Origin of the sequence: Marinobacterium lutimaris (assembly GCF_900108065.1) — a bacterium.
In the GTDB taxonomy this organism is placed as follows: Bacteria; Pseudomonadota; Gammaproteobacteria; order Pseudomonadales; family Balneatricaceae; genus Marinobacterium_D; species Marinobacterium_D lutimaris.
Genome location: NZ_FNVQ01000002.1, coordinates 346,030 through 402,866 on the forward strand (window position 1 = coordinate 346,030; position 56,837 = coordinate 402,866).

Here is a 56,837-nt window from a genome sequence, read left to right on the forward strand (position 1 = left end):
AACCGAACAGCTGCTGGCCAGCTTCGATGCTGCCAACGAGCGCTATATCAACTGGCGCGCCAACTTCGGTGAGCAGTTTTCCGGCAGCGGCACTGGTATCTATGCGGAAGACCCCAGTGCCTCGCACCGTAACAGCGACTGGGGCCGCAAGCCGCGGGTGGTGCTATCCGCCAGCGGCGGCGACGCCCGACTGGTAAACGACGAGGAGGTGCTGGCCGAGCGCGAACTGACGCTGCAGCAAAGCGGCAACATACTTAACGCCATGCTCAAGCGGATCGCGCGTCAGTCCAGCTTCAGCGATGAGGTGGACAAGCGCATCGAAGCCCTGGCCGAGGCGATCCCGGCTCACCTGTTCACCCGTATTCCGGTGCACGCCTACATTCTTATGTTCCACCTGGAGCTGCACCATCATCTCTGGGTCCATGTGGATAACCTTGAGCCCTACCGCTATCAACCGGAGCTGAAAGACAAGCTCGTACTGCCGCAGGCCCATACCGACCTGATCGATATACTGACCGCCGAGATGGAGATGCTGCTGGACGATATCATCGAGGGTAAATCCGGCGGCACCACCGTGCTCTGCAGCGGCCCGGCCGGCGTCGGTAAGACCCTCACCGCTGAGGTCTACGCCGAGATCATCGGCCGCCCACTTTACCGGGTGCACTCGGGCCAGCTGGGGCTGAACGTAGCGGAGATGGAAAAGAACCTGAAGGATGTGCTGATCCGCGCCCAGCGCTGGGGCGCGGTGATGCTGATCGATGAGGCCGATGTTTATATAAAACGCCGCGACGACAACCTGACCATGAACGCCGTGGTCGGGGTATTCCTGCGCGTACTGGAATACTTCAACGGCCTGCTGTTCCTGACCACCAACCGCATCGACGATATCGATGAGGCGATCATCTCCCGCTGTATCGCCATGGTCCGTTATCAGCATCCCGATACCGAGGAGCGCAGCCGTATCTGGCAGGTGATGGCGCAGCAGTTTTCTCTGCCACTGGAAGCAACGTTGCTCGATCAGCTGGCGGAGCGCTTCGCCAGCGCCAGCGGCCGCGACATCAAGGGGCTGGCGAAACTGGTGGCCAAGTTCTGCAGCTTCCGTGACTGTCCGCCGAGCATGGAGGTGTTTGAACACTGCGCCAGCTTCCGCGGACTGGATATGACCGGAACGAACGCCCTGAGCCCGAAGAGCGCCGCCTAGTGGAGCAGTCTCAGATGAGCGACCTAGTAGCACTCTATGAACTCGTGCCTGCTAAAGAGTGGCTGAAAAACCACAGGCTCTCGCCGAAGGAGATCGACTGCGTGATCGCGCTGAAGCTCAAGATCCTCGACGGCAAGTGCAAGATGAACAAGCAGGATAAAACCCTGGCTGCCGAACTCTACCGGGAGTGCCATACGCTAAAAGGAGATCAGCTTGGCGACGAGATGCACGCACTGATAGCTCGCGCCGGCGAGACACCCTCACAAGAGATGATCGAGCAGATTTATGAAACCCGCGTGCTGGCGGAAACCAGGATCTCACGCCCGGTGATGAAAGCGTTCAAGGCGCGACTAAGAGACACCGGCCTGCTGCCGGCAAAGGAGTAAGTCCTTAGCGATGAAAGAGCTGACGGTCTCTCAGGGCCGCCAGCTCTTTTCTGGGTTCGAGCTTAGTCTTTCAGCGCCATCCCCTCGCTCGGCAGCAGTTCCCTGCTGGCCAGGAGACCTGCAAAATCGCTCAGGCGACGCTGGCGATAGCTGTCGAGATCCGCATTCTGGTAGTTATAAAAGCCTTCGCCATCGCGGATGCCACGACGATTCTGCTCCATGTTACTGGCGATCACTTGCGGCGGTGCGAAGCGCTCATCCAGCGTTTCCCGCATGTAGTTCGACGCGTAGTAGAGGATGTCACCGCCCCCCCAGTCGATAAACTCCAGCAAGCCCAGCACCGCAAAGCGGGGGCCAAAGCCCACACGGACCGCCGTATCCACATCCTCGGCGCTGGCGACGCCCTCCTCTACCAGGCGCGCGGCTTCGTTCATCGCCAGCGCCTGGATCCGGGGCACGATATAGCCAGGTGAGGCGCTGCACACCACCGGCACCTTGCCGACCTGTTTCAGGTTCTGCTTCAGCCACGCTACCGTCGCTTCAGCGGTCTGATCGCCACGGCTGACCTCCACCAGCGGCATCAGGTGAGCAGGATTTAACCAGTGAGCATTGAGGAAGCGCTCCGGATGAGTAACCAGCGCTGCCAGATCGGTGACCAGGAACGTAGAGGTGGTCGATGCAATCACTGCATCTTCCGGCGCATGGCGGCAGATCTCCGCGAAAGCCTCACGCTTGGCCTCCATCTTCTCCGGCACCGCTTCATAGATAAGACCCGCTTTAGCCAGGGCATCGGCTGCCTGCTGCTGACCGGCGAATTCCACGCGGGCCAGCACCGTCTCAACCTTGGAGCGCTCCAACAGGCCCAGCCCAGCCATAAACTCCAGGTCCTGGCGAATCTCCGTCAGCGCAGAGTCTTGTAGCTGCGCCAGCTGCTCTTCGCTGCGCGGTTTCAGGTCAACCAGACAGACCGACAGACCGGCAAAGGCATAGTTCAGGGCGATACCCCGTCCCATGCGGCCGGCGCCGACCGCTGCGACGCGCGGTAACACCTGGCTCATCACTCGATCCCCCGAAACAGCAGCTGCTCCATCTGAGATCGGCTCAGCTCGCTCAGACCCAGGTTTTCCAGCGTGCGACCTTCAGCGTAGAGATCACGCCCGGTAATAGCAGATGCCATGGCCAGCAGGCCCGCCGCGATCGGCGTGGGTGTGCCGCTCCAGCGACCGATGGAGACCAGCAGCGAGAGGCCCAGCGCGGTATCTTCAACCATGTAGCGGTGGCTCTGCAGATCGATCTTTTCACGCCAGTCACCGCTGTCGGTCAGCTTTTCATGCGCCGAGCGGCCGTACATCCACTCGTCGCCATCCTTGCTGTAGTGGTCGGCCAGCGGGAAATGCGGCGCCTTGTAGCCCAGGGCTTCGCGCAGAGCGATACGCTCAGCATCCAGCGCATCGGTAACGCGGCGGATCGACGGCTGAGTACCTTCATTGTGGATATCCCAGGCATCGAAGTGCTCCAGTGGGCCGGCATTCATCAGGATCAGCGGCGGATGGATGATGCCGCCGGCGTTCATCAGCGCGCCGCTAAGGCCGTCTTCGATCTCTTCGATAGAGGGGTAGGCTGCGCGGATAACGGCGAATGCATGTTCCGAATTGCGTGCCGGAAATACTCCGGTGGGCAGACGTGTGGCGTAGCCGCTGCACACCACCTCACGGGGACCGTGCTTGCGCGCCAGGTAAGGCAGGGTTCCGGTTTCCGCAAAGGAGACGTCGGCCGGGTTGCCGGCTTCTTTCAAGGCCTTGGCAAAGATGTAGCTACCGAAGGTGCCCGGCGGGAAAAACAGCACCTGACCATCGCTCAGTAAAGGCGCCAGCTCTTTCGACAGATCCACGTGGGTGGTGGATGGCAGCGGAATAACGATCAGCTCAGCGCCTTTGACAGCCTCTTCTAAAGAGGATGTCGGCAGAGCGATCGCCACGTCGCGTGTACCGCGAAAGTCCTTTACCTCTATAGAACCGGATTCCAACAGTGGCGCCAGTGCATCGGCATCCCTGCGCCAGAAACGCACCCGATGACCTTTCTCCGACAGCTCTGCCGCTGCCGCGTAACAACCATGACCACCACCGAGTACTGCAATTTCCATACTGTTTCTCCAATCGCTAAAGAGTTGCGCCCGCATTAACGGCGACAGCGCCTGACGCAACCAGAGTCTCACCTTGGCGCTGCTGCCGATATGCAGATCGCGTAGCCAATATTCGCCTGGCGCAGCTTTCCTGCAGAGATGCAAAAAAGCCCGGGAATCACTCCCCGGACTTTTTGCAATCTATTGATCTATTTATTGTTTTCGATGGATATCAGTCTGCCAGCGAGGCGATGGTGCCACGGCAGTGCTTAAGCCCTACACGTAGACAGAGCGCCGCCAGCATGGCGGAACCTGCCGCCACCACCGACATGGAGTGACCCACTGCTGCCGGGTCTTCAAACACGTAATCGGTCAGCAGCGCCACCAGCGTGGAACCGCAGGTGATACCCAGCATATTCATGCCGACAAAGAACAGCGCGGTCACCTGAGCGCGCATCTGGTTGGGCGAAATGTTCTGCAGTGCCGCCGCAGAAGTCGCCATCGGGAAGCTGGCAAAATACATCGCCAGTGCATAGACACAGAGCGTTCCGACAAGTGAGTCGACAAACGGGAAGATAAAAGCGGGAATAATCACCCCCAGGCCACCGACCATACCGGCACGCATCGCCGCATCATCATGTCCCTTGCGGGTGAAGAAATCCACCAGCCAGCCGCTGGTCAGCACGCCGGAGGCGTTGGCCACCAGCGCGACGACGCCGAGGTAGACACCCACCTGGCTCATGCTCAGCTCATAGTTGCGCAGCAGGTAAGCCGGGCCCCAGGACATCAGCGCATACAGCGTCAGCGCCAGCAGCGAGAAGCCCACATAGATGGAAGCGAAGGTGCCAAAATTCGCCTTCATGTAGGCGCCTACTTCACCCAGGGTATAACCCTTGGCGCGCACTTCACCCTTACGCTCGGGATCCTTCACAGTGATCGCAAACAGCAGCGCCAGCAGCACACCGGGCAGGCCGACAATCCAGAAGGTCAACTGCCAGGGCTTCATCACGCCGACGATCGGCAGAGAAACCTCACCCAGGCTGGAGATATATTCGATCGCCGCGCCGCCAATGATGAAGGCCAGCGCCGCGCCAAGGAATGAACCCGAAGAGTACACACCCAGCGCCATCCCCACCCGGTGTTTGGGGAAAGCATCGGTAATCATCGAATAGGCCGCCGGTGACAGCGCGGCTTCACCGCAGCCCACCGCCATACGGGCAAAAAACAGCTGGCCGAAGGATTTCGCCAGGCCGCAGACCGCAGTGGCGAGGCTCCAGACGAAAATACCGCAGGCGATAAGCATCGGCCGTGAACGCGTATCAGCCCAGCGGGCGATCGGCAGCCCCATGAAAGCGTAAAACAGCGCAAACGCCAGCCCGGTCACCAGGCTGAACTGCGTATCGGTGATCTGCAGATCCGCCTTGATCGGCTCGATCAACAGGGTGATTACCTGGCGATCGAGAAATGAAAACACATAACCCAGTGTACAGAGCGCAACGATGTACCAGGGGTAAAGCGTTTTGCGCTCCACCCCCCTTTCCTGATTGAGTTCAGCTTTTGCGGCTAACATGCGTTTCTCCTACGAATGATTTAATTCCCGTTAATGTGCAGGGGCTGAAAATCATCCTAAGTAAACGCTGACTGCGCCCGCTATCCTTAAGCGGCAGCCATTGTACGTTTCAGGAAACAACCTAGGGTGTTACCCAAGGATGTTGCGCATCAGGGATATTCTGCACCGCTGAGCGTCTGTGAAGGCAGGCAGCCGTAGCGGCGTTTGTAGATCTGCGCGAAGCGTCCCTGGTTACCTATGCCGACACTCAGCAGGATATCGGTGACCTTCGCACTGGCAGGGTCGGCCCGTTTCAACTCCAGATGAGCCCGTTGCAGCCGCTGCTCGCGGATATACTCGGTGGGTGAAAGTTCGAGAAAACGCTGGAATCCATTCTGCAGGGTACGCGCAGACACGCCGACGATATCCGCCAGATCAGCGAGCATCAGCGTATCGCTCAGGTTGGCATCGATGAAGTCTCTTGCCCTGCGTACATGGCAAGGCAGGGCTACCGGAGCGCTCTGTCGCAGCTGATCGGAATAGTTGTGAGGCTGGGTATTGATCAGCTGAGCGATCAATAGTTCGGCAAACTGGTGCCGGATAGGATCACTGCCCAGGCTGGCGTCATGGCACTGGTACTGCTGACAGAGATAATCCAGCGTACGCAGCCAGGCAGCCCCCGCTTCGCTCTGGTGGGACAGCTCCAGATCAAACAGCAGCGGCGCTTTCATCTCCCGGTTGAGCAGGCGCGACAGCCGGTTTTCCACCAGATCGCGGCGTACCCGCAAAATCAGTCGCCGACAGCTGGCATCCATCCGCGTCGTCGTCGGCTCGCTGGGTGAAACCACGGTGGTCATACCCGCCGCAGTGTTCGCCCGTCGGTTACCGTTAACCACTAACCCCGTGCCCGACAGCGTCGTCTGCACCAGGTAAAAGTCATTGATCTCGCCAGGCTCAAGCTGCACCTCGGCACCGTATTCCAGACAGAACAGCTCGACACTATCCAGCCGGATACCGTCCAGGCGCGTCGTCACACTATCGCCGCCACTAAGCACCTGCATGCGGTGAGGCCAGAGAAAATCACCGATCCGGTGGCAGGTTTCCTCCAGGTTGTGAGAGGCGAACAGGTTATGGTTCGAAAGCGGATGTGGCTGCAGCATCGGAAACTATCCCCGGATAAGGCGTTCCCCGTGGATAAAACCTGTCGAGCTAAGGACAGGAGCCGCGGGGTTCAGTAAAGGCGAAATCTTGCGGCGGCACTGCGCCAGCGCAAAAACGCACTTACTCACAAAGCAAATGTCGCGCCAAAACCAAGAACAAAGGGATTAGAGTTCTTTTATTTCAATATCTTAAATATAGAAACAACAACTATATTAGATGAATAATCAACTAAAAATCATGCCTTTAAATGGCACTTTATCGCGCCATATCGGTTAGCCCGGCCAGACTTTGCTCTATAAACGGGCGCACAGAGCGGGACGTTAAGCCCGGCGGAGGCTCGAGCATCGCGGTTAGGGCTCCGCTTAAGAGCCCTAAGCCTGCGAACCGATCAGTTAAGAGATTTCAGAAATGCGATCAAGTAGTCCTGCTCTACCGGGTCGGTCACAGAGACATGACGCATACGAGTGCCCGGCACCAGCGCCTCGTTGTCGGCGACCCACTTACGCAGGTTTTCTTCGTTCCAGGTCAGACCGGAGTTTTTCAGCGCATCGGAGTAGGCAAAACGCGGAACCGTGCCTGCTTCGCGCCCGACCACGCCGTGCAGATTGGGCCCGAAGCCATTCTTTGCCGGATCCAGTGTGTGGCAGGCTTCGCACTGATGAAACACGGCAGCCCCCGCCGCGGCCATCGCTTCCTGGTCGCTGCCTTCGGCGTATAGCGCGGGAGAAGCAACCAGAGCAGTGAGAGCCACCAGGGCAGAAGGAGAAAGTGCAGCTATCCAACGGTTATTCATGGCACACCTCATGAGGCCAGTTAACGAATAACTCGACTATAAGTCTCAGCTCAACGGGCCCACCTTAGTACTTCAGTACTGTTTGCCCACTTGGATTGATGCAGGTCAGTTTCTTTGACTACCTTACCCCTATGAAAAGATATGGCAGAGGGATTAAGTACTGCCCCTCTTTCCAATGAAGTTAAGAGGCTATGCGTATAACATACAGCCTTTTTATTCTATACAGCCGGTCCGCTTATGAGCCGGTTGAATCAGACAGGGAGCTGATCGCGTGAACGCTGCTGTGACAGAAGCGAAACAATGGACCTTAGTGGAGGCAGCCCTGTCTTTATCCCGCCCCCTGGGTACGACCTGCTTTCTGTTCGCTCTTCTCGCCCTGGCCGGTTATTTCGGCAACGTGGAAGCTCTCTACAGGCCCCTGCAAGGTGGACCCGCTACGCACCCGCTGACCGCACTCTGCGTTCTGTTACTCGCCTTAGGCGTACGCGTTCCGCACAACGGTAGAAACAGTAGCCGGTTTTCTCTTGGCTGCAGTCTTCTGGTTGCAGCCATCGCGGCCCTTCGCCTGACAGAGATCAGCCTTGGCAACGACCTGACCTACTGGCTTACCCCTTTCCATGCAGCACTCCAGGCGGATCTGCAAAGTGGCGGGCAAAACAGTATGGGGACCAACTCGGCGCTGATGATGCTCACCTGCTCCGTCGCACTGGCATTCTTCCGCGCGGGCCTAGCCAACCTTTCCCAGATCACGGCCTCCGTCGCTGCCGCTATCCCTATTACCTCTTTTACCGGCTATTCCTACGGGTTGGAGGGTTTCTACGGCCAAATGTCTCTGCTGACAGCAACCGTGGGCCTTGGTCTCGCTATCGCCACACTTTCGCTAACGGCGGACCATGGCGGCTTAAGGGCGCTTCTAAGCCCCCATATTGGTGGCAGAGTCGCTCGAGCACAGGTCATCTTCGGCTATCTCATACCAACAGGCATGGGCTTTTTACTGGTGAAGTCCTTCACCTCAGGCACGGGACAACCGCAAAGCCTTTTCGGCATGTTTGTTGTCGCTGTCTGCTGGTTCATCATCCTGATGGTCTCGGTCTCATCCATCTATATCGAGAAGGCGGATTTTGCCCGTCGCCGCAGCGAAGCAAAACTGGCCGCCGCGGCACTCACCGACGAGTTGACCGGGTTACCTAACCGGCGAAAATTCTTCGATGCAGGCCGACATGAACTGGAAAGGATCAAACGCACCCGGGGCGAACTTTGGGTACTGATGATCGACCTGGACCATTTCAAGAAGATAAATGATACCGCCGGCCATGCCGTTGGCGACCAGGTACTGGTGGCAACAGCAACCGTGTTGAAGCAGTCGGTACGCAAGGTCGATATCGCCAGCCGGCTGGGCGGTGAAGAGTTCGCGGTGCTGCTGACGGAAACCGGACGCGCTGGATGTGATCGAGTGGCCGAGAGTATCCGCAACAACATCGAGTCTCTGCCGATCCCTGGATGGACCGATATTCATGGCCCGGTCACTACATCGATAGGCTGCGCCCGCCTCCTGCCGACAGGCAGCCTGGATGAAACCCTGCATGCCGCCGACGAGGCGCTTTACCGCGCCAAGCACTGCGGCCGCAATCAGGTCGCGGTTAACGATGGCGACGCCATCATCAACCTGCAGAAAGACGCTTACTAAAGCCCGATCCTGGCCCGCAGTGCACAATAAAAAAGCGCCGGCGAAATCGCAGGCGCTTTTTTCATTTCAGCCAGCCCATCGGCTCGTCAAAAGAGCGATGGGCGACAGGTGGAGTATCAGGCGCTGTGCGCGATGATGTCCTTCCACTTGGCTGGGCCAGTGGTGTGCACTGACTCGCCAGAGGTATCGACCGCGACGGTCACCGGCATATCCTTCACTTCGAACTCATAGATCGCTTCCATACCCATTTCAGGGAATGCCAGCACCTTCGAGCCGGTGATAGCCTTGGAGACCAGGTATGCGGCGCCGCCCACAGCCATCAGGTAAACCGCCTGGTTATCCTTGATCGCGTCGATGGCGACCGGACCACGCTCGGATTTACCGATCATGCCCAGCAGGCCAGTGCTTTCCAGGATCTGACGGGTGAACTTGTCCATACGGGTGGAGGTAGTAGGTCCTGCAGGGCCAACCACTTCGTCACGGACCGGATCAACCGGGCCCACGTAGTAGATAAAGCGACCTTTGAGATCCACCGGCAGCTCTTCACCGTTGTTGAGCATCTCGACCATGCGCTTGTGCGCCGCGTCGCGACCGGTGAGCATCTTGCCATTGAGCAGGATGGTTTCGCCGACTTTCCACTCTTTAACCGCTTCCGGGGTGATCTCGTCCAGGTTGACGCGACGGGTGTTGGAGCCCACCTCGAAGGTCACTTCCGGCCACTCTTCCAGGCTCGGCGGCGTCAGCACGGCCGGGCCGTTACCGTTGAGCTTGAAGTGGGTGTGACGGGTCGCGGCACAGTTCGGGATCATGCAGACCGGCAGAGACGCTGCATGAGTCGGGTAATCCATGATTTTCACATCGAGGATAGTGGTCAGGCCGCCCAGACCCTGAGCACCGATGCCCAGCGCGTTGACCGCATCCATGATCTCCAGACGCAGCTCTTCAACGCGGTTCTGCGGGCCGCGCTCACGCAGCTCGTGGATATCGATCGGGTCCATCAGGGACTCTTTCGCCATGACCGCAGCCTTCTCAGCGGTACCGCCGATACCTATGCCGAGCATACCCGGCGGGCACCAGCCAGCGCCCATGGTCGGTACGGTTTTGACGATCCAGTCGACGATACTGTCAGACGGGTTCAGCATCACCATCTTGGACTTGTTCTCGGAGCCGCCACCTTTGGCCGCCACGTGAACCTCAACCTCGTCACCCTCTACGATCTCGTAGTGGATAACCGCCGGGGTGTTGTCCTTGGTGTTCTGACGCTTGCCGGCCGGATCAGCCAGGATGGAGGCGCGCAGCACGTTGTCCGGGTGCATGTAAGCCTGACGCACACCTTCATTGACCATATCGGTCACGGACATCTTCGCATCCCACTGCACGTTCATGCCGACCTTCAGGAAGACGGTCACGATACCGGTATCCTGGCAGATCGGGCGCTTGCCTTCGGCACACATGCGGGAGTTGATCAGGATCTGCGCCATGGCGTCCTTGGCCGCCGGGTTCTCCTCCTTCAGATAGGCTTCATGCACACCCTGGATAAAATCGATCGGGTGGTAGTAGGAGATGAACTGCAACGCATCGGCAACGCTGCTGATGAAATCATCCTGGCGAATAACGCTCATTCGTGACTCTCCATTCAGGCTGGGGCCATTAATCGATAGTGGCTCTGGTTTGGATCAGGGCGCTATTCAAGCTTTGACAGACTCGCTGGCACCCCTCGGATGGCGCAGGATTATACACCAGATGTCGCAACGATGGTGCGGCTTGTGCGACTAACGGTGTAGGCCAGGCTGCAGATCTAGCCGATGGTGACGCAAAACAGTAAACCGAAAATCATCACCAGACGCCCGGTAGCAGGCGGCAACGGGCGCCGCTCTTCCGGCGGCCGATTCAGATAACGCAGCGGCATCAGCATAAACGGCAGGGCCGCCAGCAGTGGCCAGGGCGCAGGAATCATATCCATCCCCCAAAGCAGCAGTGTACTCAGTGGCGTAAGCACCAGCAGCGCCAGGTAAAGCCCGCGCGCGCGCTCGTATCCGGCACGCACCGTCAGCGTCTTCAGCCCCTGCCCCTTGTCGCTCTCATAATCGCGCAGCTCATTACTGAGCAGCAGTAGCGATACCAGCAGGCTGATCGGTACCGACTGCGCCAGAATCAGGCCATTGAGCGAACCACCTACGGCGACGTAACTGCCAACCACCATGAACACGCCCATCAGCCAGAACACCAGCAGCACCGCCAGCCCTCGGGCCTTGTAGTTCAGTGGCCGCAGCGTATATCCCAGCGCCCCGATCAGGCCCACCAGGAACAGCCCCAGCAGCGCCATGGAGCGATCAAACACCAGGTAAAGCCCCAGAGGGGTCGCCAGCGCAAAACAGAGCATACCGAAACGGAAGTTACGCCGAATGGCGACTAGGCTGGCTTTTTCCTGCGCGCTATCACCGAGCTCAGCGATATCGGAATAGTCATTGATCAGGTTTACACCCGCCTGCAGCAGCAGTCCACCGACCAATACCAGCAGTGCGTTCAGCGGCATGAGCAGCCCCTGCTGCCAGGCGGCGGTGATTCCAATCAGACAGGTGGTGAGCGCCACGCCAAAAGAAAACGGCCGCAGTGCGCGTTTAAACTGGTACTTCTCTAGCGGGTAAGGGGGTAAGTTGCTCAAGTCGGTAACTGCCTGTCGCCAAAAACAAAACGGGAGCCTGAAGAGGCTCCCGTGATCATGCCATCATCCGGCGTACCGGACTAGCGCACTGCAGTTAATCAGCGATTAACGCGGCGGTGCGTTGGGCAGATCGCGCATCAGCAGCGCGTGGCGCATATCGGTATCGAAATCCAGCGGGATCGTCACACGGTGACCGGAACCCGGCGCCGCATCTACCGCCTCGCCCTTCTTGTTGTAGAGCTCGGACAGCTTGAAGCGACGGTTGCCGGCCGGAGTCATCAACTCCAGGGTATCGCCCATCTCAAAGCGGTTTTTCACATCGATCTCCAGCGTACCGCGCTGGGAATCGTGATCCAGTACTTCACCGACGAACTGCTGGTGCACGCCGATGGAGCTGCCGTTTTCGTAGTTCTGGTATTCGTCATGCACGTGGCGACGGTAGAAACCTTCGGTGTAACCGCGGTTCGCCATGTTCTCCAGTACGTCCATCAGACCCATATCGAACGGTTTGCCGGCAACGGCATCGTCGATCGCCTGGCGGTATGCCTGGGCGGTACGGGCTACATAATAGTGGGACTTGGTGCGGCCTTCGATCTTCAGGGAATCCACACCCATCTCCGCCAGCTTGTGTACGTGCTGGATGGCGCGCAGGTCCTTGGAGTTCATGATGTAGGTGCCGTGCTCGTCCTCGAACGCTGGCATGTACTCGCCAGGACGGTTCTCTTCCTGCAGCAGGAAGATCTGATCGGACGGCTTGCCTTCACCGAGGGCCGGCTCGTGGGTCGCAGCGCCCTGCTCAGCCGGATCGAACGACTGTACCGGCACCACATCGCCGGAGTCGTCTTCCTTCGCTTCGTGAGCGTCGTACTTCCAGCGGCAGGCGTTGGTGCAGGTGCCCTGGTTGGGATCGCGGTGGTTCATGTAGCCGGACAGCAGGCAACGGCCCGAGTAGGCGATGCAGAGCGAGCCGTGCACGAACACTTCCAGCTCCATCTCCGGGCAGCGGTCACGGATCTCGGCAACCTCTTCCAGCGACAGCTCGCGGGACAGGATCACGCGCTCGATGCCGTTGCGGTGCCAGAACTTCACCGACGCCCAGTTCATGGTGTTGGCCTGAACCGACAGGTGGATCGGCAGATCCGGGTACTTGTCCTTCACCATCATGATCAGGCCCGGGTCGGACATGATCAGCGCATCCGGACCCATCTCGATGACGGGCTCGATATCGCGCATGTAGGTGGTGAGCTTGGAGTTGTGCGGCAGGATGTTACTGGCCACAAAGAACTTTTTGCCCAGGTCATGGGCAATACGAATCCCTTCGGCCAGGTTGTCGTGCGTAAAGTCATTGTTACGCACACGCAGGCTGTAACGTGGCTGACCGGCATAAACCGCATCCGCGCCATAGGCGAATGCGTACTGCATATTTTTAAGCGTCCCCGCCGGGGACAGAAGTTCAGGAGTTCGCATCTTCAACAACGTATTTGGGTTAGAGGCTGCCCGCTCCGGCGGACAGGGGAATGTCAAAAAGCGGCGTGTAGACAGAACCACGCTCTCCGGGGCGGCTCTGGAACAGCACAACGGTATCGGCCGGTGCCGTTTCGCTAAGATCCGGCCAGGTTTCCGGCACGTTAAAACGGTTATCCGCCGGCAGGCGCCCCAGGGTCACGTGCGGACGAAAGCCTCGCTCGTGATATCCCACACCGGCGCGTTCGACCACCTTCGCCAGCTTCTGCTGCAGATCGGCCAGCGGGGCCGGCTCAGAGGTCAGTGCGGCCACCAGCGACAGCTGCGGATTCACCGGATAGTAGTCCAGTGTGTCCAGCGGCACGCGGAAGGGCGACACGTCGCAGAGCACTTTGCGCGCTTCCTGCTCCAGTTGCTGCACCTGATCGAGACTGATCTCATCCAGAAAACAGAGCGTCAGATGGTAGCTTGATGAATCCACCCAGGTGGCATCAAGCCCCCGGTCGTATTCGCACAGAGCGTCCGAGTAATCGGCCAGTGCGCGCGCTACCCGTTCAGGGATAGGCAAAGCAAAAAAGGCGCGTATGTCCATGCGCGGTGTGTGGTGCCTCTTTTTGAAACCGGCTATTGTGCCGCTGAAATGTGCGGGACGCAATCCCGAGTAAAAAAGTCAGTTAAATCAACCGCCCTCTACTCGGCGTTGCAGTTGGTTGAGCTGATCGCGCAGCTGCAGCAGGCTCTGGTTGAACTGACGGCGGGAACCGTCGATCGCCTGGATAGACTGTTCGATGCTGCTGATCTTGCGACTCAGGTCCGGCTGACTGTCCAGCTTCTGCTGCAGACTCTGCACCTTACCCTGCATCGACTGCTGGGCAGCCGTGCGCTCATCCTTTTCCAGCGAGAGCGCGAAACTGGCGTCGCTGCTGACCGATTCGATACGCGACTTCTGTTGGTCGAGCGAGCTCTCAAGGCTTGCCAGGGATTTCTTCACACTGGCCAGCTCCTGCTGAGTGCCTTCGACAGCTGCGACTTTTTTCTCGGTGTCCGCCAAAGTTTGCTGCAGCGACTCAACCGCCTTGCCCTGGGCATCCAGAGCTTTCTGCTGTTCTTCAAGCTGAGGCTTGTTACGCTGATAAGCTACGGTCCAGAGCTTGGCGATTTCGGAATCGAAATGCTCATACTTCTCCGAAGCCTGCCCTTCCAGCTCGCCAATGCGCCCCATCAGGGTCTGGCCCGCCTCACTGGCGCTATCGCTGTTCAGCGCCAACGTCTCTGACACTTCTGCCAGACGCTCGCGGGTTTTCTCCAGCTCTGCCTGCTGGGCATCCAGCGTCTTTTTCATCTCCAGGGTCCAGTAACCGAGGCCTGCAACACCTCCCGCCAACAGCAGCAGGATAAGGGTCAGCAGGAAACCACCGCCGCGACCGTTTTCAGGCTTGGCCGCCTTGGCAGGCCTTGGCGCTTGCCGCTCGGGGGCTGCCGCAGGTTTACGTACCGGCTCATCCGACTCCAAGCCCTGCAGGTCCAGCCCTGGCTCTTTGCGTTCACTCATAGTTCGATATTCAATCCATGTCCGCTGGGGAAAATCACACTAGCAGCTTTACCAAAGACGAAAAAGCCCCGCAATTGCGGGGCCTTTCAAGACCTAAGCGTCGGGGCTGGCTTACATCATGCCGCCCATGCCGCCCATTCCACCCATGCCGCCCATGTCAGGCATAGCCGGCTTGTCTTCCGGGTGTTCAGCAACCATAGCTTCGGTGGTGATCATCAGACCAGCGATAGAAGCAGCCGCCTGCAGTGCAGAACGGGTTACTTTAGCCGGGTCGAGGATACCCATTTCCAGCATGTCGCCGTACTCTTCGGTAGAAGCGTTGAAGCCGAATGCGCCGTCACCAGCACGTACCTTGTCGACGACAACAGAGCCTTCGCCGCCAGCGTTGCTGACGATCTGACGCAGCGGAGCTTCCATGGCGCGCAGCGCCAGCTGGATACCGATGGTCTGGTCGTGGTTGTCACCTTCCAGGCCAGCGATTGTGCTCAGAGCGCGGATCAGTGCAACACCACCGCCAGGTACCACGCCTTCTTCGACAGCGGCACGAGTAGCGTGCAGAGCGTCGTCAACGCGGGCTTTCTTCTCTTTCATTTCGACTTCGGTAGCAGCGCCAACCTTGATCACGGCAACACCGCCGGCCAGCTTGGCAACACGCTCCTGCAGTTTTTCGCGGTCGTAATCGGAAGAAGTTTCTTCGATCTGGACGCGAATCTGCTGAACGCGGGCGTCGATATCAGTCTTGGAACCAGCACCGCCAACAACGGTGGTGTTTTCCTTGGTGATGTTGACGCGCTTAGCGGTACCCAGCTGATCCAGGGTAACGGTTTCCAGGCTCAGACCGACTTCTTCGGAGATAACCTGACCACCGGTCATGATAGCGATATCCTGCAGCATCGCCTTACGACGGTCGCCGAAGCCCGGAGCCTTAACAGCGCAGACTTTAACGATACCGCGCATGGTGTTGACGACCAGAGTCGCCAGCGCTTCGCCTTCAACGTCTTCAGCGATGATCAGCAGCGGACGGGAAGACTTGGCAACCTGCTCCAGAGCCGGCAGCAGTTCGCGGATGTTACCGATCTTTTTGTCGACCAGCAGCACGAACGGATCTTCCAGTTCGCAAGCCTGGGTTTCCTGTTCGTTGATGAAGTACGGAGACAGGTAACCGCGGTCGAACTGCATACCTTCAACAACGTCCAGCTCGTTTTCGAAGCCGGAACCTTCTTCAACGGTGATAACGCCGTCTTTACCGACTTTTTCCATCGCGTCAGCGATGATCTTGCCGACTTCAGCGTCAGAGTTGGCAGAGATGGTGCCGACCTGAGCGATCGCTTTGTAGTCTTCACACGGAGAAGACATTTCAGCCAGCTGTGCAACAACAGCAGCAGCGGCTTTATCGATACCGCGCTTCAGGTCCATCGGGTTCATGCCAGCAGCAACGGACTTCAGACCTTCGTTGACGATAGCCTGGGCCAGTACGGTTGCAGTGGTAGTACCGTCACCGGCAACGTCGTTGGCCTTGGAAGCAACTTCCTTAACCATCTGCGCGCCCATGTTTTCGAACTTGTCTTTCAGTTCGATCTCTTTAGCAACGGAAACACCGTCTTTGGTGACGGTCGGAGCACCGAAAGCCTTGTCGAGTACAACGTTACGGCCTTTCGGGCCCAGGGTTGTTTTAACCGCATCCGCCAGAATGTTTACGCCGGCCAGCATGCGCTGACGGGCATCATCACCGAAACGTACGTCTTTAGCAGCCATTATCTGTATATCCTGTAATTCAGTCTGTTGTTAACGTTATGAGCGATTAACGCGACGATCAGTCTTCCAGTACGCCGTAGATTTCGCTTTCCTGCATGATCAGCAGCTCGTCATCACCGAGTTTCACGGTGTTGGAGCCGGCATACTGACCGAACAGGACTTTATCCCCCACTTTGACAGACGGCGCTTGAACTTCACCGTTGTTCAGCACGCGACCGGGGCCGACCGCGACGACTTCACCGCGATTCGGTTTCTCGGCAGCAGAACCCGGCAGGACAATGCCGCTCGCCGTGGTGGTCTCTTCCTCACTGCGACGAACTACTACACGGTCGTGAAGTGGACGAATATTCATCTGGTTGTTCTCCTGGTATCTAGGATCCAATGCGATGTTGGTTTTATTAACTGGGCCCGGGTGGGTGCCCAATTGTTTTAAATATCTGTGGCTTCTTTTGTGGGGCCGCCCCTACCGATTTCAACGGTGCGGAGAAAATTTTTTTAACTCTCCGGGAGGGGGAAGCAAAATCGGCCCGCTGCTCCGTATGTGGGGTGGGCCGATGTGGGATTCAAGGGGTAAACGCGGAAAGATTTTGTGGGTTCAGTCTTTGTTCTCGGTGCGGTCGATCACTTCGCCCTCGATCACATCGCCATCGCGCGTTGGCGGCTCTCCGGCGCCCGGTCCAGACTGTTGAAAACCACCCTGCGCCGTACCCGAGGCCGCGATCACGGTGAAACGGCTCAACAGCAGACGCACAAAGGCTTGACGCACCGGAGGAATGAGGCAACTAAAGCCCATGATATCGGTGACAAATCCGGGGGTGATCAGCAGCGCGCCGCCGACCGCAAGAACGATTCCCTCAACCATCTCCTGGCCCGGCACCTCATTGCGGCTGAGCCGCTCCTGCGCACGACCCAGCGTTGCCAGGCTCTGGTACCTGAGCATATTCACGCCGATAAAAGCGGACAGCAGCACCAGCCCGACGGTGTACCAGGCACCTATTGCCTGCCCCACCTGAATCAGAACAGTAATTTCAACGATCGGAATGATTACAAAAAGAATAAACAGAAAGCGCATCGCTCACCTCAGTCATTGCTGGCTGCCAGAAGCCTACCAGAGAGCGGCCGTGAACGGTAATCAGAGCAAAAAGGAGGGCTCAGACGCCAGCAGCGTCATGACCGCTAAATGAATTTTGCTGCAGTAGCGAAGCCGCGTGTTGCAGCGCAACATATTGCGGCGCACAATGAAGACTGCTACAGCCATCACAATGTATTACCCCCAATACAGAGGACTAGCTTTATGGATCTGAAAGACAAGGTTATTGCTATTACCGGTGGCGGCCGCGGCCTGGGCCGCGCCATGGCTCTGGAACTGGCGGACAAGGGCGCCAAACTGGCGCTGGTCGACCTGAACCAGGCGGATCTCGATGAAACCATCAATATGTGTGTCGAAAAAGGCGTTGAAGCGCGGGGCTACGTTTTCGATATCAGCGAAGAGTCGGAAGTGGAAAAGCTGTTCGATGCCATCGTCAGCGACCTGGGTACGCTGCAAGGTCTGGTCAACAACGCCGGCATCACCCGCGACGGTCTTTTCGTCAAGGCGAAGGATGGTCAGGTCATCTCCAAGATGTCGAAGGAGAACTGGGACCTGGTGCTCAAGGTCAACCTCACCGGCACCTTCCTCTGCGGTCGCGAAGCCGCCGCCAAGATGATCGAGCTGGGCACCGAAGGCTGCATCATCAACATCTCCTCAATCTCCCGTTCCGGCAATATGGGCCAGACCAACTACACCGCCACCAAGGCAGCGGTGGAAGCGATGGCGGTGACCTGGGCCAAGGAACTGGCGCGTTACGGTATCCGTGCAGCGTCCATAGCACCGGGTTACATCGGTACCGAGATGGTCATGGCGATGAAGCCGGAAGCGCGGGAAAAGATCGAGGCGATGATCCCCACCAAGAAACTGGGCAAACCGGAGCAGATCGCGAAAACCGTATCGTTCATTTTCGAGAACGATTACGTCGACGGTCGCTGCCTGGAAATCGACGGCGCCCTGCGCATCTAGGCCAGCCGTCAGCCACTACGCCCGGGACCAGATCCCAAGCTGCCCCGGGCACCCTCCCCTCCGCTTGATACTCAACCCTTTCTTGATTTCCTGCGCCCCTGACGCACAATATTGGGCCGGCCCAGCCAGACCACAGGATCCCCATGTCTTACAGCACCCTGCGCCAATGGATCAGCGCCTTCGGCGTCTACCTTAAGCCCCGCCCTCTGATTCTGCTGTTTCTCGGGTTCTCTTCCGGTCTGCCGCTGCTACTGGTGTTCTCCTCACTATCGTTCTGGCTGCGCGAGGCCAATATAGAACGTAGCACCATCGGCTTGATCTCCTGGGTCGCCCTGGCCTACGCGTTCAAATGGGTCTGGGCACCGCTGGTGGACCGAATCAAGTTACCGGTGCTGGGCGATCTGCTGGGGCGGCGGCGCAGCTGGATGCTGCTGGCACAGCTGGGCGTTGCCGGCGGTCTGCTCGGCATGGCGCTGAACGATCCCGCTCAGAACCTTGAATTTACCGTCTGGATGGCGCTGCTGGTTGCCTTCTGCTCCGCCACCCAGGACATCACCGTGGATGCTTACCGCATCGAATCGGGCGATGAGAGAATGCAGGCCGCCATGGCCGCTACCTACATGGTGGGTTATCGCCTGGCGATGATCACATCCACCGCCGGTGTGCTCGCCCTCGCGGCGTTGGTTGATCCCAGCGAAGACACCTACCAATACGCCCCCTGGCTGTTCGCTTACGGCACCATGGCGATGCTGATGATCCCGGGCATTCTTACCACCCTGCTATCGCCCGAGCCCAAGGCCCCGGCGAACCAGGAGATCGAGTCGCAGATCCAGCAGGTGCAGCACTGGATATCTCATTCCGGTCGCAATAATGACCGTTTCTCACGTGCCGTCGGCTGGATCTATATCACCCTGGTTTCCCCTTTTGCCGACTTTATCAGGCGTTACCGCTGGCAGGCGTTGCTGATCCTGGCCCTGATCGGCAGCTACCGTATCGCCGATATCGTGATGGGTGTGATCGCCAACGTTTTTTATGTAGATATCGGTTTTACCAAGGCGGAGATCGCCGCCGTTACCAAGGTATTTGGCGTCATCATGACGCTGGTCGGAGCTCTGGCCGGTGGCGTACTGGTAAACCGTTTTGGCGTGATGAAGATTCTGTTTATTGGCGCACTGCTGGCCGCGAGCACCAACCTGCTGTTCGCCCTGATGGCGCTGAACGGCCCTATCGTCGAACTGCTGATGGTGGTGGTCTCACTGGATAATTTCAGCGCAGGAATCGCTACAGCAGCGTTTGTCGCCTACCTGTCAGCCCTGACCAACATCCAGTACTCCGCAACCCAGTACGCCCTGTTCAGCTCGATCATGCTGTTGCTGCCGAAGTTCCTCGGCGGCTTTTCCGGCATCGCCGTCGACTCGATCGGTTATCCGCTGTTCTTTACCGGCACAGCGATTCTGGGGCTTCCGGTACTTGTCCTGATTGTTCTGGCGGCCCGCCATACTCAGATCAAACATCAGCCAACGCCGCCGGCTGACGGGAGCCATTAAAACTCCTGTTCATTTTTTAGGCCGCAACTTATTGCAAATGATATTGATTATCATTACATTCAATAAAAGCGCCTATTAACGAACAGGGAGAGATACCATGGCCTATCAGATTGACGCCTGGCTGGAACGCAAGGACCCGGAACTGAGAGTCACGCTGCGCAATACAGGAGTGGTGCTGCTGCACTGGCACAGCGCAGAGCTGCAACCGATGCTGGATGCGGGGCTGCTCAACCCGGAGGACTTCTGCAGCTGTCAGGGCAAGGAGAAAGAACTGGTGAGGGAGCTGTTTCTACTGGCCTGCATGGAAGAGAACGGCTGCAAACGCTGCAACGGTAGCGACGGGAAGAAGCACTGAGCCCTCCCCGTCGCTAATTCGTCCCGCCACCAGAACGACTGGCGCGGAACCGGCTCAGTCGCGGAAATTGTTGAACTGCAGCGGCAGTTCGATATCCGCTTCGCGCAGCAACGCCATCGCCTGTTGCAGGTCATCGCGCTTTTTGCCGGTCACACGGACTTTTTCGCCCTGAATCTGTGACTGCACCTTCAGCTTGCTCTCCTTGATCAGCTTGGTGATCTTCTTCGCCATGGCCTGATCCAGCCCCTGGCGCAGTATGGCTTGCTGAGTCGCTTTGACACCACTGACATCGGGATCTTTCACTTCCATACACTTGGTGTCGATCTTGCGACCGATCAGCTTGGCACGCAGCACATCCAGCATCTGCTGCAGCTGGAAATCCACCTCTGCGGTCAGCGTTACGGTTTCATCCTGCAGCGCAAAATCCGCACTCACACCTTTGAAGTCATAACGATTTTCGATTTCACGGTTAGCCTGATCCACCGCGTTGGTCACTTCATGCATATCCAGTTCGGATACGATATCGAACGAAGGCATTTTCTGTCTCCTGAATAGGTGCATTCGGTACGGCCTGCCTGGCTTCTGCCCTACCGAACTTCAACTTTATTACTTTCTGTGATCCTGCCCGCACCGGTATCATGATGCTTTGCTTTACCCGCAAAGGAGATACAGATGCACTGGCATATTCTGGGCGCCGGCGCCGTGGGCTGCCTGTTTGCCGCGCGCCTTGAGCGGGCCGGTATCGACGTCAGCCTGCTGCTGCGCTCACCAGAGCGCCAGCAACAACTGAACCTGAACGCTAACCGTATAAGCTTACAGGACGGCGACCGGGTTGAAGAAGTGCCGATGCAAGCCGAACTTATCGAGGACGGGAATCCGATCAGCCACCTGCTGGTCACCACCAAGGCTTACGACAGCGCCAGCGCTCTGGAAAGTATCGCTCTGCGTCTGCTAACGGGCGCGCAAATCCTACTGCTTCAGAACGGTTATGGCCATCAGCAGGAGATCGCCCGCCGCTTCTCCGCATGGCCGGTCTGGGCGGGAATCACCACCTCCGGTGTACGTCGCCTGTCACCGTTTCAGCTGAAACTGGCCGGCCAGGGGGAAACCCGCATCGGGCCACTGAACCCGGCGGCAGTACAATACGGGACATTACCCGATGGCTGGCAGCAGTTGGAACACCCGGTTATCGCTACCGATATTGAACGGGCGCTGTGGCAGAAACTGGCGATCAACGCGGCGATTAACCCGCTGACAGCGCTGCTGGGACGACCCAACGGCGCTCTGCTGGAGCCCCAATATCTGCCACAATTAACCGGTGTCTGCCGCGAGATCGAGGCGGTCGCCAGCGCCTGCGGCCAAACGCTGTTCGATACGCCGCTGCTTGAACAGGTACTCAAGGTCGCCCGGGATACGGCGGAAAACCGTTCATCGATGCTGGAGGATTTCAGCGCCGGTCGAGCCACAGAGATTGAACAGATCACCGGCTTTTTATGCGCCGAGGCGGACAGACAGCGGGTGGCGACGCCATTAAACAGGGAGCTGCTGAATGCGGTAGTCTACCGACAGGGCAGAGCGTAAAAGAGGATTGAGCGTGTCGAAAAGCCAAAAGATGAAGCGGTCGGAATATGAAGAACTGAAGCTTGAGCTGCAGATCGAGCTGCTGAAGATGCAGAACTGGGTACGCGCCAGCGGCGAGCGGGTGCTGATCCTGTTTGAGGGCCGGGATGCCGCCGGCAAGGGCGGCACCATCAAGCGCTTCATGGAGCACCTGAATCCGCGTAGCGCCCGGGTTATCGCGCTGGAAAAACCCACCGAGCGGGAAAAAGGGCAATGGTACTACCAACGCTACATCAAGCACCTGCCCGCCGCCGGCGAGATCGTGCTGTTCGACCGTTCCTGGTACAACCGTGCCGGCGTAGAGCGGGTGATGGATTTCTGTACGCCGTCGGAATATCTGGAGTTCATGCGCCAGACGCCTGAACTGGAGCGAATGCTGGTACGCAGTGGTATCAAGCTGTTCAAGCTATGGTTCGAGGTCAGCCGTGACGAGCAGTTCCGCCGCTTCCAGTCACGCCGTACCGACCCGCTGAAGCACTGGAAGCTCTCTCCCATCGATATGGCTTCGCTGGATAAATGGCACGATTACACCGAGGCCCAGGCCGCCATGTTCCGCCACACCGACACCGCAGAAGCCCCCTGGACACTGATCCACTCCGATGACAAGAAGCGCGCCCGCATCAACGCCATGCGCTTTATCCTGGCCAGCCTGCCCTACCCCGACCGCAACCAGGAGATTCAGCTGCAACCGGACTCGAAAATCGTCCTGCCCGCGCACCAGGCGCTGAAAGAACTAGAATGAAGCAAAAACCGCACAGGGGGAGAACCGATGGGTAACAGACTGACTCGACTTTATACCCGCCGCGGCGATAAGGGCACCACAGGCCTGGCCAACGGCAGCCGGGTCGCCAAGACTCATCCGCGCATCGAGGCGCTGGGCGATGTGGACGAGCTCAACTCCCTGCTGGGGCTGCTCGCCGCCGAGCTGTCTGATGACGACGAGCTGCACACCGACCTGATGCAGATCCAGAACGACCTGTTCGATCTGGGCGGCGAACTGGCCGTGGCGGACAGCAACTACACGGTGATCGACGCCAGTTGCCTGGAAACGCTGGAGGAGCGCGTCGACCTGCTCAACGAAACTCTGCCGCCTCTGCAGGAGTTTATTCTGCCAGGCGGCAACCGCAGCGCAGCTCAGGCACACCTGGCCCGCAGTGTCTGCCGCCGCGCCGAGCGCCGCATGGTGGAACTTGCCGCCAACGACACAGTCAATCCATTAGCAATCGCTTATCTTAACCGCCTGTCAGATCTGCTGTTCGTTTATGCGCGGATTCTGGCCCGGCGCAACGATGGTGCAGAGATACTCTGGCGCCCAAGGGCTGCCCGGAAAACCGATAACAAAGAGAACGAGAGCAATGATGCCCAAGCTTCTGACAACTAACTTCATGGAAAAGAACTTACTTGCTGCAGGACTCATACTGGGCCTGCTGCTGCCAACCCAGGCCCGCGCGGACTGCGCCTTCGATCAGACCATCTGTGAAGCGCGCTGCAGCATCAAGCACTTTGACAGCAATGCCGCACGCCTGGGCTGCGAATCACGCTGCGCCGCCGAACGCGCCGCCTGCAGCACCGAAGCCGGCGCCAAAAAAGCGCTTGAGATGGGTAAGGATGCCTGGGACGACACCGGCGCCTTTGTCGAAGGCTTTACCGGTGATGACCCCGACGATGAGAAAAAGAGCGAGGAAAAGAGCGACCAGGAGTCACCCTGAGATCCATCAATTCGGCTTGCTGCCAGCGCGCTGGTTGAGTTCCAGCGCCAGCCTTACCTGCACTAAAAACTGGTTGAAGATGCGAAATGCCGCATCATCGAGCGGCGCACCGCCGGCCCGGATATCGGCGTAAAACATCCCCACCGGCCGCGAACCCACACGCAGGGGCGCCGCTACAAACCCCGCCGGCGCAAGGATTCTGCCAAGATCAGCCGGCAGCCTTTCCACCCAGCCCTTCTCCGAGCAGTCCGCTACCAGCAGCGTACTGTCCTGTTCCACCAGGCGAATAAACAGCTGCCCCAGCGGTTCTTTGAGGGAAAGCTGAAGCGCAGCGGAGAGTTCCTCGGAACCAGCACCCCGTGTTACCCGCGCACTGAGTTGTTTGCCATCCTTGCTCAACAGGCAAAAGGCGACCCGCTCCAGGCGGGAGCAGCGCTCGATCGCCTCGATGGTTGTATCCACCAGTTTCGATGAGGTCGCCGCTTCACCAACCAGCTGATTCATCTTGTCGAGATAATCCAGCTGCAGCTGACTCTGGCTGACAACCTGAGAGGTATCCGGCGCTGCTGCCTCGGCAACTCCGAACTGTTCGGCGCGGCTGCTGATATAGAACGCCAGCTTGCGCGAGAGCTCATCCAGGTCGCTGTTACCGCTGCCTCGAAATGGCGGCTTTAATGTATGCGGGTTAAGGCCGTAATCGACACTGAGATCGCAAACCTGGCGGAAAGAGGCGTTGATCGCCTCTTCCAGCTGCTCCTGGGTCAGACCGGTGTTGGCAGATATCTGCTTGATCCGGCGTGTGTAATCCAGCTCACGGCCGGTATCCCGGTAGTAGATCATCTCCAGCAGATCGTGGCTGCCGGCGGCCAGCAGATGGTTGAGCTTGTGGGCCGGGCGCAACTGTTCGGCGGTCATCGGATCCATCGTCTCCACCACCGTTTTGGGAAAACCCCAGCTCTGGGTCAGATCCTGGCCGATATCGCTGAAGTGCCCGCCCAGCTGACGCAGCTGAATCTTTGTCCAACTGTCTTTGCCTTCCGCGCGTTCCGCCAGCATCACCCGATAGCGAGCCGGCAAGGTGAAGGCGACGATAATCTCTCCGAGACGGTAGAGCAGTCCGCAGATGTAGCTCTGCTCCACATCCTGGGCGCCACAGCGGATAGCGATCTCCCGCGCCATGGCGGCGTTGAGAAATGCACTGATCAGCAGCCGGTCTATACCGGTCTCCGGCTGGGCTGCATTGAAGGTTTCGATCAGTTTGAGAGTCATCGACAGGTTCTGAATACGCTCGAACCCGATCAGCACCACCGCCCTGGAGACCACGCTGATCTTGCCGTGGCTGCGGTTGTAATGCGGCGTGTTGGCGATCTTAAGCAGCTTGGCAGAGAGGTTGGCGTCTTTCATCACCGCCATGGCCAATGCCATGGCGTCGCTCTCGCGGGAAGAGCTGACCTGTTGAATACGGTTCACCGTGGCGCTGAAGATCGGCAGATCTCCCAGGCTGTCCAGCTCCGCATAAATCGCATTCAAAGTGTTCTGATATTTCACCGACTACCACACCTGTGAACCGCAGTTGCTCAATGGTTAGAGTGTTCCCATATACCTACATTAGAAGATTATATGAAAACCCTTGACGACTGAATGTAAATTTCCTGCGGCCCTGGCCTTTTAGCGCGAGCTGCGCACATCAGCCACGGCGTTGCAAAGCGCCTCCAGACCATCGAGAAAACGGGGCGTTGCCCTGTGCATCTGATCGGCCTGCAGGGTCACCAGTTGGTTCAGCGCCACCGCTGGAATCTGCTGCCAGGGCAGCCAGCGCTCGCGCCAGCTGGCGGCAAGTTCATTGGTGCTGACGATAATATCGGGTTTTGCCGCGATGACCGCTTCGAGGTTCAGCTGGGGCACGCTTTCCGGTCGCTCCGCAAAGACATTGTCGGCGCCGCAGAATGTGATCGCCTCGCCGATCAGCGTACTCTTGCTGACGCTCAGCAGGGGATCATCCCAAAGCTGGTAGAAAAGACGCGGACGAGGCCCGGCTTGCGGCGCCAAACGGGCAAGGCGATCACGAAAAGCGCCAGCTGCCCCGGCTGCTTCCGATTCCCTGGCGGTTAACCGGCCAAGCAGCTCCAGGTTGCGGGGGATATCATCCAGGGTCACCGACGAAAGGCGAAAAACGCGCAGCCCCATGGATTCAAGATTCTGCAGCCTCGCTTCGGGATTACCCTGCTGCCAGGCCAGCACCAGATCGGGCTTGAGCGCGAGAATCGCTTCCAGATTGAACTGCTGATAGTCGCCCACCTGCGGCAGCTCAGCGACCGGCGGTGGATAGTCGGTATGCGCCACACGGCCGACAATCAGGTCGCCGGCACCGATGGCATAGAGGTTTTCAGCGATGTTGGGAGCCAACACGACAATCCGCTTTACCGGCTGTTGCAGGTTTAGCGTTTTGCCAGAGGCATCGGTCAGAACCTGGGCCTGAAGCAGGCCAGGCAGAAGCAACAGCAGTACAACAAGAAAGCGCGCCATATCAGCCCCCGGAAGAAAAGCGCAGTATACGCGCTCAACCACCGGGGACCAGTCCAGTGGACTTAAGGAGAGATTCTCTCAGAGTTTGATCAGGGTACGACCTCTCACCTCGCCACGCAGGATCCGCTCCGCGTAGTCGGGTACCTCATCCAGGCTGATCTCCTGCCCGACATCCCCGAGAAGGTCCAGATCCAGGTCACTCAACAGGTTCTGCCATGCCTGTTGGCGAACGGGAGTCGGACAGTTAACCGAGTCCACGCCCTGCAGGCGAACATTGCGCAGGATAAACGGCATCACCGTTACCGGCAGCTCATGACTGCCCGCCAGGCCACAGGCAGCAACGGTGCCGCTGTAGTGGGTTTCCGCCAGCGCCCTGGCCAGCACCGTTCCGCCCACGGTATCAACGACACCCGCCCAGAGCTGTTTTTCCAGCGGGCGCGGCGGCGCGGCCATCTCGTCACGGCTACGGATCTCTTTCGCGCCCAGTTTACGCAGATAACCCTCTTCGCTGGTTCGCCCGGTCGCTGCGACCACATCAAAGCCCTTTTTCGCCAGCAGCGCCACGGCCACACTGCCCACACCACCGGAGGCGCCGGTCACCAGCACAGGCCCCTGCTCGGGTGTAACACCGCCCTGCTCCAGCGCCATCACACAGAGCATCGCGGTCAGGCCAGCCGTGCCTATCAGCATGGCGGTGCGCCCCGACATACCGTCCGGCAGCGGTACCAGCCAGTCGGCCTTTACCCGCGCTTTCTCTGCCATACCGCCCCAGTGGCGCTCGCCCACGCCCCAACCGGTGAGAACCACTTCATCTCCCGCTGCAAAGCGTGCATCTGCAGAGCTGGCAACACGACCGACAAAGTCGATGCCCGGTATCGCCGGGAAGGAGGAGATAATCTTGCCCTTGCCGGTTACCGCCAGGCCATCCTTATAGTTCAGTGAGGAGTAGGCCACATCAACGAGAACCTCGCCTTCAGGCAGAACGCTCTCATCGAGTTCGCGGATTTCCGCCTGGGTTTTGCCATCCACCTGATCCAGTACCAGTGCCTTGAACATGGAACACCTCCGCTTTAATTAGCTTTATTTGTCTATGTAGAGCATTTCGCGCTGCTCAGCATCCAGCCTGAGATAAGACTGAAAAATAGCACAGACCTATTTGTCTGACTTATTTACAAATAAGAATCCAACACCACCCCGCTATTTGTCAAACAAATTAACAATAGACAATCGATGTGAAATAATCGGCCCATATCTTCTATCTCACAGCCAGCAGGATATTGCCTTGGAATTCAGCCCCGTAAGCCAGCAGGATCTGCCGCGTCAGATCGCCGATCAGATTCGCCAGGCGATCACCGAAGGCAGTATCGGTGCAGACGAACGCCTGCCCACCGAAGAGGAACTGGCAAAACGCTTTGGCGTTTCCCGACCGACGATCCGCGAGGCGCTGAAACGCCTGGCGGCACAGAACCTGATCCGCTCGAAACGCGGCCCCAGCGGCGGCACTTTTGTGAACCGCCCCGACCTGGTCGAGCTGGGTGAAGAGCTCGCCAGCTCAACCCGCCTTCTGGTCGGCCTTAACAGCCTGTCACCGGAAGAGATGATCCAGTGCCGGCTCGAGATGGAGCAGCTCTGCGCGGGCCTGGCGGCTCGAAACCGAGCCGAGGCCGACCTCTCAGCCCTGGAAAGTGCACTGGCGCAACAGCGACGCTTTATCGACCAGCCTGAACAATTCTGCCGTGCTGATGTCTGTTTTCACCGGGCCCTGGTGGATGCCAGCGGCAACGCCCTGCTCAAACTGCTGATGTTTGCGGTGATCGAAGGGTTACAGCCGGTCAGTAATATGATCGTATTTCGTTACCCCGAGCGTGACCTGATCATCAGCCAGCATGAGGCATTGCTAAGCGCTATACGCGCCGGTGATGAGACGGCAGCCCGTGAGCAGATAGTGCGCCAGGTAGAAACCCTCGCCGCACAGATGCGTCGGGCGCAAGACGAAAGTCGCCGTTCACGGGCATAGGCAGAGCAACCGCTTTGTCTTATTCTAGGGAAGCCTTTAGTAGGCCGTGGCAATCAGTTGCCCGGCACGAAGTTGAAGTAAGGAGATGTTGTGGAAGCGAGTAACGCCTGGACATTGGCTTTGGTGGGCGCCGCGATCGGCCTTGTCATTGGATACCTGCTGGGCCGGATCGGTGGCGGCAAACAGGAGACACTGAAACAGGAGCTCAACGACGCTCATGCTGAACTGGCCCGCTATAAGGATCAGGTCAACGAACACTTTGAAACCACTGCGGAACTGGTCAACGGGCTGACCGAACAGTACCGCCAGGTTCATCAGCACCTGGCCGCGGGGGCACAGACTCTTTGCAACGATCAGCGCCCTGGCGAGGCCCTGCAGGCTTCACTGCAGCCGCGCATCAGCAAGCAGGATATCCCCACGGTAACAGACGCCCTCGAAAACGAGGATGCAGAAGAGCAGCCGCAGCCACCGCGTGATTACGCCCCTAAAGCCGGGGACGAGGAAGGCACGCTGTCAGATACCTACGGCCTGAAGAAAAAGCAGGAAGAGGAAGAGATTCCGACACCCGCTGACCCCTCCGCCGCGCCGGCCACTGACGAAGACGAAACCAAAGAGCGCAAACGCGGCTGAACCTTAAGTAGATAGACATTAACGGGGCCCTGAACAGGCCCCGTTATTCATTCAACTCAAACCGGATTGTCGATATCGACAAATCGGTGTTCCAGCCCAAAATGGCGCGCCAGATGTTCTCCCAGCGCCTGAACACCATAACGCTCCGTTGCGTGGTGCCCGGCACCGATGTAGTGGATACCCGCCTCACGGGCAAAATGCACTACCGGCTCGGAGATCTCCCCGGTCAGGAATGCATCCGCCCCCAGAGCTTCCGCCTGTTCCACCATCCGGTCGGCGGAACCGGTGCACCAGCCGATACGATGAATCAGTCTGTCGCCACCGCTGACCACCTGAGGAGTCCGACCCAGCACCCGCTCTACCCGCGCGGTCATCTCTTCCAGCGTCAGCGGCTTTTCCAGCACCCCCATATTGCCTACGCTAAGCGGGTTACCTGGCTCCAGCCCTGACTGCACATCAATACCGAGAAGGTGCCCCAGGCGCGCGTTGTTACCGTATTCAGGGTGCGCATCCAGCGGCAGATGGTAGGCAAGCAGGTTGATATCGGCGCCCAGCAGTGTCTTCAATCGCTTATGCTTGATACCGGTAACCTGCGCCGGCTCGCCCTTCCAGAAGTATCCATGGTGTACCAGCACCAGATCGGCACCCCAGGCAACAGCCTCATCGAGCAACGCCTGGCAGGCAGTGACACCGGTGAGTATCTTGGCGACCTGACTGCGCCCTTCCACCTGCAGGCCATTGGGGCAGTAATCCTTGAAGCGGCTGCTCTGCAGAATCTGATCGCAATACTCAACCAGCGCGGTTCTGGATACGCCTTTTCTTTCAGTCATGATATTTCCCATTTATCCGCAACTATCCGTATAATCGGCTCAAACCAACGATTCATTCGCGGCTTAACAAAGCACTTACTAAAGCGCGCTCCGCCCTTTTTGATTTTACTTTATGCGCATACTCTCGTTTCTTGGCTGGCCCATTCTGACCGGCATACTGGCGGCTATCCTGATACTCCAGCTCAAACCCGAGCTGCTGGGTTCAGGCCCGCGCGTGGAAATTCGCGAAGCCGGTAGCTCTCAGACCTCCCAGAGCGGCCCGTTCAGCTATGCCGACGCAGTTGATCAGGCCGCCCCGGCGGTCGTCAACATCTACACCCGCCGCGTCAACAATAACGATGAAAAGCAGGGCGACGACTCTATCTACCGTCACTACTTCGATAGCGAAAATCCGCCCGCGAGCGAACAGGTACATGCCAGCCTCGGCTCTGGCGTTATTATCAATGACCAGGGTTACGTGGTCACCAATAACCATGTGATCAGCGGCGCAGACTCCATCATTGTAGCGCTGCAGGATGGCCGCGAAGCAGCCGCCAAGATCGTCGGCACCGATCCCCCCACCGATATTGCGGTACTGAAGATAAACCTGCCTGACCTGCCCACAGTCACCCTGGCCCCCACCGGCAACCTGCGAGTGGGCGATGTGGTGCTGGCCATCGGCAACCCGTTTGGCGTCGGCCAGGCGGTTACCCAGGGTATTATCAGCGCCACCGACCGCAACAGCCTGGGCCTGAACACCTACGAAGACTTTATCCAGACCGATGCGGCGATCAACCCCGGCAACTCCGGTGGCGCACTGATCGACCCTACCGGGAACCTGGTCGGCATCAACACCGCGATCTTCAGTAAGTCAGGCGGCTCCGAGGGCATAGGCTTTGCGATTCCCTCTGACCTGGTGAAGCAGGTGCTGCAGGACCTGATCGAACAGGGCCGCGTGGTGCGCGGCTGGGTGGGCGTTGAGGCCCAGGCGTTGAACCCGCGTCTGGCAGAATCTTTCGGTCTGGACCAGAGCCAGCATGGCCTGATCATCGCCGGCATCTATCGCGACAGCCCGGCCCACGAAGCTGGCCTGCGCCCCGGCGATATTCTGCTGGCGTTTGATGGCAAACCGATCACCGACGCCGGCCACACCACCATGAACGCCATTGCCCGCCTCAAGCCCGGCGAAAAGGCGAGCTTTACCATCTACCGTGACGGCGAACAGATGGATATCGTGGTAACCACCACCGAAAGGCCGGCGGAAGTTAACTGATCCCGACTTTTCACCCATAAAAAAGCACGCCCGAAGGCGTGCTTTTTTGTACCTGATGGCGCTTAAGCGATCAGGACTTGATGCGGTATTCGGCGGAACGAGCGTGGGCGGTCAGGCCTTCGCCACGCGCCAGCACCGAAGCCACCTTGCCCATTTCCGACGCGCCCTCGTCGGAGAACATGATCAGCGATGAGCGCTTCTGGAAGTCATAGACGCCCAGCGGCGAAGAGAAACGCGCGGTGCCGGAGGTCGGCAGCACATGGTTCGGTCCTGCGCAGTAGTCACCCAGCGCTTCGGCAGTGTAGCGCCCCATGAAGATCGCGCCGGCGTGACGGATCTCTTTCAGCAATGCTTTCGGGTCAGCCACGGACAGCTCGAGGTGCTCAGGCGCTACGCGGTTATTGATGCGCGCTGCGTCGGAGAGGTCCTGCGCCTTGATGATAATCGCGCGGTTGCCCAGCGACTGCCTGATGATCTCTTCACGCTCCATGGTTGGCAGCAGTTTCTCGATACTGGCCTTAACCTGCTCGATAAACTCCGCATCCGGGCAGACCAGAATCGACTGGGCATCTTCGTCGTGCTCAGCCTGGCTGAACAGATCCATCGCCACCCAGTCCGGGTCGGTGTCGCCATCACAGATCACCAGGATCTCGGAGGGGCCGGCGATCATATCGATACCGACGGCACCGAACACCGCGCGCTTGGCGGTGGCCACAAAGATGTTGCCAGGGCCGACGATCTTATCCACACGGGGTACAGTTTCGGTACCGTAGGCCAACGCAGCCACAGCCTGAGCACCACCCACGGTAAATACGCGGCTGACGCCGGCAACAGCCGCAGCAGCCAGTACCAGCTCGTTAACCACGCCGTCCGGCGTCGGCACGACCATGATGATCTCTTCAACGCCGGCCACATGAGCCGGCAGTGCGTTCATCAGCACGGATGAGGGGTACGCTGCCTTGCCACCGGGAACGTAGAGACCGACACGATCCATCGGCGTCACCTGCTGACCCAGCATGGTGCCGTCGTCTTCGGTGTACTGCCAGGATCCGGCCAGCTGCTTCTCGTGATAGGCACGCACGCGCTGTGCGGCTTTTTCCAGCGCCTGCCGCTGCTCTGCCGGCAGACCTTCCAGCGCCTGCTGCAGACGCTCCTGGCCCATTTCCAGCTCGGCCATGGAGGCCACCCTCATGCGATCAAAGCGGTTGGTGTACTCCACCAGCGCGGCATCGCCCTCTGCGCGGATACGGCCAATGATCTCGTTAACGGTCTGATTTACGCCGGCATCGGAAACACTTTCCCAGGCCAGCATCTTGTCCAGACGGGTTTCAAAGTCTGCCTGCTGACTGTCGAGGCAGGTGATCTCAATCTTACTCATGCGCTTTTCTCCTCACGCTTGGCCTCGATAGCAGCAGCCAGTTTATCCAGCAACGGCTGGATCTGGCGGTGCTTCATTTTCATGGACGGCTGACCGACCACGAAACGGGAGCTGATATCGGCGATATGCTCCATCGGCTCAAGACCATTGGCACGCAGGGTATTGCCGGTATCGACGATATCGACGATGCGATCGGCCAGGCCCATGATCGGGGCCAGTTCCATGGCGCCGTAAAGCTTGATGATATCGACCTGCGCCCCCTGGCGGGCAAAGTATTCACGGGTCACATTGACGAACTTGGTGGCCACTTTCATGCGACCAATGACAGGCTCGGCATCTTTCATGCCGGCGACCATCAGCCTGCAGCAGGCAATTTCCAGATCGAGCGGCTCATAAAGGCCTTCGCCGCCATGCTCCATCAACACATCCTTACCGGCCACACCCATGTCGGCACCGCCGTACTCCACGTACGTCGGCACATCGGTGGCACGAATCACCACCAGCTTGATATGGGGATGGTTGGTATCGAAGATCAGCTTGCGGCTGGAGAAGATATCCTCAGCCGGAACAATGTCAGCCGCCGCCAGCAGTGGCAGCGTTTCCTTCAGGATGCGCCCTTTCGACAGGGCGATGGTCAGCTGTTCTTTCATTGGCCTCTTTGCTCACGCTCTGCTGCGATCAGCCCGGTACGCGACGAATACGCGCACCCAGGAGCTGCAGCTTCTCTTCAATACATTCGTAACCGCGATCGATGTGATAGATACGGTCGATCAGCGTCTCGCCCTCGGCAACCAGCGCCGCGATCACCAGACTGGCAGATGCACGCAGATCGGTCGCCATTACCGGCGCGCCCTGCAGTTTATCCACACCTTCGATGATGGCGGTGTTACCGTCGATAATGATGTTGGCGCCCATGCGGATCATCTCCTGCATGTGCATGAAACGATTCTCGAAAATCGTTTCCTTGATGCGCCCCACTCCTTCGGCGATGGTGTTCATGGCGGCAAACTGCGCCTGCATATCGGTAGGAAACGCCGGGTAAGGTGCGGTGGTCAGGTTGATCGCCTTGAGCTTGCGACCTTCCATATCCAGGCTCACCCAGGTATCGCCCACTTCGATCTTGGCACCCGCCTCTTCCAGCTTTTTCAGCACCGCATCAAAGGTATCGGGCCGGGTATTCAGGCACTTCACCTTGCCGCCGGTCACTGCAGCAGCCACCAGGTAGGTACCGGTTTCGATACGGTCGGCCATCACCGGGAAGTGGCAGCCATGCAGCTTATCCACACCGCGCACGGTAATGATATCGGTACCCGCGCCCTTGATGTCGGCGCCCATGGCGATCAGACACTCGGCCAGATCCACCACCTCGGGCTCGCGAGCGGCGTTTTCGATAATGGTTTCACCCTCGGCCAGCGTCGCGGCCATCAGGATGTTCTCGGTACCGGTCACGGTTACCGTATCGAAAAAGACGCGAGCTCCCTTAAGACGACCGTCCATGCGGGCACGGATATAACCGTTTTCCACCCGAATGTCGGCGCCCATCGCTTCCAGACCACGAATATGCAGATCCACCGGACGACTACCAATAGCGCAGCCACCGGGCAGAGAGATATCCGCAGCCCCGTAACGGGCCAGCAGCGGACCGAGCACCAGGATCGACGCACGCATGGTTTTCACCAGCTCGTAGGGTGCGCAGAAATCGTTGATCGGTCGCGGGTCGATCTGCACGCTGAGCTTTTCATCCAGCATCAGCTCAACACCCATGCGGCGGATCAGCTCAAGCATGGTGGTGATATCGTGCAGGTGCGGCAGATTGCCGATGGTGACCGGCTCGCTGGCCAGCAGCGTAGACGCAAGAATAGGTAGAGCGGAGTTTTTGGCGCCGGAGATTCGCACCTCACCGCGCAGGGTTACGCCGCCCTCAATTAGCAGTTTATCCATCAGGTATTCCTGTTCGCCCCGCGTTTACTGCTTGGCGGCCCACTGTTCGGGCGTAAAGGTCTTAATCGACACTGCATGAATGGCGCCGCTGGCGATCTGCTCGGTCAGACAGCCGTAAACCAGCTGCTGTTTTTTCACCGGGGTCAGTCCGGCAAAGCATTCGCCCACCGCGGTTACCTGGAAATCACAGCCTTCACCAGTGGTGTAAACGGTGCAGCCATCGAGTTCGCTCTCGATGATCTGTTTTACTTCTTCAGCTTGCATGCGGAACTCCGAAATGCAGAGTTTAGGGTTCGTGTCGGGACAGGGGGTGAATAATACAGGCTGGGCGCTGATCGAGCCACCTTAGCTCAATCAGCGCCCACTAAATTAAGAAAGACTCAGGCAAGGCCGTGATCGAGACCGACCAGATCAGCAATAGACTTCATCCCCTCAGGGATATTACGCAGACTTAACTCAAAACCCTGGCGTTCACCCAGGCGCAGGCAGGTCAGCCAGAGCGCCAGTGCAGAACTATCTGCACGGGAGACGCCGACCAGGTCGAGGACAACCTGGCCAGTTGCGCTTTTAAGGCGCGATTCCAGTTGCTGACGCACGGCCATGACACTGGAAAACAGCAGATCGCCACTAATGGCGATCACGCCCTCTTCTTTCTGCTCAACCTTCGTCACTGCCGGTTACTCCGTTGGCAACTTCGGTCGCCACCTGGGACTCCCAGCTATCGATGACACCGGTGATGCTGTTCTGACGCTGATACAGGTCGGCAAACTGGTTCTTGAAGGTCAGACGCAGGTTAACGCCGTCAACCAGCACGTTGACCAGGGTCCAGCGATCATCCTGCTTCAGCATGTAGTAATCCAGGGCGTAGGTGTTGCCGTTGCCGGAGCTGACCTTAACGTTGATCACCTGCTTATCCGGCTCCGGGCTTTCACCGCGCGGCGGCTGAATCTCGTAGCCGGTGAACTCAAAACCGACGATCGCCTTGGCAAAGGTTTTCAGCAGGGTGTTCTTGAACACCTCGGAGAAGCGCGCCATCTCCTCGTCGCTGGCACGACGGTAGTACTTACCCATCACTCGCTTGGCGATGTAAGGGAAGTCGACCACCGGCGAGATCACCTTCTCGACCTCGCCCATCATGCGATCCATATTTTCCGGTGCCTTGAGGGTTTCATCCTCAACCACCGCCAGCATATCGCGGGTCGCACTATCCATCACGCCACTGGCTTCTTCCCAGGCAGCCTGAGAGTTGGCCTGAGCCATGCCAGCCATCACCATGAACATCAGCGCAACCAGAGCGCCGCCTGCACGATTGAGCATCTTCATCAATCACTTACCTCGTTAAACAGGAATTTGCCGATCAGATCTTCAAGCACCAGCGCTGACTGGGTATCACTGATCCGGTCGCCATCTTTCAGCATTTCATCTTCAGCACCCGAAGTAATGCCGATGTACTGTTCGCCCAGCAGACCGGAAGTCAGGATCTGCGCCGAGCTGTCGGTGCTGAGAAAGTCCACGTCATCGCGGATTTTCATTTCCACTTCAGCCATCAGCATCTGCGGATCCAGGCGGATAGAGGTCACTTCACCGATCTGCACACCGGACATCGCCACCTTGGCACGCGGTGTCAGTCCGCCGATATTATCGAAACGGGCGTAGACCTTGTATCCGCCTCCCTGATCAGACAGGTTAAGGCCACTAACGTTCAGCGCGAGCACTACCAGGGCCAGAAAACCGGCCAACATCAGGAAGCCCACGCTGATTTCCATTGTACGCATGCGCATTTTTACAGCTCTCCAAACATTAATGCGGTCAGTAAGAAATCAAGCCCCAAAATGGCCAGAGACGAAAACACGACGGTCCTGGTTGTCGCCTGGCTGATTCCTTGAGAAGTAGGTATGCAGTCATATCCCTCAAACACCGCGATCCAGGTGACGACAAAGCCGAACACCACGGCCTTGATCACGCCATTGAGGACATCATTACGGAAATCCACCGCCTGCTGCATGTTGGCCCAGAAAGAGCCATCAAAGATGCCCAGCCACTCCACGGCGACCAGCGCCCCGCCCCAGACACCGACGACTGAAAAGATAATCGTCAGAATCGGCATCGAGATGAAGCCGGCCCAGAAGCGCGGCGCAATGATGCGACGCATGGGATCAACACCGATCATCTCGAAGCTGGCCAACTGTTCGGTGGCTTTCATCAAACCGATCTCAGCGGTCAGGGCAGAACCTGCGCGCCCGGCAAACAGCAGCGCGGTTACCACCGGCGCAAGCTCGCGCACCAGGCTCAACGCCACCATCTGTCCGACGGCCTGTTCGGAGCCATAGTCAACGAGAATGGTATAGCCCTGCAGGCCGAGCACCATGCCGATAAAACCGCCAGAAACGACGATAATGATCAGCGACAGCACGCCCACAAAGTAAAGCTGCTTGATCAGCAGCGGAAACATGGTGACCGGCTCGGGCCGGGCGACCAGGGACTGCACCAGCAGCCGCCCCGCACGCCCGAACGCAGCCAGTCGCGACAGGCCACGGTGGCCCAGTGACTGAATCCAATCCAGCATCTATCGAGATCCCTGTAACAGTTGCTGCAGATAATCCGGCGCCGGATAGTGGAAGGGAACCGGACCATCCGGCAGGCCTTGCATAAACTGGCGCACCTGATCGGATTCCACTGCCGCCAGCTCTTCGGGAGAGCCTTTGGCGATCACCCGGCCATCGGCAACGATATAAACGTAATCGGCAATACTCAGCGTCTCGTTGATATCATGCGATACCACGATACTGGTATGGCCCAGCGCCTGGTTGAGGCGACGAATCAGATTGACCAGCACGCCCATGGCGATCGGGTCCTGGCCGGTGAACGGTTCGTCGTACATGACGATATCCGGGTCCAGTGCGATAGCACGCGCCAGGGCGACCCGTCGGGCCATGCCGCCGGACAGCTCACTCGGCATCAGATCGGCCGCACCGCGCAGACCAACCGCCTGCAGCTTCATCAACACAACGTCGCGGATCATGTCGACAGAAAGATCGGTGTGAACACGGATCGGAAACGCGACGTTTTCGAACACGCTCATATCCGTGAACAGCGCGCCGCTCTGAAACAGCATCCCCATACGCTCACGGGCTGCGAACAGGTCGCTGCGACCGAGAGTCGGGATATTATCGCCATCGAGAAGAATCTGCCCCGCATCGGGCTTGAGCTGCCCGCCGATCAGTTTCAACAGAGTGGTTTTACCGGTACCGGAAGGCCCCATAATGGCTGTGACCTTGCCACGGGGAACCTGGATATCAATATTGTTAAAAATAGTCCTCGATCCACGGCTGAATGTTAGCCCGCGGATATCGATGATAGTGTCGCTGAGAGGGTCCATATACCTGCCTTAGAAAGCCTCGCGCTCAGTTCCTTCTGGCCCGTAGCGAGGGCAACGCAGTCGAGTTGGAAGCCGGGAAATATACCATCAGAGCCTAAAAAACGAAACTAAATCCCATTCTCAGGCAAGCCGCGGGTGTGCCCCCGAGACGGCAGTGATGTAAACTCTTTGGCTCGACATTCAAACGCCCCTCAGAGAGATTGAGTTACCCATGTCCGATTTCGACTTTCTAAGCGCCGGCGTCCGCACCATCGAACTGGAGCTGGACGCGGTCAACAGTCTGCTAAGCCATCTGGACGAGCGTTTTACCCGGGCTTGTGAGCTGATGCTCAACTGTCGCGGGCGCGTGATCGTGACCGGCATGGGCAAGTCCGGGCATATAGGACGAAAGATCGCCGCCACGCTGGCGAGTACAGGCACCCCCTCTTTCTTCGTCCACCCCGGCGAGGCGAGCCACGGCGACCTGGGCATGTTCACCAGCGAAGACGTTGTTCTGGCGCTTTCGAACTCCGGCGAAACAGCAGAAGTTGTCACCATCCTGCCGCTGATCAAACGCATGAAAGCACCGCTGATCAGCATGACCGCCAAGCCGGAATCGACTCTTTCTCAGAGCGCTGACATCAGCCTGCACATCCCGGTGGATCGTGAGGCCTGCCCGCTGGGTCTGGCGCCTACTTCCAGCACCACGGCACAGCTGGTGCTCGGTGACGCCCTGGCAATCGCGCTGCTCGAGGCCCGCGGCTTCAGCGCCGAAGACTTCGCGTTCTCTCACCCGGGCGGCGCCCTGGGCCGTCGCCTGCTGCTGCTGGTTGACGACATCATGCACACCGACAGCGAGGTTCCCTGCGTCGATGTGAATACCTCTATCCGCGACGCCCTGCTGGAAGTCACCCAGAAACGCCTCGGCATGACCGCAGTGACCGATACGGACGGCGCCCTGGTCGGTATTTTTACCGACGGTGACCTGCGTCGCACCCTGGACCAGGAAATCGACCTCAAGCAGAGCGCAATCAGCGAGGTAATGACCGCCGACTGCACCACCATCCGCGCCGGTATTCTCGCTGCCGAGGCGCTGCAGATCATGCAGAGCCGCTCAATCAACGCGCTGATCGTCGTTGACGAAAACAAGCGCCCCGTGGGCGCTCTCAACATGCACGACATGCTGAAAGCGGGAGTCATCTAATGCTGGACAATCTCTCTACCGAGCAGCTCGACAAGCTTAAAAAGATCGGCCTCGTAGTCTTTGACGTGGACGGCATACTTAACAGCGGCCAGCTCAACTTCCTGGCTGACGGGCGCGAGATCAAATCATTCAGCATTCTTGATGGCCTAGGCATCAAGCTGCTGCACAAGGGCGGCATCAAGAGCGCCATCATCACCGGGCGCCGCTCACCTCAGGTAGAACTGCGCGCCGAAGCCCTGGGCATCAACTACCTGCGACAGGGCCGCGAAGACAAGCGCATTGCACTGGAAGAGCTGTGGCAGGAAACCGGCTTCGACGCCGCTTCAACCGCCTACATTGGGGACGACCTCCCAGACCTGGGTGCGATTCGTGCCGCCGGCTTCGGTGCCACCGTGCCCAACGGACACTGGTACGTGCGCGAGCAGGCAGACTGGGTTAGCAGCACCCCTGGCGGTCAGGGTGCGGGGCGCGAGTTCTGTGAACTGATTCTCGCCGCACAGGACAAGCTGATGCCCATCCTCGAGGAGTATCTCTGACGTGTTGACCGCTGGACGGCTCAGGCTACTGATCGCACTGATCATTATCACCCCGTTCCTGGTCTGGTGGGGGCTGGGCGGCAGCACACTGCCGAAAAATCCGGTGGTACGGGAAGAGACCCGCTCCACCTACGATTTTTTCATGCGCGATAACGAATCACGCTATTGGGACGAAAACGGCAACCTCGCACGCAGCTGGGAAAGCCAGGAGATGCACCACTATCCGGCGCGCAATTCCAGCCAACTGCTGGAGCCGATCGCCCATATGCCCCAGCAGGGTGGTGGGACATACAAAATACGCGCCAATGATGGTTGGGTGCTGGACGACCAGAGCGAGATTCAACTTGCAGGCAATGTTGAGGTTAACCATAATCCGCAATCCGGGCCCGGCTCGTTGCTGACAACCAGCACTCTGAATGTGTTCCCACCGAGGAACTACGCAGAGACCGACGCGCCGGCCACACTGACCCGCAATGGCGAGCGCACGGAGAGCACCGGCCTCGAGGTTTACTTCGACGAACGCCGGGTGGAACTGCTTTCAAATGTACGGGGACGATACGATGCGCCTTAACCTGAACATCCCAGCCGCACTGTGCAGCCTGACACTCTGGCTTGCATCTCCGGCCATGGCGCTTCCTGAAGATTCATCGCAGCCGATCCATATCGGCGCAGACAGCGCCAGCATGAACGACCGCACAGGTGTGACCACCTACCGCGGCCAGGTTGAGATCGTACAGGGGACAATGAAAATTCGCGGCGATCAGGTAGAGCTGTTCCGCGATGCCAATGGCGAGGTCAATCGGATCGTATCAACCGGGCGCCCTGCCGAGTTCGAGCAGCAGCCTAAACGCGAAGACCCGCTGACCCACGCCTACGGACTGCGGATGGAGTACCTGGTCAACCAGCAGCAGGTAACCATCACCGAACAGGCCCGCGTCGAACAGGGCAAGGACACCTTTACCGGCAAACGTATTGTGTACAAAATGAATGAAGCGATTGTCGACGCATTCAGCAGTGAAAACGGTGACCAGCGAGTGCAGATGGTAATTCAGCCCAAACAGCAGGGCGGAGAGGAATAATGCAGCTGGAAGCTCTACACCTGGCCAAGAGTTACAAGGGCCGTCAGGTGGTAAGTGATGTATCCCTGGAGATCAGCAGCGGTGAGGTGGTAGGACTGCTAGGCCCCAACGGCGCTGGCAAAACCACCTGCTTTTACATGATCGTTGGCCTCGTCAAGGCCGATCATGGCCAGATACGTATTAACCAGGACGACATCACCCGGCTGCCGATGCATGGCCGCGCCCGCCGCGGGATAGGTTATCTGCCACAGGAAGCATCGATCTTTCGCAAACTCAGCGTCAGCGATAACCTGAAGGCGATCCTAGAGACCCGAAAGGATATGGATCAGGCGCAGCGCAACGCCAAACTGGAAGAGCTGCTGGAAGAGTTCCATATCACCCACCTGACCAAGAGCCTCGGAATGTCTCTGTCAGGGGGTGAACGCCGCCGCGTCGAGATCGCGCGCGCGCTGGCAACAGAACCCAGTTTTATCCTGCTCGATGAGCCCTTCGCCGGCGTCGACCCGATCTCGGTAGGAGACATCAAGCAGACCGTACGCCACCTGCAGGACAAAGGAATTGGCGTGCTGATCACGGATCACAACGTCCGCGAGACTCTCGATATCTGCCAGCGCGCCTATATTGTGAGTGACGGTGGCATTCTCGCGCAGGGCAACCCGGAACAGATTCTGGCGAACCAGCAGGTACGCCAGGCTTATCTCGGCGACCAGTTCAGACTCTGAGGCTTCAGGCTCTGACCGAAACGCCGTACAAACCGATTCAGTATTAGTCTATCGCGTAATATATGAAGCAATCGTTACAGCTAAAAATCGGTCAGCAACTCACCATGACGCCACAGCTGCAGCAGGCTATCCGCTTGCTACAGCTTTCAACGCTGGACCTTCAGCAGGAGATCCAGCAGGCGCTGGAGAGCAATCCGCTGCTCGAGGTCAGTGAAGAGGAGAACGAACTCCCCGGCAGCGACGAGGGCAATGAGCGCGATAATACTCAGGAAAAAGCCGACGCTTCCGACAATCACGAGTCCGAGCGGGAAGAGAGCTATGAAGACACGCCGGAAGACAGCTGGAGCGAGGATATCCCCTCCGAACTGACCACGGACAGCTCCTGGGACGATACCTACCAGGCCTCACCGGCGGCCTCCGCACCGGCGCGGGACGACGAGTGGGAACCGGGCGATAACGATACCCGCGATGAGACCCTGCAGGATCACCTGCTGTGGCAGCTCAACCTGACTCCGATGAGCGAAGGTGATCGTCTGGTTGCCGAGTCAATCATCGACGGCATCGAGCCGGACGGCTACCTGACCCTCTCCGCTGAAGAGCTGCTCGAACAGTTTGTCACCCAGTATCCGGAAGATTTCGCCGAAACCGAACTGGATGAGATCGAAGCGGTGCTGCACCGCGTCCAGCAGTTCGACCCGCCCGGCGTCGCCGCCCGCGACCTGAGCGAGTGCCTGGCGATCCAGCTGCGCCAGCTTCCCAGCGATACCCCCTTCCTGCAGGACGCACTGCGTCTGGTCTGCGAGCACCTGCAACTGCTCGGCAACCATGACTACAAGACCCTGCTGCGCCGCATGCGAGTAAAAGAGGAGCAGCTACAGGAGATCATCCGCCTGATTCAGTCGCTGACCCCAAAACCCGGCGCCATGATCAACCCGAGCCAGTCGGAATATGTCATTCCCGATGTAGTGGTCACCAAGATCAAGGGCGAGTGGGTGGTTAACCTGAATCCCGATGCAGCCCCCAAACTGCGCATCAACGCACAGTACGCTGATCTGATTCGCCGCGCCGACAACAGCGCCGACAACAATTTCCTGAAAAACCACCTTCAGGAGGCACGCTGGTTCCTGAAAAGCCTTCTGAGCCGGAACGACACCCTGCTCAAGGTCGCCACCGAAATCGTCGCCCGCCAGTCCGACTTCCTTGAAGAGGGTGAAGAGGCGATGAAACCGATGGTGCTGCACGATATTGCGGAAGCCGTGGAGATGCATGAATCCACCATCTCACGCGTGACCACCCAGAAATACATGCACACCCCAAGAGGTATCTTCGAACTGAAGTACTTCTTCTCCAGCCATGTCAGCACCTCAGACGGTGGAGCGGCCTCCTCCACCGCCATCCGGGCGCTGATCAAAAAGCTGGTTTCAGCGGAAAATCCAGGCAAACCATTGAGCGACAACAAGATCGCACAGCTGCTAGATGAACAGGGAATCAATGTGGCCAGGCGCACCATCGCAAAATATCGTGAAGCGATGGCAATTCCGCCTTCTAATGAGCGGAAGCGTCTGGTTTAATTGAAGTGGAAAGCACGATAAAAAAGCGTGCATTGTGACTAGGAGAAAACGTATGCAGATCAACATCACTGGCCATCATGTCGAACTGACCGATGCCCTCAACGACTATGTTCGTACTAAGTTTGACAAACTGGAGCGCCACTTCGATAACATCACCAACACCCAGGTGACTCTGAGCGTTGAGAAGCAGCGTCAACAGGCCGAAGCCGACCTTCACCTTGCCGGCGGCCAGATTTTCGCGACTCACGAACACGACGATATGTATGCAGCCATCGACGGACTGGTGGATAAACTTGATCGCCAGATCATCAAGCACAAGGAAAAGATGAAGGCGCACAAATAAACCGAAAACCGGACGCTCCTGTCAGATAATGAAATTAACTGAACTGCTTAACGAATCGCGCATACTTTGTCACGCCGATGTCGTTAGCAAAAAAAGAGCCCTCGAACTGGCCAGCGATACTCTCGCTGGCCAGTCTGCAAATCCCCCCTCGGAAGAGATTTTCTCTGGCCTGCTGAACCGGGAACGGTTAGGCAGTACCGGTATTGGGGACGGTGTGGCAATCCCTCACTGCCGCCTGGCCGGCTGTGGCAACGCGGTCGCACTGCTGATGACGCTGGCCGAACCGATAGACTTCGATGCCATCGACAACAAGCCGGTGGACCTGCTTTGCTTCCTGCTGGTGCCTGAAGATGGCGCCGAGGAACATCTGCAGACCCTGGCGGGTTTGGCCGAGCTGTTCAGCCAGAGCGATGTGCGCGACAAGCTGCGCAGCTGCTCAAGCAACGCCGAGCTTTACTCAACCTTCGTCGCCCTTGCGGAGACTCTGGGGGGCTGATGAAACTGGTCGTTATCAGCGGCCGGTCAGGGTCCGGCAAAAGCACGGCCCTGCAGGCACTTGAAGATGTGGATTTCTACTGCATCGACAATCTGCCGGCGCGACTGCTCCCTGACCTGATCGAACAGATGCTGGACGACCCGGAACACCCCGGTCGTCTGGCAGTCAGCATCGACGCACGCAACCTGGTCAGCAATCTGGACGCCTTTCCCGGCATCATTGCCGAGCTAGGCAAACGTGAGGATCTCAGTTGCGAGATCCTCTATCTGGATGCCGCCGAACCGACCCTGATCAAACGCTACAGCGCCACCCGGCGCAAACACCCGCTGTCTACCAGCCAGTCAGGACTGCAGGAAGCGATCAGCTACGAACGCGAACTGCTCGAACCGATCGCCAGCATCGCTGATATACGTATCGATACCACCCGAATGACACTCTACGAACTGCGCGACAGTATCAAGCTGCGTATCGCCCAGCGTAGCGAACAGGATCTATCGATCCAGTTCGAGTCCTTCGGCTTCAAGCATGGCGTACCGCTGGACGTGGACTTCACTTTCGACGTGCGCATGCTGCCCAATCCCTACTGGATACCAGATCTACGCCGCTTTACCGGGCGCGACCAGGCGGTTATCGACTTCCTCGAAAGCGCACCGGAGGTTCCCCAACTGATCGGCGATATTCGCGATTTCCTGGAACGCTGGATACCGCTGTTCAAGCAGAACAACCGCAGCTACATCACCATCGGCATCGGCTGCACCGGCGGCCAGCACCGGTCGGTCTATATCGCAGAGCATCTGGCTGGTCATTTCGGCCAACTTATGGATAATGTTCACGTCCGTCACCGCGAACTGACCTGACAGCCCCGCCACCAGGAAACCCGATGATCGAAAAACAACTCACAATCATCAATAAACTCGGCCTCCACGCTCGGGCTGCCGCCAAGCTGATCAACACCACTGGGCATTTTTCCAGCGAGATTAAGATCGTAAAGGATGGCCGCGAAGTCGATGGCAAAAGCATTATGGCCGTGATGATGCTGGCCGCCTCCAAGGGAACCGATCTCATCTTCCGTATTTCAGGTGAGGATGAAGACGCCGCGATCGAAGCGATCGAAACCCTGATAAACAACCGCTTCGACGAGCCCGAGTAGATCCACCGCCCTTCCGCGCCGCTATACTTCCCGGTACACAAGCCCTACTCCACGAGCGCAGCGATCTACCCGGCATGAGCACTCAGCCCGAACACAACAACACCCTCGACCAACTCAGCAGCGCCCTGGACAGCGGCGAGCTGAAACGCATGCGCTTTATGCTCAATAAAGGCCTGCGCCCGGTCGAAGCAGCCAAGCTGCTGGAAAAGACCCCGCCGCGCGAACGCCAGATTCTCTGGAACCTGGTCAGCAAGGAGAATGAGGGCAAGGTACTTCAGCACTTGGGCGACGATGTCCAGGCCGATATCGTCAGCCGCATGGACGCCAGCGAACTGCTCGCGGCCACCGAAGGGCTGGATTCGGACGATATGGCCGACATGATGCAGCAGATGCCTGAGCGGCTGATGAGAGAGGTTCTGCGCATCATGGACAAGCAGAACCGCAAGCGTGTCGAAAAGCTGCTCTCCTATCCGGAAGATACCGCCGGCGGTCTGATGAACACCGACACGGTCACCATCCGCCCGGATATTACGGTGGAAACGGTACTGCGCTATCTGCGCCGCCACACTGACGTACCCCAGGATACCGACAGCCTGTTCGTGGTCAGCCGCAAGGACTCCTTCATCGGCGTGCTGCCACTGACCCGCCTGCTGACTTCCGATCCTCAGGTGATGGTGCGCGAGATCATGCGCACCGAGCAGGCCGCAATCCCCGCCACCCTGCCCGACCAGGAGGTCGCGCGGCTGTTTGAGGATGAGGACCTGGTCTCCGCCCCGGTGGTGGACGAAAGCGGTAAACTGCTGGGCCGAATCACCATCGATGACGTGGTCGATGTCATCCGTGAGGATGCCGATCACTCACTGATGAGCATGGCAGGGCTGGACGAAGACGAGGACACCTTCGCCCCGGTATTACGCACCACCCGCCGTCGCGCGGTATGGCTGGGTATCAACCTGATCACGGCATTCATCGCCTCTGCGGTCATCGGTCTGTTCGAAGGCACACTGGAGCAGGTGGTGGCCCTGGCGGTACTGATGCCGATCGTCGCTTCCATGGGCGGCATCGCCGGCAGCCAGACTCTTACACTGGTTATTCGCGGGCAGGCGCTGGGTCATATCGAACGTGGTAATATCGGCTGGCTGTTCAACCGCGAACTGATTGCCGGCGCACTTAACGGCACCCTCTGGGCACTGGTCGTCGCGGCGGTCGCTGTGGTCTGGTTTGGCGACACCACGGTAGGCATAGTGATCGCGCTGGCCATAGTGATCAACCTGCTGGCCGGCGCAATGGCAGGCACTCTGCTGCCGATGGCACTTAAATCGGCCGGGATAGATCCTGCGCTGGCCGGCAGCGTGCTACTGACGACCATCACCGACGTGGTGGGTTTCTTCGCATTCCTGGGTCTGGCGACCCTGTTTTTTGGTTAGGTTTATGAGCAACTTTAACGATAAGCCGGATTTCGAGTCCGACGAAGAGGATTGGGGCCCAAGCCGGTCCCAGATCAAACGCGACATGGAAGCGCTGCAGGAGTTGGGCAAGCGTATCACCGAGCTGCGTCCCGACCAGCAGAAACAGGTTCCCATGGGCGAGCGTCTGGCGGAAGCCGTTACAGAGATGAGCCGCATCAGCGCCCACGGCGCCCGCAAGCGCCACCTGCAGTTTATCGGCAAGCTGATGCGTACCGAAGATGCAGAAGCGATTGCCGAGGTGCTTGAGCGCTTCGACTCTGCATCGGCCGCCCACAACCAGCACTTTCACGCCCTGGAACAGTGGCGTGAGCGGCTGATCGACGGCGATAACGATGTATTACAGCGCTATATCGAAGAGCATCCTGGCGCCGATATACAGCACCTGCGCCAACTGGTGCGCAACGCCAAGAAAGAGCGCGAGCAGAACAAGCCGCCCGCCCAGGCGCGTAAACTGTTCCGCTACCTGCGTGAACTCAGCGAGAAGAGCTGACCTCGGCGCTGCGTCCCCGCACTCAGCAACGATCCTGCCGGTGCTGCCACACCGGCATCTGATCACGCTGCCGGCGCAGTCCCGCCAGATCGATATCGGCCAGCACGACACCCTCGCCACGTTCCTGACAACCCAGTACCTCTCCCCAGGGAGACACAATCATCGAATGCCCCCAGGTGAGACGCGTCGGCGTGTGCTGACCACCCTGGTCAGCTCCCAGGCAGTAACACTGGGTTTCGATCGCCCGCGCTCTCAGCAGTACCTCCCAGTGCGCCTCACCGGTCACCGCGGTAAAGGCCGAAGGCACCAGCATCACCTCGGCTCCCAAATCACGCAGGCGCTGGTAATGCAGCGGAAAGCGCAGGTCGTAACAGATACTCAGGCCCAACATCCCGACCGGTGAATCCACGACTGCCGGCTCATCACCTGGCTCGAACCTGTCGGACTCTCTATAGCGCGACTGGGCGTCGCCCACATCCACATCAAACAGATGACGTTTGTCATAGCGGGCGACAACTTCGCCACGATCATCGACCACCAGCATACGGCTGCGCACACGACCATCTTCGATCAGGCTGCCATCGGCACGGTCGATCGCCGGCAGACTCCCCGCCACCAGCCAGATCCCCAGCCGCCTTGCCTGTTCGCCCAGCCACTGAGAGAGCAACCGGTCCCGATATTCGGATTCCGCTAAATCACGCGCCAGGCTGCTATCAAACAGGGCAAAGTTTTCCGGCAGCAGCGCCAGCCTGGCGCCACCATCGGCGGCCTCACCAAGCAGTCTGCCCGCACTTTCGAGGTTGGCGGACAGTTCCGCCGTGGAAACCATCTGTATTACGGCCGCTCGCGTCATGGGAAAACGGACTCCTTCTGCGGTGGTGGTGCGGTATCGAGCTCGACCTTAGGGTCACCCCAGTCGCCACTGAGGTGATAACCCAAGGTAGTCACCTGCTCCAGCTTATCGCCGATCAACTTGTCGATCAGGAACACCGCACCCGCTACCTGCGGGGCGCCCAACAGCACCGCCGCAAAGGGCACGTTACTGGTGAGCGGCAGCACTACGTCGATATCCTTGTCGACGGTCTCGTTGTTGAAATCGATACTGCCGGAGGCACGCAGGTTCGCTGACGGCCCCTCCATCAGTAGCGGCGTTACACTGCTGGCGAGCCCCTTATCGAAGCGGTAATCCGCAGCAAGGCGGTCAAAAGCCACACCTTTCTCAACCAGATCACTGAAGTCCAGTCGCAAACGCCGCCCCAGGGTATTGAAGTTCAGAATGCCAAATACACGCAGCAGATTGGCACTGTTGCCGGATTCGATCAGGTGTCCATCCTTTAGCAACAGCTGCGCGGAGCCGTCCAGGCTGGCCGCATTGATATCCCAGGGAGTCCCCTGCCACTCCAGTTGAAGGTCAGACTCAAGCATCTGGCTATCGAGGGTTTTATCCAGCCCCCAGAGCTCCAACTGGCGGCCTATATCCTGACCTTCCAGCTTCAACGTCATACCAGTGTGATCGCGCTCGCCATGATGCCAGCTGATCTCACCACGCACCTTCAGCTGATCCAGATCGCCGCGGATATCCTGCAGCTCAATCTCGCTACCCCTGGGCCTGAGTTTCAGATTCCAGCGCCCCAGCGGCATATCCTTGTAGACCAGATCAAGCACCGACAGATCGACCTCGGGCAAATCGCCAAGCGGAAGCACCTCCTGCTGCTTCACCGATGCGGAGAGGCCAGCCTCTTCACCTTGCTCAGGATTGAGATAGGGATCGGGCGGCGATATCAGCAGATGCTCCAGCGCCACCTCTACCGGCTGATCGTCATCCGGCAGGATAATCTGCCCCTGAGCCTCGGGGCCAGAGAGCTGCAACAGCCACCCCACGTCCGCCGGCGTCAGCTGGGCACGAACATCTTTGACCGCGAAACCACCGATATCAAAGCGCCCGATATCGAGGACCACCCGGCGCAGTGGGTTCTCTGCGCTGCCTGCACCTTCACTGGCAGCGGTCTTATCCCCAACACTGCCCCTGGCAGCCATTGTGCCGGTGGACTCAAGACGATCGAGCAGCTCGTTGATATCGCCAAGCTCCAGCTGCTGGAGTGCGCCATCAACAAAAATGCCGTTGTCCGAGGGCAGTACGGGCTGACCTTCACCGAGTTTCAGGCTACCGCGCAGGGGGCCACCGGAAAGATCAAACGCCCCGCCAATCAAGCCGCCATAATCAAAATCCAGCTCGGAGCTTGCCAGCGGTATGCGTACCCTAAGATTACGTTCGGTTTCGGCCTTAAGGCCAAACGGCGCCGGCAGATCCACCGCCACGCCTGCCAGGGAGGATGTGAGCTCGAAGCGATTCACACACTTGGGCTGACCGTTACAAAGCAGCAGCAGGGCCTTGTAGTCCAACTCGCCCGAAACAAGCCGAAGTACGTCGACGCCGCTCCACTCCTGGACCTCAGGCATCTGTGCCGAGCCGTCTATCTGCACCGTGGTTATGCCATTCAGCGTCTCTATACGGCCGGTCACATCACGGTCAAACGCCCGCGCACGGAGATTGTCACTGTTTAAGCCCTTATCCATGGAAAAGCTGATATCGCCACTGAGCTGACTCAGTTCCAGACGCAGAGCCTCAGACCCCAGCCCACCGTTGCTGAGACTGGACTGCACCCAGACACCCGGCTCAGGTACCGGCTCGCCCTCGTGATGCACCACCGGCACAGAGAGGCGCAAGGCTGTCGTTAAGTCACCCTCAAGATGCCAGTCTTCCATCCCCCTGCCGACGCGTTCCTGCAGCGGCTCCAGCGCCAGCAGCGTGTTCACGTCGCTGGCCGGGCCTGCAAGCTGAAATGCCAGTTGCAGTCGATCATCATGCAGCGGCTTGTAGGCCCAGCCAGATTCCACCTGGGTATTCATCACCTTGCCGCTGCGCACATCCGCACGCAGATCACCATTGTGAATAAACAGGAACAGCTCGGCATCACTGACCTCGGGCCAGTTCGGATCGTAATCCATGCGTGCATCATCAATATCGAAAAACAGCTGCACCGTGGGCAGCCTGCGCGGCTCAAGCCTGCGCGTTCCGCCATGCAGCACCAGGCCTGCCTGACGCACATGCCCCTGCTTGATCGCGCGACCCAGCCAGTCATACAGCCCCTGCCCAACCTCGTGGGCCGGCGTGAAGCGCTGCGCCTGGCTGCCATCACTGTCACGCATACCGATCATCAGCGTCAGTTCGGTCTGCTCTTCACGGCTGTAGGGAATATCGATGCTAAAGCGGCCTTCCGCGCTGACCTTGTCATCATTAAGGTGAAGCAGCTCGCTGGATATGAGCGCCCCATCGTTACGCAGTTGCCAGCTGATAACGCCCTGAGCAGCGCTGAAATGCCAGCCCTGCTGGTAAAGTTTGGGAAAGTGAAGCGCGAAATCATCGCTGCGCAGACTGAGTCGCCCGCCCTCGATATCGGCCTCAAGCAGACCTGAAGCCCCCTCAATGGCAGGTGCACCATAATAGCCGTGCATACCGACACCCTGGGCGTCAGCCCTGGCTGCAAACGCCTTTAGCGGCGCCCCCGGCTCCCAGACGAGCTCGATATTGGACAAGCTGCCCGTGGGCGACAGCTCGGTCAGCGCCTGCACTGCCTGCTGCGGCAACAGCGCCTGCTGCGCAAGCCAAGCGTTCAGAGGCGCGAGCTCCAGCTTGGGTATAAGCACACGACCAGGCCGGAAATGCTTGCCTTGCAGATGGCCTTCCACTGCCAGTTGCGACAGATCGAACGGGGTCTCGGCGGAGTTAAGGTGGATGTTATTCAGCTGCAGCTGAAAACCTCCGGCATCATCCGCCAGCGGCATCAGTGCAAAGTCCAGGGTGCTATTACTGAGTTGGAACTCGCGCCCTTCCTCACCATAGGCCAGATCGCCCACCGCGAGTCGTCCCTGCAGTTCGGCCAGACGCCCAAGACTCCAGTGCCCCCAAAACTCGGTACCGGCGCGCAGCCTGCTCAGAGGCAGGTCGAAATCGGTCAGCGTCAGCAGTTCCGGCCCCAGAGAATCCAACTTCAGGTAGAAGGGATAGTCCCCCAGCAGCGGATCGGTCGGCGTGCCCTGGAACTGGACCGCGAACTCAAGCCGGGTATCCTCTCCCAGAGCCGCGATGCGCAGCGAACCGCTGAGCTGATGCTCGTCGTTCACATTCTCCAGTAGCCCATCGATCCCCGTCAGTCGACGCGGCTCACCCTGCTCAGGCTGCAGCAACAGATCGGCGCCACGAATACCAACCTGGGGCTGGCTCAGCAACAGATTCAGCAGACGGCTCCAGCCCTCCTCGGTCATTCCGCTGCTATTTCCGGCACCGCTGCTATCACCCGCACCGGGCCTGTGCAGCCACTGGCCATCGTGCTGACGCCAGAAGCCGTGGGGGGCCACCAGATCCAGCTGTTTAAATACCGGCTGCCAGCCCAGCAGAGAGCGCCAGGGATCGAGTTTCACATCGATTCGTGATATTTCAAGACGCGCTTCAGGCCCCGAGGCACCGGCACTGCTGACCCTGAGCTGATGCACCGTTGCACTGGGAAAATAACCATCCCAACGGGCATCAAGCGAGGCGATATTCAGATCAACGCCAAGGCGACTACCAAGATATTCCGCGATCTCTTCGCGGTAGCTGCCCAGCTGCGGCAGCGCCAGGCGCAGCCCGATCAACAGCAGCCCCAACAGCATTGCCGCCATGAGGCTCCACCAGAGCAGGTGCTTGACCGAGGCTTTGATCATGAAAAGCGCGCGTCCCTAGCGCAGAACAACGTCGAAATGTTCCGGGTTATAAAGAGGTTCAACCTGGAAACGGATCGTCTTGCCAATAAACACTTCAAGTTCGGCCACGTGATCCGAGGCATCATCAAGCAGGTAATCCACAACCCGCTGCGCCGCCAATACCAGGTAGGAATCGGTGTCATAGGCGCGATGCTGCCGCAGAATCTCACGGAATATTTCATAACAGACGGTTTCCGCCGTACGGATGGAACCGCGCCCCTCGCACTGCTGACATGGCTCGCAGAGCACCTGCTCCAGGCTCTCCCTGGTGCGCTTGCGGGTCATCTCGACCAGGCCCAGCTCAGAGACACCGGTCACCTTGCACTTGGCGTAGTCCTTTTCTAGAACCCGCTCCAGGGTACGCAGCACCTGGCGCTGGTGGTCCACATCTTCCATGTCGATAAAATCGATAATGATGATGCCGCCCAGGTTACGCAGGCGCAGCTGACGACCGATAGCGGTGGCCGCCTCCAGGTTAGTCTTGAAGATGGTTTCTTCCAGATTGCGGTGCCCGACAAAACCACCGGTATTCACATCGACGGTAGTCATCGCTTCGGTCTGATCGAAAATCAGGTAGCCGCCGGATTTAAGCTCCACCTTGCGACCCAGCGCTTTCTGCACCTCCTCTTCCACATTGAAGAGGTCGAAGATCGGCCGCTCGCCCGGGTAGTACTCCAGCTTGTCTTCGATCTCAGGCACCAGAGAGCGGGAGAAATCGATCGCCTTCTGGAAGGTCTCGCGGGAATCGATACGTATACGCTCGACACCGGCATGAGCCATATCGCGCAGGGCGCGCATATTCAGCGGCAGGTCCTCGTAAACCGTGGCCGGCGCCTGAACTTTCTCTATGCGCTGCTGGATATTGGCCCAGAGACGGCGCAAAAACTGGATATCGGAGGAGAGCTCCGCGCTGCTGATTCGCTCAGCCACGGTACGCAGGATAAAACCGCAGCTTTTCTCCCCTTCGTCCTCGTCTTCGGTGAGCTGCTGAATCAAGCCGCGCAGGCGTTCACGCTCTTCGGCATCCTCGATGCGCTGGGATACGCCGATATGCGAACTGCCCGGCATCAACACCAGATAGCGGGAGGGAATCGACAGGTGCGTGGTCAGGCGGGCACCCTTGGTACCGATCGGGTCCTTGGTCACCTGTACCAGCAGCGACTGGCCTTCACGCAGAACCTGTGCTATCGACAGATTACTGCGAGCCTCGCCCGGCGCCATCTGACTCTGGTCGACCACCTCGTCCACATGAATAAATGCGGCTCTCTCAAGGCCTATATCGACAAAGGCCGCCTGCATGCCGGGCAGCACCCGAACCACCTTACCCTTGTAGATATTACCGACGATGCCGCGGCGCTTGACGCGCTCGACGTAGATCTCCTGCGGCATGCCGTTTTCGATTACGGCTACCCGTGTTTCCATCGGTGTAAAGTTGATCAGAATCTCTTCACCCATGCCGTTCCCTTAGCCGTCAGGCACTCGCGTCCGGCTATTGCCAGATCTTTATATTGAATTCTTTTAGTATGGCCGCTGTTTGTGCCAATGGCAGCCCCACCACGGCGGAGTAGCTGCCATTTATCGACTCGACAAACACCGCACCGAGTCCCTGAATACCGTAGCTGCCGGCCTTGTCGGCGGGCTCTCCGCTGGCCCAGTAGGCGCGAGCCTGAGATTCGCTGATCGGCGCGAAGCTCACATCAGTTATGACGACCTCGACCCGGCTATGTTCCCGGTCGGTAACCGCCACGCCCGTCATCACCTGGTGACTGCGCCCGGACAGACGTAGCAGCGTGCGCACCGCATCCTCTTCATCGAGCGGTTTGCCGAGAATCTCGCCGTCCAGAATCACTGCCGTATCCGAGCCCAGGGCAGGCAACGTCTCACCACCGGCCAGGTAGCCGGCCTGGGCTTTTTCCAGTGCCAGGCGCGCCACATAATCCCGTGGCGACTCGCCACTGCGGGGCGTTTCATCCAGGTCCACCGGCTTGATTTCCAGGCCGATGCCGATCTGGGCAAGCAGTTCTCTACGACGGGGAGAGGCGGAAGCCAGTATCAGCTGGGCCATGATGATCCTTGGGTCAGGCTATACGGAAAACTCGGCGCACACTGCGTAGCAAAAGGAAAAGCCAGGGCCAGACCAGCGCGCTGATCGCAGCGGGCAGCAGAAACAACAGGGAATCGCTGGTAGTACCGGTAATACCCTGCATCCAGTGGAAGAGTAACTGATTGATACCGATAAGGACCAGAATAAGGGAGGACTGCTGCCAGAGCGGGAACATCCGCATCCGTTTGTAGAGAATGAGCACCAGGAAGGCGATGATGGTCATCGACAACGCATTAAGACCGAGCACCGAGCCGCGCACCAGGTCCATCACCAGACCCAACAGGAAGGCACTGCCCACGCCGATGCGGTGTGGCAGCGCCATGACCCAGTAAATAAGCACCAGCACCACCCAGGCCGGGCGCGCCCAGATCAGCATATCGGGCATCGGAATCTGGCTCAGTACCAGACCGATAATAAAGGTGCCGAAAATGATCAGCCCGCCGCCGGCGCGCTCCTCACTCACTGGCAACCTCCGCCGGGATCTCCTTCAACCGGGGTTTATCACCCACCAGCAACAGATGACGGCTTTTGTCGAGCCGCGCCGAGGGCTGCGCCCGGACCTGAACAAACTGCTGACCGGGATCGCGTACAACTTCACTCACGGTGCCGACCGGGTACCCCCGCGGGAAACGGCCGCCAAGTCCAGAGGTCACCAGCAGATCACCCTCGCGCACATCCGCGGTATCGGGAACGTGCTCAAGCTCAAGTTCGCCCAGCACGCCCTTACCCAGTGCAATGGCACGAAAACCGTTGCGATTAACCTCTACAGGGATAGCAGCACGGGCATCAGTGATCAGCATGACACGGGCGGTATAGTGAGATAGCGACACCACCTGCCCCATCACGCCACCGGCATCGAGTACCGGCTGACCGTCGTAGACGTTATCCTCGGAACCGTGGTTGATGATTACCTCATGCTGGAAAGGATCGGGATTAACACCGATCAGCTCCACCAGGCGCACAGGTTCATCGACACGCTGGCCGGCATCGAGCAGCTCACGCAGACGGATGTTTTCGGCCATTAACGAGGCGTTCTGCTGCACCTTGCGTTCCAGCTGCAGCGCTTCGGTACGCAGACGTTCGTTATCGCTAAGCAGCGTAGTACGGGATACGAGAACCCCCGACAGGTTGTCGGCGGCACGGGACGGCAGATCCACCAGCCACTGCAGCGGCGTCACCACCAGAGACATCCAGGCACGGCCTTCACGCATCTTCGACCAGTTAAGGTCGGAGATGATCAGCAGTACCGCGAACAGTATCAGAACGACAAAGAGGGCACGCGGTGCCCCCCCTCTAAAAATAGTCTTGATAACAGACCTCCGGTTTTGACTCGAAACCGCCGACACTCACGCCGACGGCCAGTCGAAAACAGGTCACATCGTTATTATTCGTAAGTCAGCAGTTCAAACGATTGCTTGTCCAGCATCTCCAGCGCCTTGCCACCACCACGAGCCACGCAAGTCAGCGGCTCTTCGGCGATCACAACCGGCAGGCCGGTTTCTTCGCTGATCAGACGATCGATGTTACGCAGCAGCGCACCACCGCCGGTCAGCACGACACCGTGCTCGGCGATGTCGGCAGCCAGTTCCGGCGGACACTGTTCCAGCGCGCTTTTAACGGCCTGGACGATCGAAGACAGCGGCTCCTGCAGCGCTTCGAGAATCTCGTTGGAGTTCAGCGTAAAGCTGCGCGGAATACCTTCGGCCAGGTTGCGGCCACGCACGTCGATCTCGAACACTTCCGAGGTCGGATAGGCGGTGCCGACTTCCTGCTTGATCCGCTCAGCGGTCGCTTCACCGATCAGGCTGCCGTAGTTGCGACGCACATAGGTAACAATCGCCTCGTCAAAACGGTCGCCACCTACACGTACAGACTCCGCATAGACGATACCGTTCAGTGAAATCACCGCGATTTCGGTGGTGCCACCACCTATATCCACCACCATGGAACCACTGGCTTCATCCACCGGCATGCCTGCGCCAATAGCAGCTGCCATCGGTTCTTCGATCAGGTACACCTCACGGGCACCGGCACCGATAGCCGATTCCTTGATAGCGCGACGCTCAACCTGGGTGGATTTGCACGGAACGCAGACCAGGACACGCGGGCTCGGCGTCAGGAAGGAGTTGTCGTGTACCTTGCTGATAAAGTACTGCAGCATCTTCTCGGTCACGTGGAAGTCGGCGATTACGCCGTCTTTCATCGGTCGGATGGCAGTGATGTTACCCGGCGTACGGCCGAGCATACGTTTTGCATCGGCGCCTACAGCTGCAACCGATTTCTGGTTTCCATTAACGCGAATCGCAACCACTGAGGGTTCATTAAGGACGATATCCTGATCCCGAACGTATATAAGGGTGTTAGCGGTGCCCAGGTCGATGGACAGGTCACTGGAGAAAAGACCACGGATTTTTTTGAACATGAGAAGCGGATACCCTGAGGTTTGCCAGCTGGCCGCCACGGGATGAACACGGGCCGGGCGACAGTATTGGCCAGAAGTCCTGAAAGGCGATAACTCTAACAATGGCGGGGATTTTGGGCAAGGAACAAATGTGGTAACTTACTGCGCTTCTAATCCCTATCCCGAACGTTTAGACAGCGAGAAGCGGACTTATGTCTCTGGACCGATCCGACGTGGAACGTATCGCCCATCTGGCACGCCTCCAGATCGATGAAAGCGATATCCCCGCCTACACCGAAAACCTCTCTAATATCCTTAACCTGATCGACCAGATGCAGCAGACGGACACCAGCGGCGTCGCCCCTCTGGCCAACCCGCTGGACGCGGTACAGCGCCTACGAGCCGACACCGTGACCGAAACCAACCAGCGCGAAGCCCTGCAAAAGGCAGCCCCTGCGGTCGAAGACGGCCTGTTCCTGGTCCCCAAGGTGATCGAGTAATCCGGCTTCAGATTTAAAGGAATAGAAAAACCATGTTTGATAAGACATTGGCCGAACTGGCAGCCGGACTCCGCAGCGGCGAGTTCACCAGCACCGAGCTGACCAAAGCCTGGCTTGAGCGCATCAAGGCCGAAGACAGCAAGTACAACAGCTACATCACGGTGACCGAAGAGGAAGCGCTGGCTCAGGCGAAGGCCGCCGACGAAGCCTTTGCCGCCGGTACCGCTGGCCCGTTCACCGGTCTGCCGATCGCGCATAAGGACCTGTTCTGCACCCAGGGCGTGCGCACCAGCTGCGCCTCCAAGATGCTGGATAACTTCATCTCGCCCTACGACGGCACCATGGTCGCCAAGTTCAAGCAGGCCGGCGCGGTCATGCTGGGCAAGACCAACATGGACGAGTTCGCCATGGGCGG

61 protein-coding genes (2 of these 61 only partly in view) are annotated in these 56,837 nt (G+C 58.7%); 27 read left to right on the top strand and 34 right to left on the bottom strand.

The features are described from left to right. Positions 1-1,201 carry the 3' portion of an ATP-binding protein gene (locus tag C4S72_RS11995; RefSeq protein WP_200826758.1) on the top strand. It extends 524 nt beyond the left edge of the window, so 1,201 of the gene's 1,725 nt are visible here — the last part of the coding sequence; its start codon lies off the left edge, out of view; the stop codon is at positions 1,199-1,201. A 14-nt stretch (positions 1,202-1,215) separates the two neighbouring features. Next, positions 1,216-1,587, top strand: coding sequence for a hypothetical protein (locus tag C4S72_RS12000; RefSeq protein ID WP_104003850.1), 372 nt, complete (start codon positions 1,216-1,218; stop codon positions 1,585-1,587). A gap of 62 nt (positions 1,588-1,649) precedes the next feature. On the opposite strand, the gene C4S72_RS12005 is transcribed toward C4S72_RS12000, so the two are convergent. The 5 genes from C4S72_RS12005 to C4S72_RS12025 form a co-directional block, all read right to left on the bottom strand. Beyond that, entirely contained in the window at positions 1,650-2,645 is a 996-nt protein-coding gene (locus C4S72_RS12005; protein WP_104003360.1) for a 3-hydroxybutyryl-CoA dehydrogenase, read from the bottom strand. After that, entirely contained in the window at positions 2,645-3,730 is a 1,086-nt protein-coding gene (locus C4S72_RS12010; RefSeq protein WP_104003361.1) for an NAD/NADP-dependent octopine/nopaline dehydrogenase family protein, read from the bottom strand. Before C4S72_RS12010 ends, C4S72_RS12005 begins: the two co-directional genes overlap by 1 nt. Positions 3,731-3,941: 211 nt before the next feature. Then, positions 3,942-5,279, bottom strand: a complete 1,338-nt coding sequence (locus C4S72_RS12015) for a spinster family MFS transporter (protein ID WP_104003362.1) — start codon at positions 5,277-5,279, stop codon at positions 3,942-3,944. Positions 5,280-5,428: 149 nt separating this feature from the next. Continuing rightward, entirely contained in the window at positions 5,429-6,418 is a 990-nt protein-coding gene (locus C4S72_RS12020) for an AraC family transcriptional regulator (protein ID WP_104003363.1), read from the bottom strand. A 389-nt stretch (positions 6,419-6,807) separates the two neighbouring features. Then, positions 6,808-7,212 (bottom strand): c-type cytochrome, encoded by a 405-nt coding sequence (locus tag C4S72_RS12025; protein WP_104003364.1) that lies wholly within the window; start codon positions 7,210-7,212, stop codon positions 6,808-6,810. Positions 7,213-7,483: 271 nt separating this feature from the next. Here C4S72_RS12025 and C4S72_RS12030 point away from each other — a divergent pair, with 271 nt between their 5' ends. Next, on the top strand, positions 7,484-8,899 hold the full coding sequence (locus tag C4S72_RS12030) for a GGDEF domain-containing protein (protein ID WP_104003365.1): 1,416 nt from the start codon (positions 7,484-7,486) through the stop codon (positions 8,897-8,899). A 116-nt stretch (positions 8,900-9,015) separates the two neighbouring features. On the opposite strand, the gene C4S72_RS12035 is transcribed toward C4S72_RS12030, so the two are convergent. The 8 genes from C4S72_RS12035 to C4S72_RS12070 all read right to left on the bottom strand — a co-directional run bounded on the left by C4S72_RS12035 (position 9,016) and on the right by C4S72_RS12070 (position 17,407). Then, positions 9,016-10,521 (bottom strand): fumarate hydratase, encoded by a 1,506-nt coding sequence (locus C4S72_RS12035; RefSeq protein WP_104003366.1) that lies wholly within the window; start codon positions 10,519-10,521, stop codon positions 9,016-9,018. Between the two features lie 176 nt (positions 10,522-10,697). Continuing rightward, positions 10,698-11,564 carry a prenyltransferase gene (locus C4S72_RS12040; protein ID WP_104003367.1) on the bottom strand — a complete coding sequence of 289 codons (867 nt, stop codon included), beginning with the start codon at positions 11,562-11,564 and terminating at the stop codon, positions 10,698-10,700. Between the two features lie 105 nt (positions 11,565-11,669). Beyond that, positions 11,670-13,031, bottom strand: coding sequence for a prephenate-dependent tRNA uridine(34) hydroxylase TrhP (gene trhP, locus C4S72_RS12045; RefSeq protein WP_104003368.1), 1,362 nt, complete (start codon positions 13,029-13,031; stop codon positions 11,670-11,672). 19 nt (positions 13,032-13,050) lie between these two features. Further along, positions 13,051-13,620, bottom strand: coding sequence for an RNA 2',3'-cyclic phosphodiesterase (gene thpR / locus C4S72_RS12050; RefSeq protein WP_104003369.1), 570 nt, complete (start codon positions 13,618-13,620; stop codon positions 13,051-13,053). 87 nt (positions 13,621-13,707) lie between these two features. Continuing rightward, positions 13,708-14,580, bottom strand: coding sequence for a hypothetical protein (locus C4S72_RS12055; RefSeq protein ID WP_104003370.1), 873 nt, complete (start codon positions 14,578-14,580; stop codon positions 13,708-13,710). Positions 14,581-14,691: 111 nt separating this feature from the next. Continuing rightward, entirely contained in the window at positions 14,692-16,335 is a 1,644-nt protein-coding gene (gene groL / locus C4S72_RS12060; RefSeq protein WP_104003371.1) for a chaperonin GroEL, read from the bottom strand. 58 nt (positions 16,336-16,393) lie between these two features. Continuing rightward, complete coding sequence (locus tag C4S72_RS12065; protein WP_104003372.1) at positions 16,394-16,687, bottom strand: co-chaperone GroES; 294 nt, start codon at positions 16,685-16,687, stop codon at positions 16,394-16,396. A 243-nt stretch (positions 16,688-16,930) separates the two neighbouring features. Then, entirely contained in the window at positions 16,931-17,407 is a 477-nt protein-coding gene (locus C4S72_RS12070; RefSeq protein ID WP_104003373.1) for an FxsA family protein, read from the bottom strand. Between the two features lie 222 nt (positions 17,408-17,629). Here C4S72_RS12070 and C4S72_RS12075 point away from each other — a divergent pair, with 222 nt between their 5' ends. From C4S72_RS12075 to C4S72_RS12085, 3 genes are all read left to right on the top strand, one after another. Next, the gene (locus tag C4S72_RS12075) at positions 17,630-18,391 is read left to right on the top strand and encodes an SDR family oxidoreductase (protein ID WP_104003374.1); all 762 of its coding nucleotides are present in this window, start codon (positions 17,630-17,632) and stop codon (positions 18,389-18,391) included. A gap of 143 nt (positions 18,392-18,534) precedes the next feature. Further along, positions 18,535-19,938 carry an AmpG family muropeptide MFS transporter gene (locus C4S72_RS12080; RefSeq protein ID WP_104003375.1) on the top strand — a complete coding sequence of 468 codons (1,404 nt, stop codon included), beginning with the start codon at positions 18,535-18,537 and terminating at the stop codon, positions 19,936-19,938. Positions 19,939-20,035: 97 nt separating this feature from the next. Continuing rightward, complete coding sequence (locus C4S72_RS12085) at positions 20,036-20,293, top strand: PA4570 family protein (RefSeq protein WP_104003376.1); 258 nt, start codon at positions 20,036-20,038, stop codon at positions 20,291-20,293. Between the two features lie 54 nt (positions 20,294-20,347). Here C4S72_RS12085 and C4S72_RS12090 read toward each other — a convergent pair whose 3' ends face one another. Next, positions 20,348-20,830, bottom strand: a complete 483-nt coding sequence (locus C4S72_RS12090; RefSeq protein WP_104003377.1) for a YajQ family cyclic di-GMP-binding protein — start codon at positions 20,828-20,830, stop codon at positions 20,348-20,350. A gap of 135 nt (positions 20,831-20,965) precedes the next feature. Between C4S72_RS12090 and C4S72_RS12095 the strand changes: the two genes are divergently transcribed. From C4S72_RS12095 to C4S72_RS12110, 4 genes are read left to right on the top strand one after another with little or no spacing between them, the layout of a single operon-like run. Continuing rightward, positions 20,966-21,874 (top strand): ketopantoate reductase family protein, encoded by a 909-nt coding sequence (locus C4S72_RS12095; protein ID WP_104003378.1) that lies wholly within the window; start codon positions 20,966-20,968, stop codon positions 21,872-21,874. A 13-nt stretch (positions 21,875-21,887) separates the two neighbouring features. Further along, on the top strand, positions 21,888-22,655 hold the full coding sequence (gene ppk2, locus C4S72_RS12100; RefSeq protein WP_235009130.1) for a polyphosphate kinase 2: 768 nt from the start codon (positions 21,888-21,890) through the stop codon (positions 22,653-22,655). A 27-nt stretch (positions 22,656-22,682) separates the two neighbouring features. Further along, a complete protein-coding gene (locus C4S72_RS12105; protein ID WP_104003380.1) occupies positions 22,683-23,294 on the top strand; it encodes a cob(I)yrinic acid a,c-diamide adenosyltransferase in 612 nt (203 codons plus the stop codon). Further along, entirely contained in the window at positions 23,269-23,622 is a 354-nt protein-coding gene (locus tag C4S72_RS12110) for a hypothetical protein (RefSeq protein ID WP_235009131.1), read from the top strand. Before C4S72_RS12105 ends, C4S72_RS12110 begins: the two co-directional genes overlap by 26 nt. A gap of 6 nt (positions 23,623-23,628) precedes the next feature. Here C4S72_RS12110 and C4S72_RS12115 read toward each other — a convergent pair whose 3' ends face one another. The 3 genes from C4S72_RS12115 to acuI form a co-directional block, all read right to left on the bottom strand. Next, positions 23,629-25,170, bottom strand: a complete 1,542-nt coding sequence (locus C4S72_RS12115; RefSeq protein WP_104003381.1) for an HDOD domain-containing protein — start codon at positions 25,168-25,170, stop codon at positions 23,629-23,631. Positions 25,171-25,290: 120 nt separating this feature from the next. Beyond that, a complete protein-coding gene (locus C4S72_RS12120) occupies positions 25,291-26,148 on the bottom strand; it encodes a cobalamin-binding protein (protein ID WP_104003382.1) in 858 nt (285 codons plus the stop codon). Between the two features lie 78 nt (positions 26,149-26,226). Further along, positions 26,227-27,204, bottom strand: coding sequence for an acrylyl-CoA reductase (NADPH) (gene acuI, locus C4S72_RS12125; protein ID WP_104003383.1), 978 nt, complete (start codon positions 27,202-27,204; stop codon positions 26,227-26,229). Positions 27,205-27,430: 226 nt separating this feature from the next. Here acuI and C4S72_RS12130 point away from each other — a divergent pair, with 226 nt between their 5' ends. Then, positions 27,431-28,165, top strand: coding sequence for a FadR/GntR family transcriptional regulator (locus C4S72_RS12130; protein ID WP_235009132.1), 735 nt, complete (start codon positions 27,431-27,433; stop codon positions 28,163-28,165). A 90-nt stretch (positions 28,166-28,255) separates the two neighbouring features. Continuing rightward, positions 28,256-28,795 (top strand): YhcB family protein, encoded by a 540-nt coding sequence (locus tag C4S72_RS12135; RefSeq protein WP_104003384.1) that lies wholly within the window; start codon positions 28,256-28,258, stop codon positions 28,793-28,795. Positions 28,796-28,851: 56 nt separating this feature from the next. On the opposite strand, the gene C4S72_RS12140 is transcribed toward C4S72_RS12135, so the two are convergent. Then, positions 28,852-29,625 (bottom strand): Nif3-like dinuclear metal center hexameric protein, encoded by a 774-nt coding sequence (locus C4S72_RS12140; protein WP_104003853.1) that lies wholly within the window; start codon positions 29,623-29,625, stop codon positions 28,852-28,854. A gap of 112 nt (positions 29,626-29,737) precedes the next feature. Here C4S72_RS12140 and C4S72_RS12145 point away from each other — a divergent pair, with 112 nt between their 5' ends. After that, on the top strand, positions 29,738-30,877 hold the full coding sequence (locus C4S72_RS12145; RefSeq protein WP_104003385.1) for a S1C family serine protease: 1,140 nt from the start codon (positions 29,738-29,740) through the stop codon (positions 30,875-30,877). A gap of 70 nt (positions 30,878-30,947) precedes the next feature. Here the strand turns inward: C4S72_RS12145 and hisD are convergent, their stop codons facing one another. The 9 genes from hisD to C4S72_RS12190 all read right to left on the bottom strand — a co-directional run bounded on the left by hisD (position 30,948) and on the right by C4S72_RS12190 (position 37,575). Continuing rightward, positions 30,948-32,255, bottom strand: coding sequence for a histidinol dehydrogenase (hisD, locus tag C4S72_RS12150; RefSeq protein WP_104003386.1), 1,308 nt, complete (start codon positions 32,253-32,255; stop codon positions 30,948-30,950). Continuing rightward, a complete protein-coding gene (gene hisG, locus C4S72_RS12155) occupies positions 32,252-32,905 on the bottom strand; it encodes an ATP phosphoribosyltransferase (protein WP_104003387.1) in 654 nt (217 codons plus the stop codon). The genes hisD and hisG overlap by 4 nt, the downstream gene beginning before the upstream one ends. Before the next feature lie 28 nt (positions 32,906-32,933). Next, a complete protein-coding gene (gene murA / locus C4S72_RS12160; protein ID WP_104003388.1) occupies positions 32,934-34,196 on the bottom strand; it encodes a UDP-N-acetylglucosamine 1-carboxyvinyltransferase in 1,263 nt (420 codons plus the stop codon). Positions 34,197-34,220: 24 nt separating this feature from the next. Further along, on the bottom strand, positions 34,221-34,460 hold the full coding sequence (locus C4S72_RS12165) for a BolA family protein (RefSeq protein WP_104003389.1): 240 nt from the start codon (positions 34,458-34,460) through the stop codon (positions 34,221-34,223). 116 nt (positions 34,461-34,576) lie between these two features. Next, complete coding sequence (locus C4S72_RS12170) at positions 34,577-34,867, bottom strand: STAS domain-containing protein (RefSeq protein WP_104003390.1); 291 nt, start codon at positions 34,865-34,867, stop codon at positions 34,577-34,579. Then, a complete protein-coding gene (locus tag C4S72_RS12175; protein ID WP_235009133.1) occupies positions 34,854-35,519 on the bottom strand; it encodes an MlaC/ttg2D family ABC transporter substrate-binding protein in 666 nt (221 codons plus the stop codon). Before C4S72_RS12175 ends, C4S72_RS12170 begins: the two co-directional genes overlap by 14 nt. Further along, positions 35,519-35,977, bottom strand: coding sequence for an outer membrane lipid asymmetry maintenance protein MlaD (gene mlaD, locus C4S72_RS12180; RefSeq protein WP_104003391.1), 459 nt, complete (start codon positions 35,975-35,977; stop codon positions 35,519-35,521). Before mlaD ends, C4S72_RS12175 begins: the two co-directional genes overlap by 1 nt. Positions 35,978-35,979: 2 nt before the next feature. Then, positions 35,980-36,762, bottom strand: coding sequence for a lipid asymmetry maintenance ABC transporter permease subunit MlaE (gene mlaE / locus C4S72_RS12185; protein ID WP_104003392.1), 783 nt, complete (start codon positions 36,760-36,762; stop codon positions 35,980-35,982). Further along, positions 36,763-37,575, bottom strand: a complete 813-nt coding sequence (locus C4S72_RS12190; protein ID WP_104003393.1) for an ATP-binding cassette domain-containing protein — start codon at positions 37,573-37,575, stop codon at positions 36,763-36,765. A 211-nt stretch (positions 37,576-37,786) separates the two neighbouring features. Here C4S72_RS12190 and C4S72_RS12195 point away from each other — a divergent pair, with 211 nt between their 5' ends. The 12 genes from C4S72_RS12195 (at position 37,787) to yjgA (ending at position 46,614) form a co-directional block, all read left to right on the top strand. Then, positions 37,787-38,758, top strand: coding sequence for a KpsF/GutQ family sugar-phosphate isomerase (locus tag C4S72_RS12195; protein WP_104003394.1), 972 nt, complete (start codon positions 37,787-37,789; stop codon positions 38,756-38,758). Then, entirely contained in the window at positions 38,758-39,294 is a 537-nt protein-coding gene (locus C4S72_RS12200; RefSeq protein ID WP_104003395.1) for a KdsC family phosphatase, read from the top strand. Before C4S72_RS12195 ends, C4S72_RS12200 begins: the two co-directional genes overlap by 1 nt. A gap of 1 nt (position 39,295) precedes the next feature. Then, a complete protein-coding gene (lptC, locus tag C4S72_RS12205; RefSeq protein WP_160115508.1) occupies positions 39,296-39,865 on the top strand; it encodes an LPS export ABC transporter periplasmic protein LptC in 570 nt (189 codons plus the stop codon). Beyond that, entirely contained in the window at positions 39,855-40,373 is a 519-nt protein-coding gene (gene lptA / locus C4S72_RS12210) for a lipopolysaccharide transport periplasmic protein LptA (protein ID WP_104003397.1), read from the top strand. The genes lptC and lptA overlap by 11 nt, the downstream gene beginning before the upstream one ends. Then, a complete protein-coding gene (lptB, locus tag C4S72_RS12215) occupies positions 40,373-41,095 on the top strand; it encodes an LPS export ABC transporter ATP-binding protein (RefSeq protein ID WP_104003398.1) in 723 nt (240 codons plus the stop codon). Before lptA ends, lptB begins: the two co-directional genes overlap by 1 nt. Positions 41,096-41,157: 62 nt before the next feature. Beyond that, positions 41,158-42,666, top strand: coding sequence for an RNA polymerase factor sigma-54 (locus C4S72_RS12220; RefSeq protein WP_104003399.1), 1,509 nt, complete (start codon positions 41,158-41,160; stop codon positions 42,664-42,666). A gap of 52 nt (positions 42,667-42,718) precedes the next feature. Next, complete coding sequence (gene hpf, locus C4S72_RS12225; protein ID WP_104003400.1) at positions 42,719-43,009, top strand: ribosome hibernation promoting factor; 291 nt, start codon at positions 42,719-42,721, stop codon at positions 43,007-43,009. Between the two features lie 28 nt (positions 43,010-43,037). Next, positions 43,038-43,505, top strand: coding sequence for a PTS sugar transporter subunit IIA (locus C4S72_RS12230; protein WP_104003401.1), 468 nt, complete (start codon positions 43,038-43,040; stop codon positions 43,503-43,505). Continuing rightward, positions 43,505-44,362: an RNase adapter RapZ gene (gene rapZ, locus C4S72_RS12235; RefSeq protein WP_104003402.1), complete on the top strand. Its 858-nt coding sequence runs from the start codon at positions 43,505-43,507 to the stop codon at positions 44,360-44,362. The genes C4S72_RS12230 and rapZ overlap by 1 nt, the downstream gene beginning before the upstream one ends. Before the next feature lie 23 nt (positions 44,363-44,385). Beyond that, positions 44,386-44,655, top strand: coding sequence for an HPr family phosphocarrier protein (locus C4S72_RS12240; RefSeq protein ID WP_104003403.1), 270 nt, complete (start codon positions 44,386-44,388; stop codon positions 44,653-44,655). A gap of 74 nt (positions 44,656-44,729) precedes the next feature. Beyond that, a complete protein-coding gene (gene mgtE, locus C4S72_RS12245; protein ID WP_104003404.1) occupies positions 44,730-46,082 on the top strand; it encodes a magnesium transporter in 1,353 nt (450 codons plus the stop codon). Positions 46,083-46,086: 4 nt separating this feature from the next. Continuing rightward, positions 46,087-46,614, top strand: coding sequence for a ribosome biogenesis factor YjgA (gene yjgA, locus C4S72_RS12250; protein WP_104003405.1), 528 nt, complete (start codon positions 46,087-46,089; stop codon positions 46,612-46,614). Positions 46,615-46,636: 22 nt separating this feature from the next. On the opposite strand, the gene C4S72_RS12255 is transcribed toward yjgA, so the two are convergent. The 7 genes from C4S72_RS12255 to C4S72_RS12285 are packed head-to-tail and all read right to left on the bottom strand — an operon-like array spanning position 46,637 to position 55,943. Further along, on the bottom strand, positions 46,637-47,467 hold the full coding sequence (locus tag C4S72_RS12255; RefSeq protein WP_104003406.1) for a carbon-nitrogen hydrolase family protein: 831 nt from the start codon (positions 47,465-47,467) through the stop codon (positions 46,637-46,639). Then, positions 47,464-51,378, bottom strand: coding sequence for a YhdP family protein (locus C4S72_RS12260; protein WP_104003407.1), 3,915 nt, complete (start codon positions 51,376-51,378; stop codon positions 47,464-47,466). The genes C4S72_RS12255 and C4S72_RS12260 overlap by 4 nt, the downstream gene beginning before the upstream one ends. 15 nt (positions 51,379-51,393) lie before the next feature. After that, positions 51,394-52,872: a ribonuclease G gene (gene rng / locus C4S72_RS12265; protein WP_104003408.1), complete on the bottom strand. Its 1,479-nt coding sequence runs from the start codon at positions 52,870-52,872 to the stop codon at positions 51,394-51,396. A gap of 34 nt (positions 52,873-52,906) precedes the next feature. After that, positions 52,907-53,482 carry a Maf family protein gene (locus C4S72_RS12270; RefSeq protein WP_104003409.1) on the bottom strand — a complete coding sequence of 192 codons (576 nt, stop codon included), beginning with the start codon at positions 53,480-53,482 and terminating at the stop codon, positions 52,907-52,909. A 13-nt stretch (positions 53,483-53,495) separates the two neighbouring features. Further along, positions 53,496-53,984 (bottom strand): rod shape-determining protein MreD, encoded by a 489-nt coding sequence (mreD, locus tag C4S72_RS12275; protein WP_104003410.1) that lies wholly within the window; start codon positions 53,982-53,984, stop codon positions 53,496-53,498. Then, positions 53,977-54,867: a rod shape-determining protein MreC gene (mreC, locus tag C4S72_RS12280; RefSeq protein ID WP_235009134.1), complete on the bottom strand. Its 891-nt coding sequence runs from the start codon at positions 54,865-54,867 to the stop codon at positions 53,977-53,979. Before mreC ends, mreD begins: the two co-directional genes overlap by 8 nt. A gap of 38 nt (positions 54,868-54,905) precedes the next feature. Then, positions 54,906-55,943, bottom strand: coding sequence for a rod shape-determining protein (locus tag C4S72_RS12285; RefSeq protein WP_104003411.1), 1,038 nt, complete (start codon positions 55,941-55,943; stop codon positions 54,906-54,908). 191 nt (positions 55,944-56,134) lie between these two features. On the opposite strand from C4S72_RS12285, the gene gatC reads away from it, so the two are divergent. Then, entirely contained in the window at positions 56,135-56,422 is a 288-nt protein-coding gene (gatC, locus tag C4S72_RS12290) for an Asp-tRNA(Asn)/Glu-tRNA(Gln) amidotransferase subunit GatC (RefSeq protein ID WP_104003412.1), read from the top strand. Between the two features lie 32 nt (positions 56,423-56,454). Next, positions 56,455-56,837 carry the start of an Asp-tRNA(Asn)/Glu-tRNA(Gln) amidotransferase subunit GatA gene (gene gatA / locus C4S72_RS12295; protein WP_104003413.1) on the top strand. 1,069 nt of this gene lie beyond the right edge of the window, so only the first 383 of its 1,452 coding nucleotides appear in the window; its start codon is at positions 56,455-56,457; its stop codon lies off the right edge, out of view.

Coding starts and splice junctions, on each gene's coding strand:
- C4S72_RS12010 (WP_104003361.1), bottom strand. CDS start 3,730: ATGGAAATTGCAGTACTCGGTGGTGGTCATGGTTGTTACGCGGCAGCG.
- C4S72_RS12000 (WP_104003850.1), top strand. CDS start 1,216: ATGAGCGACCTAGTAGCACTCTATGAACTCGTGCCTGCTAAAGAGTGG.
- lptA (WP_104003397.1), top strand. CDS start 39,855: ATGCGCCTTAACCTGAACATCCCAGCCGCACTGTGCAGCCTGACACTC.
- rng (WP_104003408.1), bottom strand. CDS start 52,872: ATGGGTGAAGAGATTCTGATCAACTTTACACCGATGGAAACACGGGTA.
- C4S72_RS12145 (WP_104003385.1), top strand. CDS start 29,738: ATGCGCATACTCTCGTTTCTTGGCTGGCCCATTCTGACCGGCATACTG.
- mlaE (WP_104003392.1), bottom strand. CDS start 36,762: ATGCTGGATTGGATTCAGTCACTGGGCCACCGTGGCCTGTCGCGACTG.
- C4S72_RS12085 (WP_104003376.1), top strand. CDS start 20,036: ATGGCCTATCAGATTGACGCCTGGCTGGAACGCAAGGACCCGGAACTG.
- C4S72_RS12035 (WP_104003366.1), bottom strand. CDS start 10,521: ATGAGCGTTATTCGCCAGGATGATTTCATCAGCAGCGTTGCCGATGCG.
- trhP (WP_104003368.1), bottom strand. CDS start 13,031: ATGCGAACTCCTGAACTTCTGTCCCCGGCGGGGACGCTTAAAAATATG.
- C4S72_RS12020 (WP_104003363.1), bottom strand. CDS start 6,418: ATGCTGCAGCCACATCCGCTTTCGAACCATAACCTGTTCGCCTCTCAC.
- C4S72_RS12285 (WP_104003411.1), bottom strand. CDS start 55,943: ATGTTCAAAAAAATCCGTGGTCTTTTCTCCAGTGACCTGTCCATCGAC.
- C4S72_RS12255 (WP_104003406.1), bottom strand. CDS start 47,467: ATGACGCGAGCGGCCGTAATACAGATGGTTTCCACGGCGGAACTGTCC.
- C4S72_RS12090 (WP_104003377.1), bottom strand. CDS start 20,830: ATGCCTTCGTTCGATATCGTATCCGAACTGGATATGCATGAAGTGACC.
- mgtE (WP_104003404.1), top strand. CDS start 44,730: ATGAGCACTCAGCCCGAACACAACAACACCCTCGACCAACTCAGCAGC.
- C4S72_RS12230 (WP_104003401.1), top strand. CDS start 43,038: ATGAAATTAACTGAACTGCTTAACGAATCGCGCATACTTTGTCACGCC.
- C4S72_RS12080 (WP_104003375.1), top strand. CDS start 18,535: ATGTCTTACAGCACCCTGCGCCAATGGATCAGCGCCTTCGGCGTCTAC.
- C4S72_RS12005 (WP_104003360.1), bottom strand. CDS start 2,645: ATGAGCCAGGTGTTACCGCGCGTCGCAGCGGTCGGCGCCGGCCGCATG.
- C4S72_RS12120 (WP_104003382.1), bottom strand. CDS start 26,148: ATGGCGCGCTTTCTTGTTGTACTGCTGTTGCTTCTGCCTGGCCTGCTT.
- groL (WP_104003371.1), bottom strand. CDS start 16,335: ATGGCTGCTAAAGACGTACGTTTCGGTGATGATGCCCGTCAGCGCATG.
- C4S72_RS12070 (WP_104003373.1), bottom strand. CDS start 17,407: ATGCGCTTTCTGTTTATTCTTTTTGTAATCATTCCGATCGTTGAAATT.
- C4S72_RS12140 (WP_104003853.1), bottom strand. CDS start 29,625: ATGACTGAAAGAAAAGGCGTATCCAGAACCGCGCTGGTTGAGTATTGC.
- C4S72_RS12190 (WP_104003393.1), bottom strand. CDS start 37,575: ATGGACCCTCTCAGCGACACTATCATCGATATCCGCGGGCTAACATTC.
- hpf (WP_104003400.1), top strand. CDS start 42,719: ATGCAGATCAACATCACTGGCCATCATGTCGAACTGACCGATGCCCTC.
- C4S72_RS12220 (WP_104003399.1), top strand. CDS start 41,158: ATGAAGCAATCGTTACAGCTAAAAATCGGTCAGCAACTCACCATGACG.
- C4S72_RS12200 (WP_104003395.1), top strand. CDS start 38,758: ATGCTGGACAATCTCTCTACCGAGCAGCTCGACAAGCTTAAAAAGATC.
- C4S72_RS12270 (WP_104003409.1), bottom strand. CDS start 53,482: ATGGCCCAGCTGATACTGGCTTCCGCCTCTCCCCGTCGTAGAGAACTG.
- C4S72_RS12260 (WP_104003407.1), bottom strand. CDS start 51,378: ATGATCAAAGCCTCGGTCAAGCACCTGCTCTGGTGGAGCCTCATGGCG.
- C4S72_RS12025 (WP_104003364.1), bottom strand. CDS start 7,212: ATGAATAACCGTTGGATAGCTGCACTTTCTCCTTCTGCCCTGGTGGCT.
- C4S72_RS12095 (WP_104003378.1), top strand. CDS start 20,966: ATGCACTGGCATATTCTGGGCGCCGGCGCCGTGGGCTGCCTGTTTGCC.
- C4S72_RS12195 (WP_104003394.1), top strand. CDS start 37,787: ATGTCCGATTTCGACTTTCTAAGCGCCGGCGTCCGCACCATCGAACTG.
- C4S72_RS12075 (WP_104003374.1), top strand. CDS start 17,630: ATGGATCTGAAAGACAAGGTTATTGCTATTACCGGTGGCGGCCGCGGC.
- C4S72_RS12240 (WP_104003403.1), top strand. CDS start 44,386: ATGATCGAAAAACAACTCACAATCATCAATAAACTCGGCCTCCACGCT.
- yjgA (WP_104003405.1), top strand. CDS start 46,087: ATGAGCAACTTTAACGATAAGCCGGATTTCGAGTCCGACGAAGAGGAT.
- hisG (WP_104003387.1), bottom strand. CDS start 32,905: ATGAAAGAACAGCTGACCATCGCCCTGTCGAAAGGGCGCATCCTGAAG.
- C4S72_RS12015 (WP_104003362.1), bottom strand. CDS start 5,279: ATGTTAGCCGCAAAAGCTGAACTCAATCAGGAAAGGGGGGTGGAGCGC.
- thpR (WP_104003369.1), bottom strand. CDS start 13,620: ATGGACATACGCGCCTTTTTTGCTTTGCCTATCCCTGAACGGGTAGCG.
- C4S72_RS12175 (WP_235009133.1), bottom strand. CDS start 35,519: ATGAAGATGCTCAATCGTGCAGGCGGCGCTCTGGTTGCGCTGATGTTC.
- C4S72_RS12110 (WP_235009131.1), top strand. CDS start 23,269: ATGATGCCCAAGCTTCTGACAACTAACTTCATGGAAAAGAACTTACTT.
- acuI (WP_104003383.1), bottom strand. CDS start 27,204: ATGTTCAAGGCACTGGTACTGGATCAGGTGGATGGCAAAACCCAGGCG.
- lptB (WP_104003398.1), top strand. CDS start 40,373: ATGCAGCTGGAAGCTCTACACCTGGCCAAGAGTTACAAGGGCCGTCAG.
- C4S72_RS12055 (WP_104003370.1), bottom strand. CDS start 14,580: ATGAGTGAACGCAAAGAGCCAGGGCTGGACCTGCAGGGCTTGGAGTCG.
- hisD (WP_104003386.1), bottom strand. CDS start 32,255: ATGAGTAAGATTGAGATCACCTGCCTCGACAGTCAGCAGGCAGACTTT.
- C4S72_RS12105 (WP_104003380.1), top strand. CDS start 22,683: ATGGGTAACAGACTGACTCGACTTTATACCCGCCGCGGCGATAAGGGC.
- C4S72_RS12065 (WP_104003372.1), bottom strand. CDS start 16,687: ATGAATATTCGTCCACTTCACGACCGTGTAGTAGTTCGTCGCAGTGAG.
- rapZ (WP_104003402.1), top strand. CDS start 43,505: ATGAAACTGGTCGTTATCAGCGGCCGGTCAGGGTCCGGCAAAAGCACG.
- mlaD (WP_104003391.1), bottom strand. CDS start 35,977: ATGCGCATGCGTACAATGGAAATCAGCGTGGGCTTCCTGATGTTGGCC.
- C4S72_RS12165 (WP_104003389.1), bottom strand. CDS start 34,460: ATGCAAGCTGAAGAAGTAAAACAGATCATCGAGAGCGAACTCGATGGC.
- gatC (WP_104003412.1), top strand. CDS start 56,135: ATGTCTCTGGACCGATCCGACGTGGAACGTATCGCCCATCTGGCACGC.
- murA (WP_104003388.1), bottom strand. CDS start 34,196: ATGGATAAACTGCTAATTGAGGGCGGCGTAACCCTGCGCGGTGAGGTG.